This is a genomic window from Photorhabdus heterorhabditis, from assembly GCF_001280945.1.
In the GTDB taxonomy this organism is placed as follows: domain Bacteria; phylum Pseudomonadota; class Gammaproteobacteria; order Enterobacterales; family Enterobacteriaceae; genus Photorhabdus; species Photorhabdus heterorhabditis.
Map to the genome: position 1 here is coordinate 1 of NZ_LJCS01000001.1, position 57,671 is coordinate 57,671.

At 41.0% G+C, this 57,671-nt stretch carries 52 protein-coding genes, 1 pseudogene and 1 other annotated feature (1 of these 54 running past the window's edge); of the genes and pseudogenes, 34 read left to right on the plus strand and 19 right to left on the minus strand.

The genetic code is table 11. The features are described from left to right. The 7 genes and pseudogenes from AM629_RS00005 to AM629_RS00035 form a co-directional block, all read left to right on the plus strand. The coding region (locus AM629_RS00005; protein WP_420806650.1) for a bacteriophage T4 gp5 trimerization domain-containing protein at positions 1–675 on the plus strand (675 nt) is incomplete at its 5' end. Continuing rightward, positions 672–1,169, plus strand: coding sequence for a DUF4123 domain-containing protein (locus tag AM629_RS00010; RefSeq protein WP_054474960.1), 498 nt, complete (start codon positions 672–674; stop codon positions 1,167–1,169). The genes AM629_RS00005 and AM629_RS00010, both read left to right, overlap by 4 nt. Further along, positions 1,166–1,507: a hypothetical protein gene (locus AM629_RS00015; protein ID WP_054474962.1), complete on the plus strand. Its 342-nt coding sequence runs from the start codon at positions 1,166–1,168 to the stop codon at positions 1,505–1,507. Before AM629_RS00010 ends, AM629_RS00015 begins: the two co-directional genes overlap by 4 nt. Position 1,508: 1 nt before the next feature. Further along, positions 1,509–2,273, plus strand: a complete 765-nt coding sequence (locus AM629_RS00020; protein ID WP_054474963.1) for a Tox-REase-5 domain-containing protein — start codon at positions 1,509–1,511, stop codon at positions 2,271–2,273. A gap of 12 nt (positions 2,274–2,285) precedes the next feature. Beyond that, on the plus strand, positions 2,286–3,008 hold the full coding sequence (locus AM629_RS00025; RefSeq protein WP_054474965.1) for an Imm52 family immunity protein: 723 nt from the start codon (positions 2,286–2,288) through the stop codon (positions 3,006–3,008). Positions 3,009–3,053: 45 nt separating this feature from the next. Then, a complete protein-coding gene (locus tag AM629_RS00030) occupies positions 3,054–3,320 on the plus strand; it encodes a PAAR domain-containing protein (RefSeq protein WP_072161769.1) in 267 nt (88 codons plus the stop codon). 166 nt (positions 3,321–3,486) lie between these two features. Continuing rightward, positions 3,487–3,681, plus strand: a pseudogene (locus AM629_RS00035) (Tox-REase-5 domain-containing protein); the annotation flags it as partial. Positions 3,682–3,767: 86 nt separating this feature from the next. Here the strand turns inward: AM629_RS00035 and AM629_RS00040 are convergent. The 4 genes from AM629_RS00040 to AM629_RS00055 form a co-directional block, all read right to left on the minus strand. Next, positions 3,768–5,033, minus strand: a complete 1,266-nt coding sequence (locus tag AM629_RS00040) for a NupC/NupG family nucleoside CNT transporter (RefSeq protein WP_188093347.1) — start codon at positions 5,031–5,033, stop codon at positions 3,768–3,770. Positions 5,034–6,002: 969 nt separating this feature from the next. Continuing rightward, the gene (locus tag AM629_RS00045) at positions 6,003–6,776 is read right to left on the minus strand and encodes a TatD family hydrolase (protein ID WP_054474973.1); all 774 of its coding nucleotides are present in this window, start codon (positions 6,774–6,776) and stop codon (positions 6,003–6,005) included. Positions 6,777–6,780: 4 nt separating this feature from the next. Next, a complete protein-coding gene (locus AM629_RS00050; protein ID WP_054474975.1) occupies positions 6,781–7,845 on the minus strand; it encodes a patatin-like phospholipase family protein in 1,065 nt (354 codons plus the stop codon). 732 nt (positions 7,846–8,577) lie between these two features. Further along, the gene (locus AM629_RS00055; RefSeq protein ID WP_054474978.1) at positions 8,578–9,780 is read right to left on the minus strand and encodes a serine hydrolase; all 1,203 of its coding nucleotides are present in this window, start codon (positions 9,778–9,780) and stop codon (positions 8,578–8,580) included. A gap of 190 nt (positions 9,781–9,970) precedes the next feature. On the opposite strand from AM629_RS00055, the gene AM629_RS00060 reads away from it, so the two are divergent. Further along, on the plus strand, positions 9,971–10,591 hold the full coding sequence (locus AM629_RS00060; protein WP_054474980.1) for a glutathione S-transferase family protein: 621 nt from the start codon (positions 9,971–9,973) through the stop codon (positions 10,589–10,591). Between the two features lie 6 nt (positions 10,592–10,597). On the opposite strand, the gene AM629_RS00065 is transcribed toward AM629_RS00060, so the two are convergent. Beyond that, the gene (locus tag AM629_RS00065; protein WP_054474982.1) at positions 10,598–11,425 is read right to left on the minus strand and encodes an SDR family oxidoreductase; all 828 of its coding nucleotides are present in this window, start codon (positions 11,423–11,425) and stop codon (positions 10,598–10,600) included. 426 nt (positions 11,426–11,851) lie between these two features. Continuing rightward, positions 11,852–11,976 (plus strand) — a sequence feature (His leader region). A gap of 26 nt (positions 11,977–12,002) precedes the next feature. Here AM629_RS00065 and hisG point away from each other — a divergent pair. From hisG to hisIE, 8 genes are read left to right on the plus strand one after another with little or no spacing between them, the layout of a single operon-like run. Then, positions 12,003–12,902: an ATP phosphoribosyltransferase gene (gene hisG / locus AM629_RS00070; RefSeq protein WP_054474984.1), complete on the plus strand. Its 900-nt coding sequence runs from the start codon at positions 12,003–12,005 to the stop codon at positions 12,900–12,902. 6 nt (positions 12,903–12,908) lie between these two features. After that, complete coding sequence (gene hisD / locus AM629_RS00075; RefSeq protein WP_054474986.1) at positions 12,909–14,225, plus strand: histidinol dehydrogenase; 1,317 nt, start codon at positions 12,909–12,911, stop codon at positions 14,223–14,225. A 2-nt stretch (positions 14,226–14,227) separates the two neighbouring features. Then, the gene (gene hisC, locus AM629_RS00080; protein ID WP_054474988.1) at positions 14,228–15,331 is read left to right on the plus strand and encodes a histidinol-phosphate transaminase; all 1,104 of its coding nucleotides are present in this window, start codon (positions 14,228–14,230) and stop codon (positions 15,329–15,331) included. Continuing rightward, complete coding sequence (gene hisB, locus AM629_RS00085; RefSeq protein ID WP_054474990.1) at positions 15,331–16,398, plus strand: bifunctional histidinol-phosphatase/imidazoleglycerol-phosphate dehydratase HisB; 1,068 nt, start codon at positions 15,331–15,333, stop codon at positions 16,396–16,398. The genes hisC and hisB overlap by 1 nt, the downstream gene beginning before the upstream one ends. Then, positions 16,398–16,988: an imidazole glycerol phosphate synthase subunit HisH gene (hisH, locus tag AM629_RS00090; protein WP_054474992.1), complete on the plus strand. Its 591-nt coding sequence runs from the start codon at positions 16,398–16,400 to the stop codon at positions 16,986–16,988. The genes hisB and hisH overlap by 1 nt, the downstream gene beginning before the upstream one ends. Positions 16,989–16,993: 5 nt before the next feature. After that, entirely contained in the window at positions 16,994–17,731 is a 738-nt protein-coding gene (gene hisA, locus AM629_RS00095; RefSeq protein ID WP_054474994.1) for a 1-(5-phosphoribosyl)-5-[(5-phosphoribosylamino)methylideneamino]imidazole-4-carboxamide isomerase, read from the plus strand. Then, entirely contained in the window at positions 17,713–18,489 is a 777-nt protein-coding gene (hisF, locus tag AM629_RS00100) for an imidazole glycerol phosphate synthase subunit HisF (RefSeq protein WP_054474995.1), read from the plus strand. Before hisA ends, hisF begins: the two co-directional genes overlap by 19 nt. Further along, on the plus strand, positions 18,483–19,088 hold the full coding sequence (gene hisIE / locus AM629_RS00105; RefSeq protein WP_054474997.1) for a bifunctional phosphoribosyl-AMP cyclohydrolase/phosphoribosyl-ATP diphosphatase HisIE: 606 nt from the start codon (positions 18,483–18,485) through the stop codon (positions 19,086–19,088). Before hisF ends, hisIE begins: the two co-directional genes overlap by 7 nt. A gap of 324 nt (positions 19,089–19,412) precedes the next feature. Here the strand turns inward: hisIE and yiaY are convergent, their stop codons facing one another. After that, positions 19,413–20,564 carry an L-threonine dehydrogenase gene (gene yiaY / locus AM629_RS00110; protein ID WP_054474999.1) on the minus strand — a complete coding sequence of 384 codons (1,152 nt, stop codon included), beginning with the start codon at positions 20,562–20,564 and terminating at the stop codon, positions 19,413–19,415. Between the two features lie 292 nt (positions 20,565–20,856). Between yiaY and AM629_RS00115 the strand changes: the two genes are divergently transcribed. From AM629_RS00115 to AM629_RS00125, 3 genes are all read left to right on the plus strand, one after another. Beyond that, complete coding sequence (locus tag AM629_RS00115) at positions 20,857–21,348, plus strand: YbaK/prolyl-tRNA synthetase associated domain-containing protein (protein WP_054475001.1); 492 nt, start codon at positions 20,857–20,859, stop codon at positions 21,346–21,348. Positions 21,349–21,934: 586 nt separating this feature from the next. Next, positions 21,935–22,555: a beta/gamma crystallin domain-containing protein gene (locus AM629_RS00120; RefSeq protein WP_054475003.1), complete on the plus strand. Its 621-nt coding sequence runs from the start codon at positions 21,935–21,937 to the stop codon at positions 22,553–22,555. A 1,074-nt stretch (positions 22,556–23,629) separates the two neighbouring features. After that, on the plus strand, positions 23,630–24,259 hold the full coding sequence (locus tag AM629_RS00125) for a beta/gamma crystallin domain-containing protein (protein WP_054475005.1): 630 nt from the start codon (positions 23,630–23,632) through the stop codon (positions 24,257–24,259). Positions 24,260–24,452: 193 nt separating this feature from the next. Here the strand turns inward: AM629_RS00125 and gndA are convergent, their stop codons facing one another. Continuing rightward, the gene (gene gndA / locus AM629_RS00130; RefSeq protein ID WP_054475007.1) at positions 24,453–25,859 is read right to left on the minus strand and encodes an NADP-dependent phosphogluconate dehydrogenase; all 1,407 of its coding nucleotides are present in this window, start codon (positions 25,857–25,859) and stop codon (positions 24,453–24,455) included. Positions 25,860–26,108: 249 nt separating this feature from the next. On the opposite strand from gndA, the gene AM629_RS00135 reads away from it, so the two are divergent. Together AM629_RS00135 and AM629_RS00140 are read left to right on the plus strand one after the other, a co-directional pair. Then, the gene (locus AM629_RS00135) at positions 26,109–27,680 is read left to right on the plus strand and encodes a TerC family protein (protein ID WP_054475010.1); all 1,572 of its coding nucleotides are present in this window, start codon (positions 26,109–26,111) and stop codon (positions 27,678–27,680) included. 327 nt (positions 27,681–28,007) lie between these two features. Next, complete coding sequence (locus AM629_RS00140; protein ID WP_054475013.1) at positions 28,008–28,445, plus strand: GNAT family N-acetyltransferase; 438 nt, start codon at positions 28,008–28,010, stop codon at positions 28,443–28,445. A 273-nt stretch (positions 28,446–28,718) separates the two neighbouring features. Here the strand turns inward: AM629_RS00140 and asmA are convergent, their stop codons facing one another. The 4 genes from asmA to apbC all read right to left on the minus strand — a co-directional run bounded on the left by asmA (position 28,719) and on the right by apbC (position 33,247). After that, on the minus strand, positions 28,719–30,551 hold the full coding sequence (gene asmA / locus AM629_RS00145; protein WP_054475015.1) for an outer membrane assembly protein AsmA: 1,833 nt from the start codon (positions 30,549–30,551) through the stop codon (positions 28,719–28,721). A 54-nt stretch (positions 30,552–30,605) separates the two neighbouring features. After that, positions 30,606–31,187, minus strand: coding sequence for a dCTP deaminase (gene dcd, locus AM629_RS00150; protein WP_054475017.1), 582 nt, complete (start codon positions 31,185–31,187; stop codon positions 30,606–30,608). A 62-nt stretch (positions 31,188–31,249) separates the two neighbouring features. Further along, positions 31,250–31,891 carry a uridine kinase gene (gene udk / locus AM629_RS00155; protein WP_054475018.1) on the minus strand — a complete coding sequence of 214 codons (642 nt, stop codon included), beginning with the start codon at positions 31,889–31,891 and terminating at the stop codon, positions 31,250–31,252. A gap of 243 nt (positions 31,892–32,134) precedes the next feature. Further along, a complete protein-coding gene (gene apbC, locus AM629_RS00160) occupies positions 32,135–33,247 on the minus strand; it encodes an iron-sulfur cluster carrier protein ApbC (RefSeq protein WP_054475019.1) in 1,113 nt (370 codons plus the stop codon). 220 nt (positions 33,248–33,467) lie between these two features. On the opposite strand from apbC, the gene metG reads away from it, so the two are divergent. The 6 genes from metG (at position 33,468) to sanA (ending at position 40,707) form a co-directional block, all read left to right on the plus strand. Then, positions 33,468–35,495, plus strand: coding sequence for a methionine--tRNA ligase (gene metG, locus AM629_RS00165; protein ID WP_054475021.1), 2,028 nt, complete (start codon positions 33,468–33,470; stop codon positions 35,493–35,495). Positions 35,496–35,625: 130 nt separating this feature from the next. After that, entirely contained in the window at positions 35,626–36,054 is a 429-nt protein-coding gene (locus AM629_RS00170) for a CidA/LrgA family protein (protein WP_054475022.1), read from the plus strand. A 2-nt stretch (positions 36,055–36,056) separates the two neighbouring features. Continuing rightward, positions 36,057–36,752 (plus strand): CidB/LrgB family autolysis modulator, encoded by a 696-nt coding sequence (locus AM629_RS00175; RefSeq protein ID WP_054475024.1) that lies wholly within the window; start codon positions 36,057–36,059, stop codon positions 36,750–36,752. A 279-nt stretch (positions 36,753–37,031) separates the two neighbouring features. Then, on the plus strand, positions 37,032–37,916 hold the full coding sequence (gene cdd / locus AM629_RS00180) for a cytidine deaminase (protein WP_054475026.1): 885 nt from the start codon (positions 37,032–37,034) through the stop codon (positions 37,914–37,916). Between the two features lie 214 nt (positions 37,917–38,130). Beyond that, positions 38,131–39,828, plus strand: a complete 1,698-nt coding sequence (locus tag AM629_RS00185) for an NAD-dependent malic enzyme (protein WP_054475028.1) — start codon at positions 38,131–38,133, stop codon at positions 39,826–39,828. A gap of 138 nt (positions 39,829–39,966) precedes the next feature. Further along, positions 39,967–40,707, plus strand: coding sequence for an outer membrane permeability protein SanA (gene sanA / locus AM629_RS00190; RefSeq protein WP_054475029.1), 741 nt, complete (start codon positions 39,967–39,969; stop codon positions 40,705–40,707). Here the strand turns inward: sanA and yeiB are convergent. The 3 genes from yeiB to AM629_RS00205 form a co-directional block, all read right to left on the minus strand. Further along, positions 40,679–41,824 carry a DUF418 domain-containing protein YeiB gene (yeiB, locus tag AM629_RS00195; RefSeq protein WP_054475283.1) on the minus strand — a complete coding sequence of 382 codons (1,146 nt, stop codon included), beginning with the start codon at positions 41,822–41,824 and terminating at the stop codon, positions 40,679–40,681. The two genes, sanA and yeiB, sit on opposite strands and share 29 nt — an antisense overlap. 27 nt (positions 41,825–41,851) lie before the next feature. Beyond that, positions 41,852–42,508: a GTP cyclohydrolase I FolE gene (gene folE, locus AM629_RS00200; RefSeq protein WP_054475031.1), complete on the minus strand. Its 657-nt coding sequence runs from the start codon at positions 42,506–42,508 to the stop codon at positions 41,852–41,854. A 169-nt stretch (positions 42,509–42,677) separates the two neighbouring features. Further along, positions 42,678–43,865 (minus strand): YbfB/YjiJ family MFS transporter, encoded by a 1,188-nt coding sequence (locus AM629_RS00205; RefSeq protein ID WP_054475033.1) that lies wholly within the window; start codon positions 43,863–43,865, stop codon positions 42,678–42,680. Between the two features lie 478 nt (positions 43,866–44,343). On the opposite strand from AM629_RS00205, the gene AM629_RS00210 reads away from it, so the two are divergent. The 3 genes from AM629_RS00210 (at position 44,344) to moeB (ending at position 47,315) form a co-directional block, all read left to right on the plus strand. Then, positions 44,344–45,090 carry an SDR family NAD(P)-dependent oxidoreductase gene (locus AM629_RS00210; protein ID WP_054475035.1) on the plus strand — a complete coding sequence of 249 codons (747 nt, stop codon included), beginning with the start codon at positions 44,344–44,346 and terminating at the stop codon, positions 45,088–45,090. A 231-nt stretch (positions 45,091–45,321) separates the two neighbouring features. Further along, the gene (gene moeA / locus AM629_RS00215) at positions 45,322–46,563 is read left to right on the plus strand and encodes a molybdopterin molybdotransferase MoeA (protein ID WP_054475037.1); all 1,242 of its coding nucleotides are present in this window, start codon (positions 45,322–45,324) and stop codon (positions 46,561–46,563) included. Beyond that, positions 46,563–47,315: a molybdopterin-synthase adenylyltransferase MoeB gene (moeB, locus tag AM629_RS00220; protein WP_054475039.1), complete on the plus strand. Its 753-nt coding sequence runs from the start codon at positions 46,563–46,565 to the stop codon at positions 47,313–47,315. The genes moeA and moeB overlap by 1 nt, the downstream gene beginning before the upstream one ends. Positions 47,316–47,381: 66 nt before the next feature. On the opposite strand, the gene AM629_RS00225 is transcribed toward moeB, so the two are convergent. The 3 genes from AM629_RS00225 to AM629_RS00235 all read right to left on the minus strand — a co-directional run bounded on the left by AM629_RS00225 (position 47,382) and on the right by AM629_RS00235 (position 51,139). Continuing rightward, positions 47,382–48,977, minus strand: coding sequence for an ABC-F family ATPase (locus AM629_RS00225; RefSeq protein WP_054475041.1), 1,596 nt, complete (start codon positions 48,975–48,977; stop codon positions 47,382–47,384). A 223-nt stretch (positions 48,978–49,200) separates the two neighbouring features. Then, positions 49,201–49,695 (minus strand): aminoglycoside 6'-N-acetyltransferase, encoded by a 495-nt coding sequence (gene aac(6') / locus AM629_RS00230; RefSeq protein ID WP_054475284.1) that lies wholly within the window; start codon positions 49,693–49,695, stop codon positions 49,201–49,203. A 406-nt stretch (positions 49,696–50,101) separates the two neighbouring features. Beyond that, entirely contained in the window at positions 50,102–51,139 is a 1,038-nt protein-coding gene (locus tag AM629_RS00235) for an NADPH-dependent curcumin/dihydrocurcumin reductase (protein WP_054475044.1), read from the minus strand. Positions 51,140–53,023: 1,884 nt separating this feature from the next. Here AM629_RS00235 and AM629_RS00245 point away from each other — a divergent pair. Then, positions 53,024–53,434: a hypothetical protein gene (locus AM629_RS00245; protein ID WP_054475048.1), complete on the plus strand. Its 411-nt coding sequence runs from the start codon at positions 53,024–53,026 to the stop codon at positions 53,432–53,434. 296 nt (positions 53,435–53,730) lie between these two features. Here the strand turns inward: AM629_RS00245 and AM629_RS00250 are convergent, their stop codons facing one another. Beyond that, positions 53,731–54,294 (minus strand): LOG family protein, encoded by a 564-nt coding sequence (locus AM629_RS00250; protein ID WP_054475049.1) that lies wholly within the window; start codon positions 54,292–54,294, stop codon positions 53,731–53,733. Positions 54,295–54,662: 368 nt separating this feature from the next. On the opposite strand from AM629_RS00250, the gene rhtA reads away from it, so the two are divergent. The 3 genes from rhtA (at position 54,663) to AM629_RS00265 (ending at position 57,073) form a co-directional block, all read left to right on the plus strand. Continuing rightward, complete coding sequence (gene rhtA, locus AM629_RS00255) at positions 54,663–55,553, plus strand: threonine/homoserine exporter RhtA (protein ID WP_054475051.1); 891 nt, start codon at positions 54,663–54,665, stop codon at positions 55,551–55,553. Positions 55,554–56,137: 584 nt separating this feature from the next. Further along, on the plus strand, positions 56,138–56,644 hold the full coding sequence (dps, locus tag AM629_RS00260; protein ID WP_054475053.1) for a DNA starvation/stationary phase protection protein Dps: 507 nt from the start codon (positions 56,138–56,140) through the stop codon (positions 56,642–56,644). 207 nt (positions 56,645–56,851) lie between these two features. Then, the gene (locus tag AM629_RS00265; RefSeq protein ID WP_054475056.1) at positions 56,852–57,073 is read left to right on the plus strand and encodes an alkylphosphonate utilization protein; all 222 of its coding nucleotides are present in this window, start codon (positions 56,852–56,854) and stop codon (positions 57,071–57,073) included. 60 nt (positions 57,074–57,133) lie between these two features. Here AM629_RS00265 and dinG read toward each other — a convergent pair whose 3' ends face one another. Further along, positions 57,134–57,671 carry the 3' end of an ATP-dependent DNA helicase DinG gene (gene dinG / locus AM629_RS00270; protein ID WP_054475060.1) on the minus strand. The gene runs 1,583 nt beyond the window's last position, so 538 of the gene's 2,121 nt are visible here — the last part of the coding sequence; the start codon falls outside the window, past its right edge; it ends in the stop codon at positions 57,134–57,136.

A 57,671-nucleotide genomic window follows, 5' to 3' on the forward strand; every position in this document is an offset into this window, starting at 1 on the left:
GTGACCGGCTGCACCTATAACGGTCTGAATCGCCCGCCGCTGGATTTACCTGCCGAAAAAACCCGCACCACCTTTAAGACCCGGACCCACAAAGGAAAAGGCTTTAATGAATTGCGGTTTGAGGATGAAAAAGATCGGGAAGAAATATTTATTCATGCTCAGAAAAACATGAAGACTCAAATCTTAAATGACGAAACAATCAATATTGAACATGACCGAATCCACCATATTAAGCACGATGCTCATTTACGTGTTGATAATGAATATCGCGTTCTGGCTAATAATGACATATCCGTTTCGTCCAGAAAAAAATTGCATGTCAAGGCCGATGATGCACTCTTCATGCTGGGGGAAAATGAAATTCACCTGAGTTCAGGAACTACCTTAGTTATTGATGCTGGTAGTGAATTAACTCTCCAAGCGGCGGGACATTTTATCAAAATTGATGCTGGTGGCATCACCAGTAGCTCAGGAATTAATTTCGGTAGTGGAACACCGGGTATAGGTTCTGGTTGGGGAGGGAAATTGCCCGATATGTTACAAAAAGAGATGAAGCAGGCGAATGTAGATATTCCGGCACAAATACCGAAAATACCCAATAAGGGGCTGTGCATCAGTTGTTTGCTGAAAGCAGAAATGGAAGGAGCAACAATGGTTATCAGAGGACAATCATGATATTAGAATTAAATGAAAAATTAATGAACTATCAGAAAGAGCACCCTGAAACTCGGCTGTATGCTCTGGTAAATGGCTTGCAATATGAGTACTACTTTCAGGCAGAAATTAAATATATTGCCGGGGTAAATAATCCTTTATTCAGGTACTACCCTGATTCAAAAATTGCGTTTGCTGGCCCTTGGTTATTTGATATGGAATATGGACATCATTGGCATAATAAATTGTCAGAGTTAGAAGATATCTATCCTTCTGTATCGTGGATATTGACACCTTTATCATTAGATCAATTGACCCGACATCTATTGCCTTATTTAAATATCCAGTTGCCGACAAAACAGACGGCGCTTTTCCGTTTTTATGATCCTCGTGTTTTACATCGAATTCAGGAAATTTTCAATGATGAGCAGTTGGTAGAATTTACTCGCGGAATGACCAAATGGCTTTATCAGCATAATTCGATCTATTATTCGGTGTCGGGAGCAATGTTATGATTAAACTGACTCAGGGACAATTCGATAAAATTATTGAGTTAGAAAAACAAGAATTTGTTGAAAAAGTGGAAAAAGAGATCTTGGCTGAATACGCAAATTTAATCCCTTGTAATTCTCATCTCAGTAAACGATTAAAAGGGGCTTACGATTATTTATTAGCATTAAACTTTCAGGAAAAAAATACTATCCAATCTTATTTATATCTGGTGGCCTTTAATCCCGACTTTCAGAATGCTTCACCAATCAAGGATGTATTTGAATCTTCCGGTCAGAATCCAGAACAACAGTTTAAAGATTTCCTTCGTATTGCAAAAAATAGGATGAACAGGAGACATTGATATGCCAATACCCTTACTGGCCCCGGTTGCTGTAGGTGCTGCTGAATACGTTATTACTGCCTGCACCGGAGTATTAATTGCGGTTGGTGTGATGGAAGCAGGAAAAAAGAGTTCAGTAGAAGAAGATGACAACATTATTCGGCATCAGAAAGCGGATTTTGTAATAAACCCTGAAATCACGGATCAAGATCGCAATATCGTCTGGAGCGCAGAAGCCCACGCCGATTTTTGGGAAGATGATGATTTGGATGATGGTCCGGTTGATACCTCTGCGGTTCAAACCCAAACAGCGGCCAAAACGGAAGAATGTGAAAGTACGGAAAAGCAGAAAGCGTGCGAAGAATGTCTGGCTATTCCGGTGACAAGTGAAAAATATCGCAAGGTCAATCGCTGGAGCGCCATTACTATTAACTACCAGCGATTTATTGCCAAAACCCGGTATGACCCGGTGGCACAAATAATTCAGGAGTTTCAGTGTCTGAAAGTGACGTTTGATGGCTGGCAGCCGATGTACTGTCGCTTTTTGGAGGCCAAAGCACGGTATGATCAATTTTTTAAAGATAAAGAACCTAAAAGTTGGTGGAAAGGTGTTTTCTCCGCAGAAAAGCAAGCAGAGAGGCATCAAAAAGTCTGCGATGCATTAGAGAGTACCCCTCATGTGGAATGGCATTTTTTACAACCTATAAGCGCTGAGTATTTTAAGGTAATGTTTAGTAAACATAAGAATATTAATGTTTATTATACCCCCTGTGACAGTTTAATTTAATCCGAGGTCAACATGACAATAATCCGTTTAAAAATAAATGCATATTATGAGCAGCAAGAAACAATTACCGTCAACACAGCGCTTATGGACCTGTTTCAGATCACACAACAAATCAATATCTTTTTCAATAGGAAGAAAACTTGGTATTTAACTGGTTACTCTCGAAAGCAGGCACTGCAACACGTCGTATTCGACGAACAAGGACCAACCGGCATCGCCATTAAAAACTTTGAAAAAGACTATAAGAAAGATTTCCCATCACTTATTACTGGAATATGGGATGGTGAAAAGGATGAATTATCCTGTAGCATTAGTTATAAAAAAATGTCAAGTGTCCGCTCTAACTGGGTTTGGTTGATCTTAAGTTTAAGAATTGATAGTACTCAACTCGATACTTCCCGATTAATTGACCTTGTGAAATATTTAGTGACCAGCCGTGACTTCCCTTATATTCAAGTTGAAACTAACGGTTATACATTATCTCAACATAATGTTTTCCCTGACCGTCTCAGTGTCGGCTGGATGCTTTATCAGCCTAAAATAATTGATCAATCCTGTCTTCCTATGGCAGAAGAAATACTTCCCGTTTATCAAAACGATCAGCAAATTGGCACATTAATCATCACCCAAAAAGGGATTTTTGATGGTGAAAATCAGGATGATATTGATAAATCCAATGATGTTGAAATTCAGTTGCTCAATCTGGGATTGCTGCCATTAATTACTGAGATTTAAAGGCAACGATATTATTTTCTAATGGTAAAACAATGGAGAACTTTAATGTCAAAGGCTGTTATCCTGCTGGGTGATACAACAGATCATAGCGGTAAAGTCATTACCGCCATTGACCAATATACTTACAACGGTATTTCCATTGCAGGTAAAGGGGATCAGGTCGAATGCCCCCAATGCAAAGGAGTTTTTCCTATTATTGAAGGTGCTGATTCCCTGCAATATCAGGGAAAATCCATTGCACTTGAAGGAATGCAAACAGCATGCGGGGCAAGATTAATTGCCCGTCAGCATAAATTCACACTTGTCAGTTAATGAGAGTTTTATTCGCAACATTTAAGCCTCTGGTTTAAATATTCATATTGCAAAAAATAAGATAAATAGGAGAAGTTAATATGCCTATACCCAATAGATTTCAAATTGCAGCGCGGCGGCAAGTGAGCGCATCCCCAGGAGCATAGATAACTCTGTGACTGGGGTAAGTGAAAAATATCGCAAGGTCAATCGCTGGAGCGCCATTACTATTAACTATCAACGATTTATTGCCAAAACCCGGTATGACCCGGTGGCACAAATAATTCAGGAGTTTCAGTGTCTGAAAGTGACGTTTGGTGGCTGGCAGCCTAAGCGTTATTTATTTCTGGAGGCTAAGGCGCGGTATGACCAGTTTTTTGATATTGCACTCTGCAATATTTAATGAAGATAAACCGGAAAGAAAATTGATTGCAGGCGGGATTATCCCACCTGCACACTGCAATAAAGTTACAGAGCCAGGAAGAATCCGGCAATGGTTGCACTCATCAGGTTAGATAATGTACCCGCTATAACAGCTTTGATCCCCAGACGAGCAACATCCCCACGACGACTTGGAGCCATACCGCCCAAACCACCCAACAGAATAGCGACGGAAGAAAGGTTAGCAAAACCACACAGCGCAAAGGAGATGATTGCTTTGGTGTGTTCTGACAGAACCTGCAAACCCGCTGCCGCAACCACATCATCTGGTTTCAAATAAGCGCCAAAGTTCATAAAGGCAACGAATTCATTCACAACCAGTTTTTGACCAATGAAAGAACCCGCCACTATGGCTTCATTCCACGGAACACCAATCAAATAAGCAATTGGCGCACAAATCCAGCCCAGCACCAATTCAAGGGAAAGTTGTGGGTAATTCCACCACCCACCAATGCCACCAAGAATACCGTTTACCAATGCAATCAAGGCAACAAACGCCAATAACATTGCACCTACGTTTAATGCTAATTGCATACCAACAACGGCACCAGAAGCAGCGGCATCAATAATGTTAGCAGGGCGGTCCTCTTCCGCAACCAGTGACATTGCATCAACAGTATCGTGGGTTTTTTCGGTTTCAGGCACCATAAGTTTAGCGAACAACAGACCACCTGGCGCCGCCATAAAGGACGCAGCAATCAAATAATCTAAAGATACACCCATTGATGCATAGCCAGCCAGTACCGAACCTGCAACGGATGCTAGGCCACCACTCATAATCGCAAATAGCTCAGACTGGGTCATCGTCGCAATATAAGGACGAACAACCATCGGTGCCTCAGTTTGGCCCACGAAAATATTAGCTGTCGCAGATAAAGATTCTGTACGCGAAGTTCCGAGAATTTTTTGCAGGCCACCGCCCAATATTTTAATAATGAGCTGCATGACACCAATGTAGTACAGAACAGCAATCAGTGAAGAGAAGAAAACAATAATAGGCAGTACGCGCAAGGCGAAAACAAAACCACCGCTGCCAAACAGCTCAAACATTTTGGGGGAAACTAATCCGCCAAAAATAAAATCCATCCCTTTCTGACCATACTGAATAACATTAGAAACCCCCTCAGACATACCCATTAATACTTTCTTACCCACGGGAACGTAAAGTACAAAAGCGCCGATAGTGACCTGAATCAAAAAGGCACCAAGGACAGTACGGAGTTTAATAGCACGATAGTTACTGGAAAAAAGTACTGCGATCAAGATCAGCACTACCATCCCGACCAGGCTCATAAAGAGTTGCATTGGAAGAATCCCTGTTCACTTAATAATAAATTAAATATGTCAGTTGAATGTAAATCGTTCACTGACGCTGAGTCGGCGCTGATTATACTCAGTCATAGGAATGAACAAGCTATCTACATCACAAATACCTACTGAAAAAAGCAATAAAAAAACCAAAAATGTGATGCAAATCACACAATATTGTATAAATAATCTACAGCAAGATAATCTGACCGGCGGGATAACAAATTAATAGATGAATATAATATAAGCGAAGCTAAAGTTTGGTGGTAATTATCCACCGACAACAGCTCTACCGTATCATGTTCACACCATACAGATAAGCAAATAAAGCAATATTTCAAAGACAAATTTAAGGAAACAAACCCAAACCTAAATCACTGAATCAACCCTTTATGGAAAATAATATTTTATTTTGACCGGGTGAGTATTTTCCAATTGGTATTAGCATTTTACTTTGGCGAGAAATATGACTACTATAACAACTGGCCACCATTTTGAAAAAATGCACTTATTAATCGAATCCACTCTGTACAAAAATAACCGTATTAATAATGCCTAATCCCTGATTAAGCCAAAATTCAATTATCTTTCCACTCCTTCTAGCTATATAAAAATCAGGATAAAAATAAACTATCACAAGCATTAAATACTATACCCAATAGATTTCAATTTGCAGCGCGGCGGTAAGTGAACGCAGCCAACAAAGAGGCAACTTGAAAGATAACAGGTATATTGACGCTATTTCAGGAGATACTCACTAATATTTTTCTAAGGTAATCCCACAGGCGCTAACCAAAATAATTCATCTCCAAGGTTTCCACGGGTAGCGCCACTTTTTCATACAAAATATTACCAATATTATAACCTTGAAGCCTTGAATCTTAATCCATCATCGATTTATCCAGTTTCAGTTAACGGCATCTTTGCCAATAGTAGTTAAAATCACGCTGTAAATCATATAACTAATCCAAATAACTCAATGCTGTTATGATAAAGCTGGGCGGCGATTTCATCAGGAGATTCACGGCGAAGCTCACATAACGAAGCAAAAACCCCGGTAATTCTTTCCGGTCGGTTAGGCTCTCCCTGAAACCCGAAAAGCGGCATATCCGGTGCGTCTGTTTCCAGCACAAGAAAAGTTAAAGGAAGTTCAGCCACTGCGCGACGGGTTTTCTGCGCTCTTTCATAAGTCATGGTTCCCCCTACCCCAATGTAATATCCCAAACGGATAAAAGCCTCCGCCTGAGATAAACTCCCGGCAAATCCGTGTACAACTCCAGTACGAGGAAGGTTGATTCTTCTCAAGATCGCCGCCAGTTGATCGTGGCTTTTTCTGGAATGGAGCATAACGGGTAATTCATACTGTTTTGCTAACCGCAATTGGGCACACAGTAATTCTTCCTGCTTTGCAAACTGGGGTTCAGCCATATAAAGATCGAGGCCAATCTCTCCGACAGCTACCAGCTTTTCATGTTTCTGTTTCAGTAATCGTTCCAGATCTGCCAGATGCGATTCCTGATGTTCATTGATATAAAGAGGATGCAAGCCTAGTCCTGCATAGACCTCTGGATAAGAACAAGCCAGTTTAAACACCCGTTGCAAATTGTGCCCACTGACAGCGGGCACAATAATTTTTTCCACACCAACCTGCGCCGCCCGTTGTAAACTCTGCTGCTCATCATCACGAAATGGAGGGAAATCAAAATGGCAGTGGGTATCAATAAACATGAAACTATCCGTTATTAATCTGTTCTGATGACTCTGTTAACGTAGCTGATGACCTAGCCGAATCTCTATTTTTTACATTCTGGCACAAGAAGTTACGGTTAAAATTGTAATTTTTACGCTCAGCAATACCGAATTCATTATCAACAAACAAGTGACCGACTGTTGCCAGGAAATAGCGACCACTACGGCGCCCAAGATGATAATCCTTATTTAACGCTGCCAAACGGCTGCCTAATGCACTAGCCATTAATGGAGCCGGTGGGTAGATTTCAAAAATCTGTACATCATCAGGTGGGTTCTCAATAAATTTTTGAGTACGGTAGTAGCTTTTCGCATGTTGTTGTAGCATTCGCACCATCTTTTGCAGGCTGCTATCTCCCAACCAATGCTCCATGCGTTTCATCCAATCAGGCGTGTAATAGAGCTGTGAAGGAACCGTACGGATCACCACTATGGTATCAGCTCCTCGGCGATAAGCTTCTTCCACTGGAATCGCATCACTGATACCTCCGTCATAATAAACAACACCGTCGATAGTGACACCATTGCGATAAAATCCTGGAATTGCACTTGATGCTTTAATCACTTCCAGCCAATTTTTCTCATCAGGATGGAAATAGGTAGGTTCAAAATTATCTGAACGACACGCGCACATATAAAATTCGCACCCAGCATCAAATTTGCGTAAAGCTGCCGAAATATCCAATGGAAGTTCGCTAGACACAGTGTCTACAAACCAGTCTAAATCAATTAAATGACCACCACGAACGAAACGCAGAGGATTAAAGAAAATAGGATTTGTTGTATAGCGACTGATAGCCCGCCGGGCATATCCACGTTGTCCACAAATATAAGCTGAAAGGTTCTGAGCACCTGCCGAAGTACCCAGTAATAGATCAAACGGGTTAAATTCAACACGCATAAATTCATCCAGCACACCGGCTGTAAAAATACCGCGTTGCCCTCCACCTTCACAAACAAGCGCAATTTTTCCAGATTTAATATGCGACTCATATTTATGGGATAATAGATCAATATTTCCCAAAGTTATCGGTATACGTTTCCCCACACAGCCCCCAAGAAAATACATGACGGATAGAGCATAACTTGGGGAGTTATTATCCGTCATTATATTATGGTGCTAAGTAGTCAATATTTTGATAAAAAGGCCCCTGGTGAGGGCGCATATCTGGTTAGTACAACTAAAATTTGTTGGATGGGAAACAACCACCCTAGACAAAGAAATATACCTGTTATCTTTCAAGTTGCCTCTTTGTTGGCGGCACTCACTCCGGTCACAGAGTTATCTATGCTCCCGAGGATTCGCTCTCTTGCCGTCGCGATCCATCTTGAAATCTATACCCGTCATCTTTCAAGTTGCTTCTTTGTTGGCTGCACTCACTCACCCCGGTCACAGAGTTATCTATGCTCCCGGGGATTCGCTCCCTTGCCGCCGCGATGCATCTTGAAATCCATAGGGTATATATTGTAATAATTAAATCAATTCCATTTGCAACTATAGAATTCTAATTTATCAAAAATAAATTCCTAATTAAACATTACCTATAAAATATTAAATTAAACTCATTTCTTTGACAGATATCAATAACGTTTGCTACTATTTTTAATGTTCAAAAAAATATCTACTTTCTCCCACTCATCACTCTTTATACCCTTCATCCTTCAAGTTGCTGCTTGTTGGCTGTGTTCACTTACCCCAGTCACAGAGTTATCTATGCTCCTGGGGATGCGTTCTCTTGCCACCGCGCTGCAAATTGAAATCTATTGGGTATACATTAAATCAACCAAAAATTGCATTAAACCAGCTGCCAACTTTCATGACGATAAAATCCCAGATACGACTGAAAAAACCGCCTTCTTCAACCGTTTCTTTAACAACCAATGGGCGCTGTTCAATAACTTTATCCCCTAATTGAAAATTAATCACACCCACAACCTGATTTTTAGCCAAAGGTGCTTCTAATAGCGTCTGATTCAACGTGTAACTGGCCTTCAGGTTTTTCAGTTGACCGCGGGGAATAGTGATTGCCGCATCTTTTTCCACCCCAAGAGCAACATCTGAACGATCACCATACCAGACCTTTTCTGAAACAAATGGCTCACTGACTTTAATTGGTGTCACTGTTTCATAAAAACGGAATCCCCATGAAAGTAACTTTTCGCTCTCTGCAAAACGAACCCGATCACTTGGTGCCCCCAGTACAACAGAAATCAGCCTCATTGGTCCCTCCGTCGCTGAAGCAACCAGATTATGACCCGCACCACGGGTATATCCTGTTTTCACACCATCCACATTCATATTTTTATTCCATAGCAATCGATTACGATTAGGCTGTTGGATGTTATTAAAAGTGAACGCTTTCTCTTTATGAAGGACATACTCGTCAGGAACATCACGGATCATTGCCTGGCTTAATACCGCCATATCACGAGCAGTACTGAATTGCCCTTCAGCATCCAATCCATGAACGGTTTGAAAATGGGTATTAGTCAATCCAAGTGCTTTTGCATAATTATTCATCAGACTGACAAACACATCCTGACTACCTGCCACATAATCAGCTAAAGCAATACTGGCGTCATTACCCGACTGAATAACAATGCCACGATTCAGGTCGATCACTTTTACCCGATCACCAGGCTTGAGAAACATCAGAGAAGAACCTTTCAATACCGGATTACCCGTTGCCCAAGCATCCTTTCCCACAATAACCACGTCTTCTAGCGTGATTTTTCCTGCTTTTATCGCCTGACCAACCACATAACTGGTCATAATTTTTGTCAGACTCGCTGGATCAAGCCGTTCATCAGGATGATGAGAAGCCAGGATTTTACCGCTGTCATAATCCATCAGCACATAAGCTTTAGCATCCACCGAAGGAACAACCGGTTCATCCGACGCATAAGCGTGAGTATTTGTTACTAATATTACTGTCAGCACAGCAGTAACACATTTCATCGTCATAGCCAGATTTCTCTTCATTAAATGTTCCCCCTCTTACTTGCAAGAAAAATATCAAATTTCTACTAATATATGATGTTGTACGATAAGAAACCAATGTAACGATGTAAAGATTGTGCTAATCATTAGTTTTAATTTAAGCTGATTGATAAGAAAGGAATGACAGATAGCAATAAATGATTTCCTAATATTCCAATTCAAGGAGAAACCAATGCTAACCGTTTGGGGCCGTAAAAACTCTTCTAATGTAAAAAAAGTACTTTGGTGCCTGAAAGAACTTAATGTGCCGTATAACCAGATAGATATTGGCGGTAAATTTGGCAAACTGGATGATCCGCAATATCTGAAAATGAACCCGAATAAACAGATTCCCTGTTTACAAGAAGGTGATTTTATCTTGTGGGAATCTAACGCGATTGTCCGTTATCTTGCAGCAAAATTCGGTGAAAATGTTCTCTATCCGCAAAACTTACAAGAGAGAGCAAATGCGGAAAAATGGATGGATTGGTGCGGTTCACATTTATTTCCTCACATCAGACAGCTAATGATAGGTATTATTCGCACACCTGAAGCAGAACGGGATCAAAAGCAAATAGAACAAACAATGACTGAAATTGAAAAACTGATGGAAATAGCAGATAACGCCTTAACAGAACAAGAATACTTTTCCGGCGATAAATTTGGTATGGCAGATATTGCATTAGGACCCATGATCTACCCTTGGCTTAATGTCCATATCAAACGTCCATCTTTGCCAAATATTGAACGCTGGTATCATCTGATGACAGAAAGACCAGCGTTCAGAGAAATTGTCATGATTGAATTAACTTAATAAAAATCAACTCATTGGCATCCATCCAGGGTCTGGATATTGATATTTAAATCCTAACTCCTTACAAATACGACTACCATCAACAATCTTACTCTCCACCTGAGTTTTTTCTCTGACAAATTCAGGTGGAATTAAATCAAGCTGACCACTGACTTTAGGATAAAATTCCGCTTTGGTTGGATGAACAGGCGCACATAAATTATAAATATGACCACCTTTGGACCTTTGAAGTAACAAATTAATGGCTGAAATAACATCATCCTGATGAACCAGATTTACCGGCTGAGCACCACCTTTTACTTCTTTCTTCCCCGCCAAAAAACGCCCGGCATGACGGCCACTGCCCACCAGCCCCGCCAAACGCAGAATATCAACGGAAATATTTGGTAATTTATGCAACCAGTTTTCCAATTCAACCAATGCCTGAGCTGATGGTGTTTCAGGGCGAAAAGGAGCATCTTCATTGAGTTTACCGGCCATAACCCCATAAACAGAAGTGGAACTGGTGAAAATAATCCTCGGCACCGAGTATGACAGGGCAGTATCAACCACTAACTGAACCGCCTTGACATAGTTATAACTGCCACCTGCGGTACGACTTGCCGGTAAAGTAATAATCAACACATCGGCTGTCATCAGTTGTCCCAAGTCATCAGAAGCACAGTTAATCTGAGGTTCCAGTTGTAACAGATAACATTCAATGCCGCACATACGTGCTGCTTCTACGCCATCTGGCGTTGTTTTACTACCAACAACCTGCATACCGCTATAGCTCAATGATTTGGCTAATGGCATCCCCAACCAACCCAGACCGATAATGGAAACTTTTTTCATCACCACGCCTTCTATGTCTGATATTGCGTTGATTATGCAAACAATCTGAACATTAAGCTACTGTTATTATTGACCCTGTATTTTTCCTATGGAAAACGATATCTCAAGTAAAAACAAGATATTATTAAAATATAAATTTCTTTTTAAAAATAGGTTGCTTTTAACCTGCCAAATCGTATAGGTTGAATAGCAAGCAAAAAATTGAACCACTGCTGGTCAACCACAAAACAATCGGCAGCAAGCAGTCACTAATAGAAATATACCCAATAGATTTCAATTTGCAGCGCGGCGGCAAGAGAACGCATCCCCAGGAGCATAGATAACGATGTGACTGGGGTAAGTGAACGCAGCCAACAAAGCAACAGCTTGAAAGATGAAGGGTATATATAGAAAAAGAGAAGCCATTATGATCCGTATTCAGTTCAACCATCATCACCATCATCCTGATTAGTCTTTCAGGCTGTTGTGTACTGGAAGACGTTTAGCGGGTCTTCCGGTGGCATGAATGCGATACAAAACCCTCGGAAGAATTCTTCCGAGGGTTTTTTTATGTTTCCAATTTTCAATGGGGATAAAAATGTTAGATAAATCACGTTTACGTATAGCAATGCAAAAATCTGGCCGGTTGAGTGAAGATTCCCGCGAGTTGTTATCTCGCTGTGGTATTAAAATCAATCTGCAACAACAACGCCTGATTGCATTCTCAGAAAATATGCCTATCGATATCCTACGGGTACGTGATGACGACATTCCGGGGCTGGTTATGGATGGCGTCGTTGATCTGGGCATTATTGGTGAAAACGTACTGGAAGAAGAGTTATTAAATCGTCGTGCCCAGGGAGAAGATCCACAATATTTCACTTTACGCCGTCTCGATTTCGGCACTTGTCGTCTTTCACTGGCGACTCCACTGGGTTACAACTATACCGATGTCGAATGCCTACAAGACACCCGTATCGCCACCTCTTATCCTCACCTGCTAAAACGTTACCTCGACCAGAAAAAAATCCGCTTTAAATCCTGTCTGCTAAATGGCTCAGTCGAAGTTGCACCTCGTGCCGGATTAGCAGATGCCATCTGTGATCTCGTTTCAACGGGTGCAACACTGGAAGCAAATGGTCTGAGGGAAGTGGAAGTTATCTACCGTTCAAAAGCCTGTCTTATTCAACGTGACGGTGAAATGCCAGCCGAGAAACAGCAATTGATCGATAAACTGATGACTCGCATTCAAGGGGTAATTCAGGCCCGTGAATCTAAATACATTATGTTGCACGCCCCCAGTGAGAAACTCGAAGAAATCATTTCTCTGCTACCCGGGGCAGAGCATCCAACTATTCTTCCTCTGGCTGGTGATCAAAACCGTATTGCCATGCACATGGTGAGCAGTGAAACGCTATTTTGGGAAACCATGGAGAAACTTAAATCTCTTGGCGCAAGTTCTATTTTGGTTTTGCCAATTGAAAAAATGATGGAGTAAACAAAGATGATGACATGCTTCAAGCCCCTAGTTCGTTGGCAAGAATATAATGGTAAACAGCAACAAGCTTTACTGACACGTCCTGCTGTTGGCGCTTGCGAAGAAATTTCCCACACAGTGGAACAGATTCTGGATGCGGTCAAAGAACGGGGCGATCACACCCTGCGCGAACTTAGTCTACGTTTCGACAAAACCGTCATTGAAAATATCCGTATTTCGCCGGAAGAAATAACTGCCGCAGATAACCGCCTCAATAAAAATATTAAACAGGCAATGCAGCAAGCAATGAATAATATCCGCATCTTCCACGAAGCTCAAAAACCTGTAAAGATTGAAGTAGAAACTCAACCAGGGGTCCGTTGCCAGCAAGTAACACGGCCTATCGATTCTGTCGGGTTGTATATCCCTGGCGGTTCAGCGCCATTACCCTCTACAGTTTTGATGCTTGGAACACCTGCCAAAATAGCAGGCTGCCGTAAAGTTGTGCTTTGTTCTCCACCTCCTATTGCAGATGAAATTCTCTATGCTGCCAAATTATGTGGGATTACAGAAATATTCCAGATTGGCGGTGCTCAAGCCATTGCAGCTATGGCGTTCGGAACAGAATCCGTCCCTAAAATAGACAAAATTTTTGGCCCAGGTAATGCTTATGTCACTGAAGCTAAGAGGCAAATTAGCCAACGAATAGATGGCGCCGCCATTGATATGCCCGCAGGCCCGTCGGAAGTGCTTATTATTGCTGATAAGGATGCAAACCCAGTATTTACTGCCGCCGATTTACTTTCACAAGCAGAACATGGCCCAGATTCACAAGTCATATTGGTAACTCCTGACGAAAAGCTAGCCAAAGAAGTTGTAAAGGAAATCGAGAAACAACTGTCCCAACTTTCCCGCAATCTGATAGCGGCTAAGGCGCTAGAACATAGCCGCATTATCGTGACAGAAAGCCTGCAACAGTGTGTAGAAATCAGCAACTGCTATGGCCCTGAGCACCTGATTATCCAAACTCGTCAGCCAGAACAATGGGTTGAAAAAATCACCAATGCGGGGTCTATTTTCCTCGGTGACTGGTCGCCGGAATCTGCGGGAGATTACGCTTCAGGAACCAACCACGTCCTGCCAACCTATGGCTACACCTCAACTTATTCCAGCCTTGGTCTGGCTGATTTCCTGAAACGTATGACTATTCAGCAACTGACTCCGCAAGGATTATTAAACCTATCTCAGACCATTGAAACACTGGCGCAGGCAGAACAACTAACCGCTCACAAAAACGCAGTAACTTTACGCGTAGCAGCACTAAATATTGCAGATAAGGAGTGAACATGGATAACATTTTTGATGTCAATCTGTTAGCACGGGAAAATGTGCGCAAATTAATACCTTATATGTCCGCCCGTCGCCTCGGAGGCAACGGGGATGTCTGGTTGAATGCCAATGAATACCCACTGGCACCTGATTTCCAGTTCACTGAGCAGACACTAAACCGCTATCCTGACTGTCAGCCGGTATCCGTCATTCGCCGTTATGCTGCCTATGCTGGTTTACAACCTGAGCAAGTACTTGCCTGTCGTGGTGCCGATGAATCCATTGAACTCCTGATCCGCGTATTTTGTGAACCTGGGCAAGATGCTGTTCTGTTCTGCCCTCCGACTTATGGCATGTACAGTGTCAGCGCTGAAGCTTTTGGTGTCGAACAAAAGAAAATTGCCACTCAGGAAAATTGGCAACTGGATATCAAAGAAATTGAAAATAACCTCGACCAAGTAAAACTGCTCTACATTTGTAGCCCTAATAACCCAACAGGGAATCCCATTAATTCCACTTCACTGCGCAAAATTCTGGAACTGACCACCAACCGCGCAATCGTCGCGATTGATGAAGCATATATTGAATTCTGCCCGGAAAATAGTATCGCAGGCTGGCTAAAAAACTATCCGAATTTAGTTATTTTGCGAACCCTCTCGAAAGCTTTTGCTTTAGCTGGTTTGCGCTGTGGATTTACTCTCGCCTCTGTGGATATTATCGCCCTGTTATTGAAAGTCATTGCGCCTTACCCGCTTTCTACTCCCGTTGCGAATATTGCAGCACAAGCACTGACAGCAGAAGGTATCGCCGTTATGCAAAAACGGGTTGTTGAAATAAAGGAGAACCGCGACTATTTGCAGTATGCCCTGAATAAATTAGCAATCGTTGAAAAGGTATTTTCCAGTGAAACCAACTACATACTAGTGAAATTCTATGATGCTGAAATAGTTTTCAGAACATTATGGCATCAGGGGATTATCCTGCGCGACCAGCGCAAACAGTCCGGTTTGGATGGTTGCCTGCGGATCACTATAGGCACTCGTGAAGAGTGTGAACAGGTGGTTGAAGCCATTAGCGCCCTTTCCACTAAAAACAAACAACCAAAGGAAATAGAAAGCTGATGAACCAGAAACTACTTTTTATTGACCGAGATGGCACGCTGATTACTGAACCACCAGCAGACTTTCAAGTTGATCGCTTGGACAAACTAGCACTGGAAACTAACGTTATTCCCGCATTGCTTGCCCTGCAAAAATCAGGTTTCAAACTGATTATGATCACCAATCAGGATGGGCTGGGTACAGAAAATTTTCCATTAGCGGAGTTTGAACCGCCACACAACCTGATGATGCAAATTTTTCACTCTCAGGGGATCAATTTCGATGAAGTTTTAATCTGTCCTCACAAACCCGCAGACAACTGCAATTGTCGTAAGCCAAAAACAAAACTGGTGGAAAAATATCTGGCAGAGGGTTTAATGGATACAGCTAACAGTTATGTTATTGGTGATCGGGAAACCGATCTGCAACTGGCTAAAAATATGGGTATTCAGGGATTGCGCTATCATCCTGAAAGTCTTAGCTGGTCAACCATAAGTGAACAATTGACTCGTCAAAATCGTTACGCTTACATTCAACGTGTCACTAAAGAAACATCCATCGACATTGAAGTTTGGCTCGATCGTGAAGGTGGCAGCAAAATCAATACTGGCGTCGGATTTTTTGATCATATGCTGGATCAAATTGCAACCCATGGTGGTTTCCGCATGAATATTCAGGTTAAAGGCGATCTCTGTATTGATGATCACCACACCGTTGAGGACACCGGACTAGCACTCGGAGAAGCATTAAAACTGGCTCTGGGCGATAAACGAGGCATCTCTCGTTTTGGTTTTGTATTACCCATGGATGAATGCCTTGCTCGCTGTGCTCTCGATATCTCCGGTCGCCCGCATCTTGGATATAACGCTGAATTCAAATATCAGCGAGTAGGTGATCTGAGCACCGAAATGATCGAGCACTTCTTCCGCTCACTCTCTTATACAATGGCCTGCACACTGCACCTGAAGACAAAAGGCAATAATGATCACCACAGAGCGGAAAGCCTATTTAAAGTCTTTGGCCGGACACTACGTCAGGCGATTCGGATAGAAGGCGATACACTGCCAAGTTCCAAAGGGGTTTTGTGATGAAAGTCGTCATTCTTGATACTGGCTGCGCCAACTTATCATCTGTGGCTTATGCCATCCGCAGATTAGGTTATGAACCAGAAATCAGCCGAGAAACAGCAACGATCCTGGCAGCAGATAAATTACTTTTACCCGGCGTTGGTACTGCCAGTGCAGCAATGGATCAATTGAAACAACGGGAACTTATACCGTTGATTAAAGTACTGAACCAGCCTGTATTAGGTATTTGCCTTGGAATGCAGTTATTCGCGACTACTAGCGAAGAAAGCAATAATGTAACGATGCTTGGACTTATTGATTCACCCGTCAAAAAAATGGCTACCAATCAGCTTCCGTTACCACATATGGGCTGGAATCAGGTACTGCCAAAAGCGGGACATCCGCTATTTCGGGGCATTGGAGACTATGCCTACTTTTACTTTGTCCATAGTTACGCAATGCCAATCAATGCACACACAATTGCTCAAACTAAATATGGCAATACTTTCAGCGGCGCAATCGCTAAAGACAACTTCTTTGGGGTGCAATTCCACCCTGAACGTTCCGGCGCTGCTGGAGCCAAGCTACTAAAAAACTTTTTGGAGATGTAAGTGCAATGATTATACCGGCATTAGATTTGATTGATGGTAAAGTAGTACGGTTACATCAGGGAAATTATTGTCAACAGCGAGACTATGGACATGATCCTCTGTCCTATTTTCAACAATATGAACAACAGGGAGCAAAATTGCTCCATCTGGTCGATCTGACAGGTGCTAAAGAACCGTCAGCTCGTCAAATCCCTTTACTCAGTAAGTTACTTTCAGCTGTTTCCATCCCTGTTCAGGTCGGTGGCGGCATCCGCACAGAAGAAGATATAAAAGTACTACTTGATGCCGGAGCTAAACGAGTTGTTATCGGTTCTACCGCCATAAAACAATCCACATTAGTTACTCAATGGTTTAAACATTATGGTCCAGAAGCTATTGTACTGGCGCTGGATGTTCGCATCGATGATGCAGGTGTAAAGCAAATCGCTATCAATGGCTGGCAAGAGAATTCAGCAGCCACTCTGGAACAAGTTATTGAACAATATCTACCGTTTGGATTGAAACATGTACTCTGTACCGATATTTCCCGTGATGGCACGCTGAACGGCTCAAACATTGAATTATATCGGGAAATTTGCCAATGCTATCCACAAATTGCACTTCAGGCTTCCGGGGGCATTGGAGCATTAAATGATATCGCATCCCTACCTGCCAGCGGTGTAGCTGGGGTTATTATTGGCCGTGCATTACTTGATGGGAAATTTACCCTGACGGAGGCAATTCAATGTTGGCAAAACGCATAATCCCTTGTCTTGACATCCATGATGGACAAGTAGTTAAAGGTGTTCAATTTCGTCATCACGAAATCATCGGCGATATTGTTCCACTCGCTCAGCGCTATGCGAAAGAAGGCGCAGATGAATTAGTTTTCTACGATATCACCGCTTCATCTGATGGACGAGTAGTAGATAAAAGTTGGGTATCCAGAGTCGCAGAAGTGATTGACATTCCTTTCTGCGTTGCTGGTGGTATTAAGACTGTCGAAGATGCAGGACAAATCCTCTCATTTGGTGCAGATAAAATCTCCATTAACTCCCCTGCACTTACTGACCCAACCTTGATTACCCGCCTGGCAGATCGCTACGGCGTTCAGTGCGTAGTCGTCGGGGTTGATACCTGGTTTGATGAAATTACTGGTGGCTATCGGGTTTATCAATTCACTGGTGATGAGAAACGTACAACAGCCACTCAATGGCAAACTCTTGATTGGGTAACAGAAGCACAACGCCGTGGCGCAGGTGAAATCGTGTTAAATATGATGAATCAAGATGGTGTACGCAATGGCTACGATCTGGTTCAGCTGAAACAGGTACGCGACATCTGTCATGTTCCTCTCATTGCCTCTGGCGGAGCAGGAGCACCAGAACACTTCCTTGACGCCTTTAAACAAGCAAATGTCGATGGTGCACTAGCCGCATCTGTATTCCATAAACACATTATTAATATTGGTGAATTAAAACAGTACCTTTCACAACAAGGCGTGGAGATAAGAACTTGCTGACCATACAACAAATCGAAAAATTGGATTGGGAAAAAGTCTCCTACATGATGCCAGTTATCGTGCAACATGCGGTATCCGGGGATGTCCTAATGATGGGATATATGAATAAAGAGGCGCTTAATATCACTATTAGCTCGGGCAAAATCACTTTCTTTTCCCGTCGCAAACAACGTTTGTGGACCAAAGGTGAAAGCTCTGGACATTTTCTTAACTTAGTTAAGATTTATCCAGATTGTGACAATGATACTCTACTGGCACTCGCTGATCCGATCGGCCCTACCTGCCATTCTGGTACAAACAGTTGCTTCGCTCCGGCACAAACTGAATCGGGCTTTCTCTTTCAACTTGAAAAATTGCTGGCTAGCCGTAAAACAGCCGACCCAAACAGCTCATACACAGCAAAGTTATATGCCAGCGGCACTAAACGAATCGCTCAAAAAGTCGGTGAAGAAGGCGTAGAAACTGCTCTGGCAGCTACAGTTAATAACAGAGAAGAACTTACAAATGAAGCGGCTGACCTGATGTATCACTTAATGGTTCTGCTGCAAGATCAAAATCTGGATCTCAGTTGTATTATTCGCCGGTTAAGGGAAAGATGAGCGAGAAATCAGGTAACTTGCTCCCACTACTAAATCACAAGTGATTAAATTCCCAGAAAGTTGCAGGGTACTAGTAATAATGCCCGCTTATCTCCATATGGTAATCAGCATGTACCTTGACTTTTTTTACCCATGTGTAGCTGCAATTATTGTTAAGAAAATATGCCACCAAGAATATGTTCTTACGGGAAGCAAGAGCAATTGTATAGCTCATTGATGAGCACAGTTGTAGGACAGCCGAGAAACTGACCCAATTAGCCACAAATATTTTGGGTCAGTTTAACAATGTGTAGATAATTATGCCCTATGAAATGAGGATTTACATCACATGGCAGCTTTGAAAATTGCAACGATTTCTTCGTGGGTAGCCTGAACTGGGGTAGTCAAACAACATATATCTTTCAAAGCATTAGTTGCCAACATTGGCAGATCTTCCAGTTTGACATTCAGTTCAGCCAAACCAGCTGGAATGCCAATATCTTTTGACAGTTTACGAATTTCATCAATACACGCTGCCGCCCCTTGCTGATCATCCATGGTTCTTACATCTACCCCCATTGCCGCAGCAATATCCTTCAAACGACCAGCAGATACTTTGGCATTAAATTCCTGAACATGCGGTAATAAAACCGCATTACATACACCATGTGGTAAATCATAGGAACCACCCAATTGGTGAGACATGGCATGAACATATCCCAGTAACGCACTATTAAATGCCATACCCGCCAGAAATTGTGCATAGGCCATGTTTTCACGGGCTTCTATGTTACTCCCATCTGCTACTGCTTGGCGTAAGGACTGACTAATCATAGTGATCGCTTTTAGTGCACAAGCATCCGTTATTGGATTGGATTCTTTAGAGAGATAAGCTTCAACCGCATGGGTCATTGCATCCATTCCCGTCGCCGCAGTTAAACTTTTCGGCATTCCTACCATCAATTCTGGATCATTCACCGACAAAATAGGGGTTATATTTTTATCAGCGATAACCATTTTAATATGGTGCTCAACATCAGTAATGACAGAGAAACGTGTCATTTCTGACGCAGTACCCGCAGTAGTATTAATGGCAATTAACGGCAAATGTGGTTTAGATGATCGATCAATACCTACATAATCCCGGATATCTCCGCCATTGGCTGCTAGTAACACAATAGCTTTTGCACAATCATGCGGTGAACCACCACCTAATGAAATAATGCAATCGCTATTATTCTGACGCAATATAGTCAGACCTTCAGAAACGTTAACCGTCGTCGGATTCGGGTTTGTACCATCGTAAATCGTACTTTCAATACCCACATCAGCCAGCAAAGATTGAACTTTTGCTACTATTCCAAGTTCATTTAAAATATGGTCAGTCACAATTAATGCTCGCTTGTAACCATAATCTTTCATCGAATTTACCGCTTCAACCAGACAGCCAACTCCAATCATATTGACTAATGGCATAAAAAATTTAGTCGTCATCATTGACAATACCTTAATATTAAATAGTTATAATATGGAAATATATAAAAAAACCCCAAGACTTAAAAATCACCTCATAGAACTATAAATAATAGCTCCATTTAAACCATACATCTCAAAAAACCATATACCCAATGAATTTCAGTAAGATCAGATGATATCCATTCGGATACATATCTTATAATGTTTTTATTTGGTAATATGTTTTGGTGAAAATATAATTAATAAAATAATTATGAAAACTCATAGATCAATTCATTACATTATTACTATTACTATTACTTAGGAGTTTATTTTGTCCTCTAACGAAATATTTAGCAATCTAACTACATTACTGGATGAAAATCATGCCTGTTATCGAGTCATTGAACATCCAACCGCAGGGCGCTCTGAAGAAGTTGCAAAAATCCGTGGCACACAGCTTGGACAAGGAGCAAAAGGACTGGTTTGTCATGTCAAAGGAGAAGGATTTCGTCAATATGTGCTTGCTGTTCTTCCTGCGGATCAACAAGCTGACCTCTCTTTACTAGCAAAACAGATTGGGGGTTCTCGCGCATCACTGGCAAGCCCTAAAGAAGTTTCTAAACTGACACAATGTGTATTCGGTGCTATTCCACCGTTTAGTTTCCATCCAGATCTGAAACTGGTTGCTGACCCTTTACTGTTTGAACGTTTTGATGAACTGGCATTCAATGCTGGAAGCCTTGAATGCTCAGTAATTCTCAACACCAAAGATTATCTCCGGATCGCACAACCTGAACTGGTTAATTTTCGTCGGGTAGAATAAACATCATTAAAGAAAATTAAAGTAGCCATAGACAGGGAGCAGAAACATCATAAGTTAATTCCACTTCTAACTTGAAGTAAATAGATGATCATCTAATTCAATTAATCAAAAACTAATTAAACAGCCTATAAAAATAGGCTATTTAAGATATTATCTTAAATATATTCATTCAAAATGTTAACTATCCTACTTTCCTGTAAATTTATATCATTAGGTAAAGACACCATTACAAACATGTTATATAAACGTAAAGTTCATAGATATAGTTATCAAATGCTACAAACATCTAATTATTCAATGTTTAGCCATATATTCAAAAGCATAAATTACATTTCGTAATAATTTTCCCATCCACAGAAAAGTGTTTTTTGATAATAATTCTCAATTACGTCAATCTCAGAGATTTTATTTTAAATATCGACCAGAAATGATTTATCAATTATATTAATGCTATATTGCCAATAATTTAATACATCTTCTCGTTATATTTTATTAATACAAAATTTCCATAATCATTGTATTCTAAAACCGCTTTAGAAAAGAAAGATTATACTCTTTTAAAATACATCTTAAGGAACAGACAAATATGACAAATAAGCTAATTACAGGTGCAACCTTTTTCGATAGAAAATACTTTCTGGGCGAATCACACCATTACCCAGAAAACGATAGTATTATTCCTCTTCCTTACGATCTTAATGATAGATTTCGTTCAGTAAGAATCGGAACGCTATCAAAAGTTTATGCGTGGCGTCACCTTAGTGATTGTGAGCCAGGTCAGCGCTACCGTGAATGGGAATTTGATCACCCAGATATTGATAGAGAAATTAGAGGATTATCTAAGTTTAAAGTGACATCAAAAGATACATGCTTGGTTGCATTAAGAGTCATTGATGATACTAATTCAGGCATAAAATTTTCCATGTACACGAATACCCATTGCGTAGGTCCGGTTGAAACGACAACTGATGATGATTATGCGCTTGTTGGCATACTCCCATTTAATACAGAATTAGTCACCGCTATTGCAATAAGAAATACCCATACTGGAGAATATATTAATAACGGATCATTCTATTTTTATCGTGATTCAAATGGTGTTGTTACTATTGATGAGAAGGCTAATTTCCCTAAAAATCTTAGCATAGTCAATGCAGGTAATAATCGCTTTGACATTCATATCATTAGTACCGAGTTTTCTCACTAATCCTGGCGTAATATAACGATAATTAATTATCGTTTTCAGACAAGCTACGTTCTGAAAATTTAAGCTACACCGTTGCGGCATAGCATCAAGAACCGCAACGGTGTATTCTATTATTCTTGAAATTTTTCGTTGCTAAAAATAATTTTTTATTTATCTCAACGTAATGAAATAAGGGATTATGAATAATTTATATACCTGTTATCTTTCAAGTTGCCTCTGTTCACTTACCCCAGTCACAGAGTTATCTATGCTCCTGGGGATGTGTTCTCTTGACGCCGCACTGCAACTTGAAATCTATTGGGTATAGGCTCCCAAGGATTCGCTCCCTTGCCGTCGCGATCCATCTTGAAATCTATTGGGTATAAAAGTGATGTTCTTTTACGGAAGACTAAGTTTTTAATAATAAGTCATTCTTTGCTATAAATGGCTTTCTTCATAAATTATCATATAAATTTTTAACACCTTAAAATAAGACATCAAATTAAGCCATACTAAAATAATTATCATGACCTGTATTTATTCAGATAGATATTTCTCTAATGATTAATTTCATAAATTATATATAAATCCAATTATTAAATTACTAAACATTTTTCAAATGGAATTTTCCCAACATTATCAACAAGTAATAATTTTATAATTCATTCTAAAAACACCAAACATGAAAAACATTCATAATAAAATGATAACACGAAAGATAAATTAAAAAAATCATCAAACATTCACATTCCAAACAGTGTATTACATTATATTAACATGATTAAAAAGACATTATTCATGTGTTTTTCTGACTGACTTTACTTTATACATTTTTGTGCTATTTTTAATATTACTTAGTCTAATATTATTATTTTTTAAATGGGAGTTTAACATCTAAAGATAAGGAATAAATGCATTACCAGTGACAAATATTACATCAAAAAGCACTCGCTAATTCGCATGAAAATTATAACCAAGTAAATACTATAACTCTAATATGATCAGGTATGCTTTCAAGAAAGTGTCACAAAGTAACTTAATAATTATTATATTGTTTTTTTGATAAATTAAATCAACTTTAAGGAGTAGAGAATAATGGTAAAAAAATCAATTACAGGTGTAACCTTCTTCGAAGGAAGAAACTATCAAGGTAAATCACACGATTACCAAGAGCTAGATAAAATTATATCGCTTCCTTCTCATCTTAACGATAAATTCCTTTCAGTAAAAATTGGAAAATTATCAAAAGTTCAGGCATGGCGTCACTATAACGATCCAGAGAATAGATATTATGAATGGGTAGTCGACAATCCAGATATTGATAAAGAAATTAGAGGGTTATCTAAATTTAGAGTCACTCAGAAAGATACCAGACTGATTGCTCTAAGAGTCATTGATGATACTCATTCAGATATAAAATTCTCCCTAACCACTAAAATATATAATGGAGAAGGACAAGATAAAATTGAAGTTAATACTGCGACAGGTGAAGATTATGTTGTCGTAGATGAACTCCTTATACAGGAAAAGTTAGTAACTTCAATTTACGTAAGAAATGTCAACACCGGAGAATATATTGGGAACGGATCATTCTATTTTTCTTATGATGTACATGGTATCGCAACTATTGATGAAGGTCTCAATTTCCCAAGGAATCTGAAATTGCTCCACGTAGGAAAGAATCGCTTTGATTTTCATATCATCAATACCAATCCCATTGCTTAATGTGATAAGACAATGATCTACTGTCTCTTTTAGGTTGGTCATATTCAAATTTAGGCCACACCGTTGCGGTAAATATTGATTATAACCGCAACAGTGTGTTTCTGGATTATCACAGAGGGCAATGCTATATCATCCCTGACGAACGCTTCACTCTCCTTGCTCATTACCTCACTTTAAATTGTGATAACCGAATTCACTCCATCCATTCAGTATGAAAGACACCTTCTTTATCAGTACGCTTGTAAGTATGAGCACCAAAGTAGTCACGCTGTGCCTGAATCAAGTTTGCGGGTAATACCGCTGAACGGTAGCTATCGTAGTAAGAAATAGCTGCGGAAAAAGTAGGAGTCGGGATACCATTCTGCACACCATAAGACACAACATCACGCAGTGCCTGCTGATACTCATCAGCAATTTTCTTGAAATAGGGTGCCAACAACAGGTTAGCAATATCAGCATTTTCAGTATATGCATCAGTAATTTTTTGCAAGAACTGAGCACGAATAATACAACCTGCCCGGAAAATCCCAGCGATCTCGCCATAGTTCAATGCCCACTGATATTCATCGGATGCAGTTTTCAACTGCTGGAAGCCTTGAGCATAAGAAACTATTTTACCCAGATAAAGCGCACGGCGTACTTTCTCAATAAATTCAGCTTTATCCCCCTTGAATGGTTGTATTACCGGCCCACTCAGAACTTTAGCAGCCGCGATACGCTGATCTTTCAGAGAAGAAATATAACGTGCAAATACAGATTCCGTGATCAAAGTAACTGGAATGCCTAGGTCAAGGGAACTCTGGCTGGTCCATTTACCCGTACCTTTATTTGCCGCTTCATCCAAGATCACATCAACCAGATATTGACCGTTTTCATCCTTCTTACGGAAAATGTCAGCTGTGATTTCAATCAAATAGCTACTCAATTCACCGTTATTCCAATCGGTGAAAATCTCAGATAGCTCTTCATTGCTCAGGTTCAGAGAATATTTCAATAAAGAATAGGCTTCAGCAATAAGCTGCATATCACCATATTCAATCCCATTGTGGACCATTTTCACATAATGACCGGCGCCATCCTGACCAATATACGCGACACAAGGCTCCCCTTCAGCCTTAGCCGCAATCTCTTGCAAAATTGGAGCAACTAACTCATACGCTGCTTTCTGACCACCAGGCATGATAGAAGGGCCTTTCAATGCCCCCTCTTCTCCCCCGGAAACCCCAGTACCGATAAAATTAAAGCCTTGAGCAGAAAGTTCCCGATTACGGCGGATAGTATCCTGAAAATAAGTATTACCACCATCAATCAAAATGTCACCTTTATCCAGATGTGGTGTCAGTGAGGCAATAGTTTTATCAGTTGCTTCACCAGCCTTAACCATTAGCAGAATACGACGCGGTTTTTCCAGTGAATCGACAAATTCTTCGATAGTGTAATTTGGAACTAATTTTTTCCCTGGATTCTCGGCAATGACTTCGTCAGTTTTATCACTGGAACGGTTAAATATAGATACGGAATAACCACGGCTCTCAATATTCAGTGCCAGGTTACGCCCCATCACTGCCATACCAACAACACCAATCTGCTGCTTGGACATGAATAACTCCTGTCTGATGATAATACTGCCCACCAATAATGATTATTGCTGGACAATTTGTTAATGTGATCACATGTTAACTCAGGATTAGGCTTAGTGGATAGTTCATTGGTGCAATCGATACTGCCATCCCTCATTTTTTTAAAAAAACTTCCTCATATGAAAAATCAACTATTGAAATTTTATGAGTCAATGCCCATTATTCATAGCTCGGCATAAGCCGTCATATTAAAAGGTAAAACAAACTGTATGGAATGGATCGCAGATCCAACGATATGGGCCGGACTGGCTACTCTTATCGTTCTAGAAATTGTCCTCGGAATCGACAACTTGGTTTTTATTGCCATTCTGGCAGATAAACTTCCTGAAAAACAAAGAGATAAAGCACGTATTACAGGGCTAACCTGTGCACTACTGATGCGTGTCGTACTACTTTTTAGTCTCTCTTGGCTGATAACGCTAACTAATCCATTAATTACGCTTTGGGAACATCCATTCAGTGCCCGTGACCTGATTATGTTAGTGGGCGGCCTCTTCCTGCTATTCAAAGCAACTATGGAGTTGAATGAACGGCTGGAAGGGAAAGATGCGCACTCAGGACAACAACACAAAACTTCTAAATTTTGGACGGTTGTCGTTCAAATAATTGTCCTTGATGCCGTATTTTCATTAGATTCAGTGATTACCGCTGTCGGTATGGTGGATAATATCGGTGTCATGATCGCGGCAGTAACCATTGCGATGTTCCTGATGATACTGGCAAGTAAGCCGCTAACAACCTTCGTCAATGCCCACCCGACAATCGTGATTCTCTGTCTAAGTTTCTTACTGATGATTGGCTTCAGTCTGGTAGCAGAAGGCTTTGGTTATCACATACCAAAAGGTTACTTGTATGCCGCTATCGGCTTCTCAATTATGATTGAATCCCTAAACCAATTCGCTCAGTTTAACCGCCGCAGATTTCTTACTGCTTCCCGCTCACTACGTGAAAGAACCGCAGAAGCCGTTTTACGTATCCTTAGCGGTAAACATGAAAATGCAGAATTGGATAATCACACATCCAATCTGATTTCTGACAATCAAGAAGTGTTTGATCCACAAGAGCGCCAGATGATTGCCCGAGTGCTGGGTATGGCTCAACGTAACGTCAACAGTATCATGACCTCCCGCCACGATGTGGAGTATCTTGATATTAATGCCCCAGCAGAAAACCTGACGCAAATACTGAGTAAAAGTCCTCATACACGCATTGTTGTAACAGATGAAAATACCAGTGATGAACCATTAGGTGTTGTCCATGTTATTGATCTGCTCAACCAACAACTTAATCAACAGCCTTTTGATTTACAGTCGCTGATAAAACAACCTCTGATTTTCCCAGAGCATCTTTCACTCCTTCAAGCGTTAGAACAGTTCCGTCGGGCACAAACTCATTTTGCGTTTGTGGTTGACGAATTTGGTTCCGTGGAAGGTGTGGTTACTCTGACAGATGTCATGGAAACTATCGCAGGTAATTTGCCAGTAGATGGTGAAGAAACTGATGCCCGACATGACATACAAGCAACTGAAAATGGTTGCTGGATTGCCAATGGTTATATGCCACTGGATGATTTGATCCTTTATGTTCCTTTGCAACTGGATGAAAAGCGTGAATATCAAACCTTGGCAGGTTTATTAATGGAACATTCACAACATATTCCACAACAAGGTGAACAATTTCAGATTGGTAATTACTTGTTTGAACCACTGGAAGTTACCAGTCACCGGATCAATAAGGTAAAAATTACACCGCTCGTTTCAGAGGAAGAAAATAAAGAATAATTCAGTGCTATTGTTCACTAAGAGTATTTCCCATCACTGAGTTTTTCCTCTGGGACAAAATAAAACCCGGTCAGTTTAAACTGTACCGGGTTATTTTTAGCTTTTGTTATCAATACCATATACAGATACGGTTAATAGTTCATCTCATAAAAACTTGCTCAAATACTCAATGTTAAGTGACCTAAAATTATAGGAATGGAAAACACAGTCCCATAGCTTTGCAATTCAATAAACTTCATATAAACTGCCAATCGGTAATACTATTAATCTATACCCAATAGATTTCAAGAGGCAACTTGAAAGATAACAGCTATAAAAGGATATTACGTGAATATAGCCCTTACAGATGTGAATAAAGACAATTATGAAGATGTCTGTGACTTAACGGTAACCAAAGACCAATATGAATATGTTGCAGATAATACATGGTCACTGGTTGAATCAAAATTCAACCCATCATATCAAACACGCGCAATTTGCTTAGACGGCAAACCTATTGGATTTTTTATGTGGGTACCAGAAACAAACAGAAGAATATCGATTTGGCGTTTTATGGTAGATAAACACCATCAAAACAAAGGTATTGGACGCAAAGCAATGCAGCTAGCCCTTCACGAAATTAAACAGACAGGTGGATTGGAAGAAATCGAAATCTGTTACAAGCCAAATAATCTTGTAGCGAAAGACTTTTATGCCAGTTTTGGTTTCGTTGAAGTCGGCATGGATGAAAACAATGAAGAAATGCTAGCAATTATTAAAATGTAAACTGGCAACTCCTCTTGATGTTCAAATTGGCTCTTCAGGTAACCATAAGAATATTATTTATGCATCCAACTAAGCTGAGTAGTTAATTGTCATATATGAATACCACTCAATGCTCAGCTTCTTAACGATACACTATACCCTTCATCTTTCAAGCTGCTGCTTTGTTGGCTGCGTTCACTTACCCCAGTCACATAGTTATCTATGCTCCTGGGGATGCGCTCCCTTGCCGCCGCGCTGCAATTTGAAATCTATTGGGTATAGATCAAACACGGGCTAACTGTTATTACGTTCAACCCAATCGGAAATTGCCTGTTTTGCTTTATTTTCCAACTCATTACGTAGTAATTGTTCTATATCAAGATGGTATTGCAGATTATCCCAATTACCGTAAATCCGTAATGGTACTTTCAGCTTTCTCAAACGGCGAACCAGCTCATTATCCGCACCCCACTCTTGAGTTATCTGTACTTTTAAGGCGACATCAACATTTTGTTTAAGTAAATTAGCTTTACCCTGACCGTTAATATTCAACAAATCAGATACAGCATAAAGCTGATTGATTTTTATATCACCCTGGTTAAGCACAGCTTTAACATTAAGCTTTTTAGCGCCAGTAAAGTTACCCACATTATCTGGAATATTCACTTTATTCGTTATACGGGCAACAGATTGCTGGATTAATTGTGGAATATTCAACCCATGCATTTTGGCATCAACTAAACTGAAATTAAGATCACCCTGCCAAGCATGCGAAATAGCATAATCGTCGTATCCTTTACCAGAAAGATCCCCGTTCAGATTGAATTTACCACTAAATACCAGTGGTAAAGAAAATGCTTTTAGTACGGGTTCCAATTCTATATTTTGCAGTAAAGGCTTTGTATGTAATCTAAGCTGATCACCTGTTGCATCCAGAGTAGCTGGAATAGAGAAGTGACCACCAAACAATTTTCCACTCAGGGAAGAAATTTCAGCAAGCCCCCTATGACTGACCGCCTTAAATATCAGGTTATCGATCTCCATTCCCCGATAAATAAATTTGTCCGCATTAATGGTAACATTAGCATTAAAATCATTCAGAAATTTAGCACTATAATCAGGCTGCGCAGAGCTTGAAACTGCGATCACAGGTTTGGCTAAGCTATTTTCTACTCGATAATAGCGTTTAATTTCCGAATCATCTTTAGGAGGCAGATCCCATCCCACCAAATTATCTAAGTTCAGCTTTTTGGAAGATAAATTTATCTGATAATCAGGATATGCTGCTAATATTGCCTTTATACTGCCAGACAACTCACTCTCATTGGCAGTGAAATTAAGCGCCTGTAAAGAGATTGTTTGTGGCTCCCCAGTGGTTTCTTCCTGGTAAACTGCATTAACTTTCCCTGAACCACTGATGCCCCCCGTGGGGATACCAACCCCTTGAAGCTGATAATCAAAAGAATCAATATTACCGGCAACACGATAAGGATAATCAGCAATATCTACGTCTGCATTAAGATTAAAAGCAAGTTCTTGCTGATTTTTACTGACCTTACTGCTCAACTCCACGCTGATATGGTTTTGGTCGTCCCGCTCCATCAGCAGATTAATATCACGGATATTTAATTGAGAATGATCACTATCCTGCCAGATAAGCAAACTATCCGCGATCTTAATTTTGTCAATATCAAGCTTCCAGCGTTCACCTTTACCTACAGGATTTACTATATTTCCTTTCGGTGCAACGGGTTCATTCTCTTTTTGCTGAGACTTGCTCTCAGGAGTGAATTGCAACACCGCCCCTTTCAGCATGACCTCTTTAACCGCAAGCCGATGCGAAAAAAGTGGCCACAACTCAACATCCAAACGCATATTTTCTGCCGTAACCGTTGGCTGTATCGCATTTGGTGCAGTCAATGACATACGTCCGGTAATGATGCTAAGTTTTGGCCAGACATGCCAGCGCATACTATCTTGCATGACGAGATGATAGCCACTCTTCTTTTGCACCTGTTTAATCATATAAGCACGAAAGTCATTCGGATTTACTAACATGACTAATGCTACCAAACCGGCAATAATCACGACCAGCAAAATAACCAGTGTCGTTAGTAATCTCTTCATGACTTCCTCAGCTAATGTCAAAGCGGTAAATGTAACTCAGTAACCATTGCCGTATTAATCTTCATCAATACGGCTACCTACCGCGCCTTGCTGGTTTTTATATTTCGCATCCTGACGACGGTTATATGGACGATCAGCCGAACCAGACAACGGTTCAAAACTCAAAGCCCCAATCACCATACCCGGACGTAATGCCAGAGGCAACTTACCAGAATTATAGAATTCGAGAACAATCTGACCATGCCAGCCCGGATCAATCCGATGTGCTGTCACATGTACCATTAATCCAAGACGGGCAAGAGAAGAACGCCCATCAAGCCACCCCACCAAATCATCAGGCAGCGTAACGGATTCCAAAGTGACAGCCAGTGCCAACTCTCCAGGATGAAGGAAAAACACTTCATTATCAGACAGAATAATTTCATCACTCATCACGCGATCAAGAGCAGCACTGACTTCATCTTTTGGGCCACTCAAATCAATATATGCGGCAGTATGACCACGGAAAACACGAAACTGATTTCCAAGGCGAACATCAGCAGTTGCCCCATTAATTCGTTCAATCGGCGGACGTGGAGAAATGACCAGTTTACCTTCATCAAGCCATTTAATAATGTCGCGATCACAGAGTCGCATTATTTTCCCTCTCAAATACGATGATGCTCATCAACGCCTGATAAGCAAAGCTTTATTATTCATTATTCGCAGAACTGACCAATTTTGGCTTTCAATACATCAATCGCTACCCGGTTTTTACCTCCGCGCGGCACAATAATATCTGCATATTGTTTTGATGGTTCAATAAATTGCAGAAACATTGGACGCACGGTTTTATGATATTGCTCAATAACAGAATCTAAAGAACGTCCCCGTTCATGAACATCCCGTTTAATCCGGCGCATAAGACAAATATCCAATGGCGTATCAATGAAAATAGAGAAGTCCATCTCCTGACGCAAGCGTTTATCTGTCAGTAACAAAATACCTTCCAGAATGATAACTCTTTTTGGTGCAAAATGAATCGCTTCTGGTTTGCGGGTATGAGCAACATAGTCGTACTGTGGTAATTCAATTGATTTACCGGCTTTCAAAGCTTGCAGGTGAGCAAAGAGCAGATTGTGATCCATTGAACTTGGATGGTCATAATTGGTCTTATAACGCTCCTCCATTGATAGATCGCTTTGGTCTTTATAGTAGCAATCTTCTGGTATAATACCGATATTGTGATCACCAACCTGAGCGCGTAATTCACGGTAAAGTGTATTAGCAATGAGACTTTTACCTGAGGCAGATGCACCGGAAATTCCTACAATTGTGCACTGGTGTGCTTCGTCAGCCATAATAGAGATAACCTGATTCTAGAAAAAATGGGGAACAAAGCACCGATGAGTGCTGAGTCGGGCGAGATTATAGGGAGTTAATTGTATCTGTTCCAGTGTAAACAAGATTAAGTCTCATTTTTTCGAAGCGTTTCGCATAAAAAGCATGCAACAAGTAAAATCTGAAAAGAATTTTTTCTTCATATACACAAAAAACGGGCAATGAAAAGCTCAATTACCCGTTCCATCAGTCAAATTAGATTCTTAAACCGCGCGGAATGAAATCTCCGTCGGAATCTTCTCACCCTGCCAGTACATTTGTGCAGAAATATTCGCTGCAATTTCACGGTAAATATCCGTGAATTCACTATCAGGATTACTGATAACGGTTGGTTCACCACGGTCTAGATCTTCACGTAAGGAAATATGCAGGGGGATTTGTCCCAGTAATTTGCAGTTATATTTAGCTGCCAATTTTTCCGCCCCTCCAGTACCGAAGATAGGCTCCAGATGACCGCAGTTGCTGCAAATATGCGCACTCATGTTTTCAATAATACCCAGTACAGGAACCTTAACTTTTTGGAACATCACGATGCCTTTCATCGCATCAATCAATGCAATATCCTGTGGCGTTGTTACCACCAGAGCGCCAGTTACCGGAATATTTTGTGACAAAGTAAGCTGAATATCACCGGTTCCTGGTGGCATATCAATAACCAGATAATCAAGATCCGGCCACAATGTATCTTGTAGCATCTGCATCAATGCTTTACTGGCCATCGGGCCGCGCCATACCATTGCATTGTCATCGGTCACCAGATAACCAATTGAGTTAGTGGCAAGGCCGTGAGTCATGATAGGCGCCATATGCTGCCCATCTGGAGAAGTTGGGCGCTCTTTAGTTGTTCCCAGCATATTCGGGACAGAAGGACCGTAGATATCTGCATCCAAAATACCCACTTTTGCACCTTCCTGAGCCAGCGCCAGTGCCAGATTTACGGCTGTACTGGATTTACCTACACCGCCTTTGCCTGAACTGACCGCTAAAATATTACGGACACCATTAATTCCTGGCAGATCGTTAGCACGACGTAATGTGCTGATATCATGGTTCAGTTTCCACGCAACAGATTTTGCACCCGTTATCGCCTGCAATTTTTGGGTTGTTGCCTGTTTCAACGCTTCAAAGCCACGTTGCCACACGAACGGCATTATCAATTCAATATGTAGAACACCATCAAGCATCGTGCAGTGATGCAGTGCTTTTAGAGTTGTCAGATCGTGTTCCAATGTCAGATGTGTAAAGGTAGCAAGTATTTTTGTTACCTGAGATTTCAGCAGGTCAGGATTGGTCTGCTCGGGGGATTGTGAGTTCATCCCGGCTCCTTTGATTATCGCTATTACCTAAAAACCATCTTTTCATCATAACAGAACCAAACGAGTTCGGATAAGATCAGGTATAAAAACTCATTTCCAGCTCACTGATTCGATTTTTATTCAATAAAACTCGCTAAGATTAAGTGTTACCCTAGCGACAATTTTTCTGATCAGGTAACATCGAATTCCCTTTTTCACTTATGGAAGTCAGATCCTTATTATGTCTCAAGTCGCAAAAAAATTATTGGTGACGTGTGCGTTACCATATGCTAACGGTCCAATCCATCTCGGTCACATGCTGGAACATATCCAGGCAGATATTTGGGTCCGTTTTCAGCGAATGCGCGGCAAAGAGGTTCACTTTATCTGCGCCGACGATGCTCATGGAACACCAGTCATGCTGAAAGCTCAGCAAATGGGTATTGCTCCTGAAGAGATGATCGCAGCCGTGAACCAAGAACATCATCAGGATTTTACTGGCTTTTCAGTTAGCTATGATAACTATCACTCCACGCACAGCAAAGAGAACCAAGAGTTATCAACTAAAATTTATCTGGAGCTGAAAAAGAACGGTCATATTAAGAATCGTACTATTTCTCAGTTATATGATCCTGAGAAAGGTATGTTCCTGCCGGATCGCTTTGTAAAAGGCAATTGCCCGAAATGCAAAGCAGAAGATCAATACGGCGATAACTGTGAAGTTTGCGGTTCTACTTACAGTCCTACTGAGCTGATCAACCCACGTTCGGCTGTCTCTGGTGCGACACCAGAAATGCGTGAAACAGAACACTTTTTCTTCGATTTACCTGCATTCAGTAACATGCTACAAGCATGGACCCGCTCCGGTGCATTACAGGAGCAAGTTGCTAACAAAATGCAAGAATGGTTTGAGTCCGGTTTACAACAGTGGGATATCACCCGTGATGCCCCTTATTTTGGTTTTGAAGTTCCTGATGCGCCCGGCAAATATTTCTATGTTTGGCTGGATGCTCCTATTGGCTATATGGGTTCCTTCCAAAATTTATGTGACAAACGCGGAAATCTGAGCTTTGATGATTTCTGGGCAAAAGATTCCACCGCTGATCTTTATCACTTTATCGGTAAAGATATTGTCTATTTCCACAGTCTGTTCTGGCCTGCCATGCTGGAAGGCAGCGGTTATCGTAAGCCAACAAATATATTTGTTCACGGCTACGTGACCGTAAACGGTGCAAAAATGTCCAAATCCCGTGGTACTTTTATTAAGGCCAGCACTTACTTGGATCATCTGGATGCAGACTGCCTGCGCTATTACTATGCAGCTAAACTCTCTTCCCGTATTGACGATATCGATTTGAATCTGGAAGATTTTGTTCAGCGTGTTAACAGCGATATCGTTAACAAAGTTGTTAACTTGGCATCCCGTAATGCAGGTTTCATTAATAAACGGTTTAGTGGCAAGCTGGCGGATAAACTGGCTGATCCAGCGCTTTACCAGAAGTTTATTGATGGGGCGAAAGTGATCGAAGAAGAGTTCAATAACCGCGAATTCAGTAAAGCAATCCGTGAAATCATGACTCTGGCTGATTTAGCAAACCGTTATGTGGATGAACAAGCGCCATGGGTTGTGGCAAAAGAAGAAGGCCGTGATGCAGATCTTCAAGCTATCTGTTCAATGGGAATCAACCTGTTCCGTGTTCTAATGACTTTCCTTAAACCGGTTTTGCCAAGTCTGGCAGAACGTGCCGAAGCGTTCCTGAACACAGAATTAACTTGGAATGACATTGAACAACCTCTACTGGATCATCAGGTTTCCGCCTTTAAGGCTCTGTTCAGCCGTATGGATATGGACAAAGTGAATGTTATGGTTGCTGCATCTAAGGAAAACATTAACACACCACAGAAAGTCAGTGGCCCATTGGCAGATGATCCCATTCAAGACACGATCACCTTTGATGATTTCGCTAAAGTTGATATGCGAATCGCCCTTATTAAACAAGCTGATTTCGTAGAAGGTTCAGATAAGTTACTGAAACTGAATCTGGATCTGGGTGGCGAAACTCGTCAGGTGTTTTCCGGTATCCGCTCCAGTTATCCTGATCCAAAAGCGCTGGAAGGCCGTTTGACCGTGATGGTGGCTAACCTGGCGCCGCGTAAAATGCGCTTTGGTGTTTCTGAAGGTATGGTAATGGCTGCTGGCCCTGGCGGAAAAGATATTTTCCTACTCAGCCCTGACAGCGGTGCACAACCCGGTATGCAAGTGAAATAGCAATAAATTCATCTTATGAATATATCTTAGCGGGGATCAGCCATGATCCCCGCTTTTTTAAATGTGATTTATGGCACATTTTCAGCGTTAATTGTATGATGAATGCCTCACTGGAATTAGGAATTTTGTTATGTCGTTTCGTGAAGTACTGATTATAGGTTGGCAGTACCTGCGAGCATTTGTACTGATTTATCTGTGTCTACTGGCAGGTAATGCCGTCTCTGCCCTGCTACCCATCACTATCCCTGGCAGTATTATCGGTATGTTGATATTGTTCGTTTTACTCGCTTTCCAGCTTATCCCTGCTCACTGGGCAAAACCCGGTTGTAGCCTGTTACTGAAAAATATGACCCTGCTGTTTCTGCCTATCGGTGTAGGCATTATGAATTATTACGATCAGATCAGCCAACAGATGCTACCGATTGTCCTTTCATGCTTGATCAGCACCGCCGTTGTTATGATTATCGTTGCTTACAGTTCCCATTATATTCACCGTGAACGTCCGGTTATTGGCTCCGTATCAGAAGTGAAGATTGAACAACAGAAACAAGAGAAATAAAAATGTTAAGTCATATTTGGTGGTCACTACCACTGACATTGATTGTATTCTACATTGCAAGAAAACTTTCACTACAGCTCAAAGTTCCCATTCTTAATCCTTTATTGGTTTCTATCGCAGTGCTTATTCCGATATTGATAATAACCAATACCCCCTATGATCACTATTTCGCAGGCAGCCGGATTTTAAATGATCTGCTCCAGCCCGCCGTGGTTGCGTTGGCATTTCCTTTATATGAACAGCTGCACCAGATCCGGGCCCAATGGAAATCCATCATCAGTATCTGTTTTATCGGCAGTATCGTTGCTATGGTGACAGGTACTGCTATTGCACTGTGGACAGGCGCCACACCTGAAATGGCAGCCTCTATACTTCCTAAATCAGTCACTACGCCTATCGCAATGGCAGTCGCCGATGCTATCGGCGGTATTCCTGCAATTAGCGCCGCTTGTGTCATTTTTGTCGGTATTCTTGGCGCCGTATTTGGTCATAACCTATTCGATATTTTGCAGGTAAAAACTAAAGCATCCCGCGGCTTAGCAATGGGAACCGCATCACATGCTTTAGGTACCGCCCGTTGCGCGGAAGTTAATTTTATTGAAGGCGCATATAGCTCATTAGCACTGATGACCTGCGGTATCATTACTTCACTGACGGCCCCTTTTGTGTTCCCAGTGCTACTATACTTATTTGGCTAGTTATAGTTAAAAAATTTGATGCAGATCTCTAAATTACTGGCTTTAATTACAAAAATTTCACCATCTATACCCAATAGATTTCAAGATGGATCGCGACGGCAAAGGAGCGAATCCCCGGGAGCATAGATAACTATGTCATAGATAACACTGTGACCGGGGTGAGTGAGTGCAGCCAACAAAGAGACAACTTGAAAGATAACAGGTATATATGATGTTAATCACATTAAAAACCTGACCAAACAGCCTAAAATTATCTTAACTTAATTTGGAGATCGTTCTATGCAAGCTCGTTTTCACTCTATCTGGGCACAGTTGCCATCTAAACTACAGGATGCACTTTTGCCCTATGCAGGAAACGACAACTTTCCTGCTATGCTTACCGCTGAACAAGCGAAATCCATCAAGAAAGCCTGTGGCTTTGACGATAACACATTGGCGATTGCTCTGCTGCCATTAGCAGCAGCATGTTCCCTCACGCCGATATCGCATTTTAATGTCGGTGCAATTGCCCGTGGAGAAAGCGGAAACCTCTACTTTGGTGCCAATATGGAATTTACCGGCGTGCCGTTACAGCAAACAATTCATGCTGAACAATGTGCTATCACCCACGCTTGGTTGCGGGGCGAGAAAAAATTGACATCCATTACCGTGAATTACTCTCCATGCGGTCACTGCCGTCAGTTTATGAACGAACTTAATAGTGGCACACAACTAGAGGTCCATCTACCAAAGCAAACACCTTCAACATTAGGTGACTATTTACCCGATTCATTTGGTCCAAACGATCTGGGGATTACCACTCTGTTAATGGACCCGATTAATCATGGCTATAAATTAGAAACCACCGATAAACTGGTACTAACTGCACTAGATGCAGCAAACCAGAGCCATGCCCCATACAGCAATTCATACAGTGGTATCGCACTTTTGGGAAAAAACGGAAAAATCTATTCTGGCCGTTACGCAGAAAATGCTGCATTTAACCCAAGCTTACCCCCACTACAAGCAGCACTGATTTTGATGAATATGTCTGGTGGTGATTATTTGGCTATCGAAAGAGCGGTACTCATTGAGGGAAAACACAGCCACTTATCCCAACGAAGCGCAACTCAATCCATACTCGCTACTTTGGGTTGTAGTAAATTTGAGCACTACACCTTCTAAGTTCGATGAAAAATTCAATTTTCCCTCTATATCAGATAGAGGGTTTTCCTCAATGAAAACAGTGAACGTAACATTTTATTAGCCAAATCTGGATGTTATCTCTCATTTTCACCCATAATACCTCTAATTAAGTAACATTTACTGTACATATTTTTCCTATCTCTTAGGATCTATAATTGACCTTGTTATCCATTTAGTTCAAAGAGTAAGATTCATGGAACTGGAACACGAAAGTAAACGTCCATTATATATTCCCTATGCTGGCCCAATCCTGTTGGAATTCCCCCTGCTGAATAAAGGCAGTGCCTTTACTGAAGAAGAGCGTAGCAACTTTAACCTGCATGGTTTATTACCTGAAGCCGTCGAAACCATCGAAGAGCAAGCTGAACGAGCCTATCGACAGTACCTTGATTTCGAAAATGATGCAGACAAACACATTTATCTGCGAAATATTCAGGACACTAACGAAACCCTGTTCTACCGCCTGCTGGATGCACATTTGAACGAAATGATGCCAATCATCTACACCCCAACTGTAGGTGAGGCTTGTGAACACTTTTCCGATATTTATCGCCGCGCCCGAGGCTTGTTCATCTCATACCCAAACAAAGCCCATATTGATGACATGCTGCAAAACGCGACCAAACAAAATGTAAAAGTTATCGTTGTTACCGATGGCGAACGCATTCTTGGCCTGGGTGACCAAGGTATTGGCGGGATGGGTATTCCTATCGGTAAGCTTTCCCTGTATACCGCCTGTGGTGGCATTAGCCCAGCCTATACGCTGCCAGTGGTACTGGATGTGGGAACTAATAACCCACAGCGCCTGAATGACCCACTATATATGGGCTGGCGTCATCCACGTATTACTGGTCAAGAATATGATGAATTCGTTGATGAATTTATTCAGGCCGTTAAACGCCGCTGGCCAAACGTATTGTTGCAATTTGAGGATTTTGCGCAAAAAAATGCCATGCCGCTACTCAACCGCTATCGCCATGAGATTTGCTGCTTTAATGATGATATTCAGGGAACGGCTGCTGTTACTCTGGGTAGCTTGATTGCAGCCAGCCGCGCTGCGGGTCGTCAATTGAAAGATCAAACTGTTACTTTCTTGGGAGCAGGTTCCGCCGGTTGTGGTATCGCAGAACAGATCGTTGCTCAGATGAAATCTGAAGGTTTAAGTGAAGAACAAGCTCGCGCTCGTATTTTCATGGTTGACCGTTTTGGTTTACTGACAGATAAGCTGCCAAATCTGTTGGATTTTCAGAACAAACTGGTACAAAAAAGCGACTCACTGATTGCATGGGATGTGAATAGCGATACAATCTCTCTACTCGATGTTGTTCGTAACGCCAAACCGACTGTCTTGATTGGTGTTTCAGGTCAAGCTGGCCTGTTTACAGAAGAGATCATCCGTGAGATGCACAAACACTGCGAACGTCCAATCGTAATGCCATTATCCAACCCGACCTCCCGTGTTGAAGCCCGCCCCGAAGATATTGTCAACTGGACCGATGGTGCCGCCTTGGTTGCAACAGGAAGCCCATTCCATCCGGTAAAATACAAAGGTCAGGAGTATCCAATCGCTCAGTGTAACAACTCCTACATCTTCCCTGGAATTGGCCTAGGTGCCATTGCATCAGGAGCCAAACTCGTCACTGATGGTATGTTGATGGCGGCAAGTCGGACACTGGCTGATTGTTCACCGTTGGCTCAAGAGGGTAAAGGCCCATTACTACCACTCATTGATGATATTCAGGCAGTTTCACGCAAAATTGCTAAACAAGTTGCAAAAGAAGCACAAATACAAGGTGTTGCAACTGTCACGTCAGATGGTGCACTGGATGAAGCTATTGAGCGAAACTTCTGGAAACCTGAATATCGCGTGTATAAACGCACTTCATTCTGATTTTTAGCCTTAAAAAGACCTAAAAAAGCCTGTCAGTCTTGCTGTCAGGTTTTTTTCTTACAGAGAAAACTTGCTTAGGCATTTCAGGTAAAGTAGCCTTTATTGAATTCAGTCATTGATGTATATAAAGGCAAAAGCATGTGGAAGCGCCTGATAATTGGTCTGTTATTCTTCTCAGGGGTGCTGATACTGACAGCCATTGCACTTGACCGCTGGATTAGTTGGAAAACGGCTCCCTATATCTTTGATGACCTCAAACAACTTCCTCAACGTGAAGTAGGTATGGTGCTTGGTACTTCTAAATATTACCTCTCTGGCGCACCCAATCAGTATTATATGTACCGTATTCAGGGAGCAGTGAATGCTTATAACAGTGACAAAATCAAATATCTGTTGCTAAGTGGTGACAATGCTCAGCAAAGCTATAACGAACCAGTAACCATGCGTAGGGATTTGGTAAGAGCGGGTATTCCTGCTGCAAATATCGTTTTGGATTTTGCTGGTTTCAGAACACTTGATTCAATCGTCAGAACCCGTAAAGTTTTTGATACCAATGATTTTACTATTATAACTCAACGATTCCATTGCGAACGGGCTATGTTTATCGCTATACATATGGGAATTGCCGCTCAGTGTTATGCGGTTTCTACACCCAAAAATATGATCACCGTTCGGTTACGCGAAATAATTGCTCGTCTTGGTGCCTTGACTGATCTTTATATTCTGAAACGTGAGCCTCGCTTCCTTGGCCCTTTGATCCCAATCCCTGCTCCGCACAAAGTACCGGAAGGCATAACGGGTTACCCGGCAGTAGCACCAGAAGAGTTACGCGAAATGGATCAAGCCCAGCCTAAGAGCGCCGGGCCAATGCAGCCGTAACATCACGCCAGCACCGTTCTAACGGTCCTTGTTGGTGACGGCGTAGCCACCAGCATGAAAAAAGAATATTCACCGCCCAGATGAGAGGAATAAATGCAAGTAACTCCAAGCGGCTAAATTGGCCAAACAACCCAAAGTGATAAAACAGCGTTGTGCAGACTAAGGTTTGCAGTAAATAATTACTCATAGCCATTCGTCCAACCTGGCTGAGCCAATAATTAATTCGCCAACCTGAAATCACCGGCCAAAAGCCATATATTAGCGCCATATAACCCAATGCCTGGAAAGGTATTACCAACTCGGAAAGAATATAGCCGACAATACCTGACCAAAAGTAATCCCAGCCATAAGCACATTGGATGACTACAGAAAGTATCTGAATGGCAGCACTAAGTGGTATCAGCAATAACGCTACATTTCGATAATGGCTCACTGAAAACTCACCTTTTAGCCAGCCATTACGCACTAATCCAGCCCCACATAACATAATGCCAATAAGCTGCCAGCCATACTGAGCAAACATCATGACCATCATCGATATGACTTGATTGAAACGCTCTTCTATTGCCAGCCAGCCACCACTTGTTTTCCAGAATGTTTCGTATAGCACATGGAATTCCGTCGGTTGCCAGCCATTATTATTAGATTCACCTCTTGATAAAAGCCCAAGAATAAATAACAGCGCTAATCCAACCAAATAAAAAATAGCGCCTTTCATAAACAACCTGTTGCTGGCGTTATTTTGACTAATCAGATAAAAACTAAAAAAACCCGCTAAACTGTAAGAGAGCAAGATATCACCATCCCACAGCAAAATGCCATGTATCCCCCCTATCAGGGCGAGTATGAGCAATCGCGGATAATTCCAGATTTTGCCCCTTGGCAGTAGTAACTCCAGTGTTGCACCAAATAAAAAGGCAAAAATACACAGGAATTTTCCCTGAGCAAAAATGCTGAGTACAGACCAAATAAGCAAATCAGATGAGGAAGCCGAGCCATTATATTCCGGGTTCAGATAAGCAGCAGATGGCAAAGCAAAACCAGAGATATTGAGTAGCAATATTCCCAGAATCGCCAGACCACGAATACTATCCAGTGTATCAATTCTCTGGCGAATCATGTTTATATCCCGATGTAAAAATTATCAATGGCGAGTCGTGCGTAAAAACTCCTGACGGGTATTCTGACTGGATTTAAACAGACCACCCAGAGACGTTGTTGTCGTGGTACTGGTTGCATCACGGATGCCTCGTGCCTTCACACAGTAATGGACCGCATCAATAGATACTGCGACATTATTGGTGCCAAGCAGTGTTTGTAATGCAATCAAAATCTGTTGTGTCAGGCGTTCTTGTACCTGCGGGCGCTGTGAGAAAAACTGCACAATGCGGTTAATTTTAGACAATCCAATCACTTTATCCTTTGGAATATAAGCAACGGTAGCTTTACCATCAATAGTCACAAAATGGTGTTCGCAAGTACTGGTCAACGTGATATCACGCACGGTCACCATTTCATCCACTTTCATTTTGTTTTCTATCAGTGTAATTTTCGGGAAATTACTGTAATCCAGCCCTGAAAAAATTTCGTCAACATACATTTTTGCAATACGGCTAGGAGTTTCCGCCAAACTGTCATCACTTAGATCAAGATTCAACAGTTTCATAATTTCCGTCATATGCTCCTCAATCCGCACCTTACGTACTTCCGGTGCCAACGCCTGACCACGCAAAGGAGTTTCAAGACCACGAGCTTCCAGCGCCGAATGCACAAGCTCAGCTTCTTTACTTAGGGATGACATTATTTTCTCCAAAGATATTACTTTCCATCATCTGGCGGGTAGTAAAATTGATGTTTGAATCATGGGTACCACAACAAGGTAATCACAACGCATTGGTAACTATTTCATACACTGTAAATGAGCACGTGGTGATTATCCAGTGATTGCTTTTCATTATCGTATGAATTTTTTACACACAAACTTCGCTGTTTGGTTTCTTCCTATTGCAAACTAACAACCCAGCAATCACCAGTGTAATAAATGCAACATACAGAGCGGGTTCCAATTTCCCAGTTACCGCAGTAGAAACCGCAGATAACATTGGCCCAACCAACTGCCCGATAGCATATACTGTAGTTAACAACCCAGCCATGTAGCGACTATGTTCTGGGGCTAATTCACGTCCATACTGAAACGCCATTTGCACCACGCACATAAAACCACCACCAACCAGCAAAGATCCTAACGCCAGACCACTTATTCCCGGCATAATCTCAGGCATAAGCACACCTACCGCCTGAATCCATAAAGTGATCGCCAGCCGGATTTGGGTTGTCAGTATACCACGGGTTAGAATAGCGAAACCAATGCCGATTACCGCAGCGGCACCAAATATAGGCCAGACAAACTGAGCAAACAAACTGCCAGGAAAACGCTCACTTGCCATTTGTGAAAGAAAAGTGGCAGGTAAAATATAACCAAACCCCGCCAAACTATAGCTCCATACCAATCGCTTAATTGCAGGTGTCAAAATCAGTTTTTTCACCTCTGTCTGCGAACGGTGTAGCTCACCACTACGAGGCAAATGCCGACTAACATAAACACTAAGTATCAGAGCCAAAATGCCATACAGTATCCATGCTTCGGCAGCATTCAGTTGCCATGCTTGAATACCTACCGCAAGGATGCCACTGATAAATATCCCCACGCCAGGTCCCGCAAACACAGCAGCACCCAACGCAGGACGGTTTAATCTGGCTAACTGTTCATTGACCCATGCCGCCGCCAACACTAATGTCCAGCCACTTGCCCAACCGATAAAAAAACGAGCGATACCGTGTAATACCGGTCCATTTAATAGCGCAGAAAGCAACGTAATGGTCACCGCTCCCCATAATCCTGTCCAGAGTCGATATTCAATAAATCTGCGCGCCCGCATCGCGTCATAGGAGCCAGCCAGGTAACCCAAATAGTTTAAAGCTGCGACGATACCCGCCCCGGTCAGGTTCAATTGGGATTCTGCAATCATTAAAGGAACTTGAGGCGTGAAGGTAAAACGCCCGATCCCCATAGCAACAACCAGAGCTAAAAACCCACTCATTGCGATATGGAAAGACTGATAGCTATGGCTCAGTTGGGAAGATTTTATATTGCTCATAGTGATGAAGACATTATTTTTAATTTATCATCATAAGCTATAACAAAAAATAAATATAATAGACACTTTTGACCAACAAAATTCTCCTCAAAGAACGTAAACTATTTCTGCCTATAATTAAAGAACAAGTAAGCTATGAATTACAGTACTGGAAATAGCAAAGTATATTATTTCTCATGTTCTGCATCATGAATTCACCTTGTTAAATTAAGTCCACACAAAATCACATCGAGCATTTACAACGTAATATTAACCAGACCTCTATCTAATAGTTCTATGCCCTTCATCTTTCAAGCAGCTGCTTTGTTGGCTGCGTTCACTCACCCCAGTCACAGAGTTATCTATGCTCACGGGGATTCACTCCCTTGCCGTCGCGATACATCTTGAAATCCATTGGGGATATAATGATACTGGCAAGCCTGTCTATAGGAGAGGTATGATTCGTCAAGCTACGTACTAAATTATTGAGGAGGTTTTTATGCATAAAGAATTCCAAGGTAAGACAGCCATTATTACTGGCGGTGCGACCGGTATCGGGCGAGCCATCAGTGTTATGTTGGCGAAACAAGGTGCAGCTGTAGCAGTGATCTATTCACAAAGTGAACTTGAGGCATTGGAAACAACCGAATCTATTATTAGGGATGGGGGACAAGCCATAGCAATAAAAGCGGATGTTGCCGACGAATCAGCAGTAAAAACCATGATAAACACCGTCGTGGAAAAATTTAACGGAATCGACTATCTAGTTAATAATGCAGGGACAACAAAGCAACTTCAATTTGAAGATCTTGAGGCTATATCTGATGATATTTGGGATACCATTATCGACGTTAATGTGAAAGGCACATTTCATTGCTGCCGATATGCTGCCCCCTATCTCAAAGCAAGAGCAGGAAGTGCTATTGTGAATGTTGGAAGTATCGCTGGCGAAACTGGCCTTGGTTCTTCTATTCCCTATGCAGTTTCCAAATCAGCGGTTCACGGACTAACAAGATCCCTAGCTCGGGCACTGGCTCCATCGATAAGGGTTAACTGCGTGGCACCTGGAGCGGTCGAAACAAGATGGTGGAAAGGAAGAGAGGAAAAAATGCAGATGCTCTGTACGCATTTGCCTTTAGGACGAATCGCAACACCAGAAGATATTGCAGAAGTCACCTTGATGTTATTAAAAGCAGAAGCAATGACAGGACAGATCATTAAGGTTGAATGTGGTCAAACTTTATAGACCCCACCGGCTTTTTAACCTGGCTATTACAACAGCAAACTTCAAGATACTAGGTTAATCGCAATATTCTATCTGTTTGTTACCTATTGTTTGCGGCGTTTTGGGCAACCAACACCCATATCGCCGCATTTATGCAATACATGAAACCTCGCCAAAGTTAAATATCGCTAACACATACGATGATCTCTGCCATAATAGCGCAATTACAAAATGCTATCTGGGAGTATCATTATGGATCACTGTCATACCTCTGAATTGATCTCTTTGGAACAAGCGCTGGAAAAAATTCTGACGCAAACGACACCACTGACTGACACAGAAACCGTCAGCCTTACCCAATCATCGGGGCGCATTACTGCTACAGATATTATTTCTCCTATTGATGTTCCACCTTTTGCTAACTCAGCAATGGATGGTTATGCAGTACGCTATGTCGATTTAAACAGCAATAAGCCACTACCTCTGGCAGGAAAAGCCCTAGCAGGTGTTCCTTTTCAAGGAGAATGGTCAGCGACAACCTGTATCCGAATTATGACTGGAGCGCCTATTCCTACTGGTGCTGATACTGTCATTATGCAAGAACACGCAGCAATTGCTGTTGATGGTATGGTTTTCACTCAACCAGCCAAACAAGGCCAGAATATCCGTTTGGCAGGCGAAGATATGACTAAAGGTGCAGTGGTACTACCGGCAGGCAGTAAATTATCCACTGCTCAATTGCCACTGATTGCATCTTTGGGAATCGCCAAAGTTGAAGTGGTCCGCAAATTGAAAGTTGCTATTTTTTCCACCGGTGATGAATTGCAAGCTATCGGTCAACCGCTTAAAGAAGGCCAAATTTATGATACCAATCGTTTTGCCATTCGCTTAATGCTGGAAAAACTGGGTTGCGACATAATTGATTTAGGTGTTATTGCAGATACCCCCGAAGCACTGCGCAATACTTTTGAAATAGCGGATCAAGGAGCTGATTTAGTTATCAGCAGTGGTGGCGTTTCTGTAGGTGAAGCAGACTACACCAAACAAATTCTGGATGAACTGGGAGAAATCAGCTTCTGGAAACTGGCAATAAAACCCGGCAAACCTTTTGCTTTTGGCAAACTAAAAAATTCCTGGTTCTGTGGTTTGCCCGGCAATCCGGTTTCAGCCGCCCTCACCTTCTACCAATTGGTTCAACCTTTAATCGCCCGCCTGTCTGGTTTTACTGCATGGCAACCACCAATGCGTATCCGTGCTAAGGTTACGACCCCCTTAAAAAAGACACCGGGAAGAACGGATTTCCAACGCGGGGTTGCTTCTGTGAATGAACAAGGGGAATTGGAAGTTCTTACTACAGGGCATCAAGGCTCTCATATATTCAGCTCATTTAGCTTGGGTAACTGCTTTATCGTTCTGGAACGCGAACGTGGACGGGTAGAAGCTGGCGAAAATGTCGAAATCGAATTGTTCAATCACTTACTAAAAAACGAATAATGACCATTGAACTGACAGACGAAGAAACCCTACGCTATAACCGTCAAATTGTCCTACGCGGATTTGATTTTGATGGTCAGGAAAAGCTGAAATCATCGAAAATACTGATAGTCGGTGCGGGTGGGTTAGGTTGTGCAGCATCCCAGTATTTGACAGCAGCAGGCGTAGGAACAATAACACTACTGGATTTTGATACTGTTTCTCTCTCAAACTTACAACGGCAGATCCTGCATCGAGACGAACGCATTGGGATGGCTAAAGTACAATCGGCACAAATAACTCTTCAAGCAATAAACCCACACGTCACAATCAAAACTGTTAATGCATTACTGGAAGATCAAGCGCTGGAGGAACTTATCGGTCAGAATGATGTGATATTGGATTGCTCTGATAATGTGGCGATTCGTGAACAACTAAACTGCCTGTGTCTCGCAAAGAAAATGCCTCTGATTTCTGGGGCAGCAATTCGTATGGAAGGACAACTGACAACATTTACTTATCAGCCGGATTCCCCTTGCTACCATTGCCTGAGTAGGCTGTTTGGTGAAAACAATTTAACTTGTGTAGAAATGGGTGTTATGGCACCACTGGTAGGAACCATCGGTACATTGCAGGCCATGGAAGCCATCAAACTACTTACCGGATACGGTAAGATAAACAGCGGAAAAGTTTTACTGTTTGATGCCATGACGATGCAATTTCGCAATATTACATTACTTAAAGATCCAAACTGCGAAGTGTGTAGTTGTTAATCCACTCATAGATGGAAATAACATACCCCGATTATCTGAACCGGGGTACGTTATTCTGCCAGGATATTACCCAATAATTCCCTGACTTCTCAAATACTCATCATAAGTCCCTTTAAAATCAACAACTTTATCAGATTTGATTTCCAGAATACGGCTTGCTAATGAGCTGACAAACTCCCGATCATGAGAAACAAATATCAAAGTACCTTTATACAATTCAAGAGCAAGGTTCAGGGATTCAATGGATTCCATATCCAGGTGGTTTGTTGGTTCATCCATTATCAGAATATTTGGCTGTTGCATCATCAGCTTGCCAAATAGCATCCGGCCCTTTTCACCACCAGATAATACTTTAACTTTCTTCTTAATATCATCCTGACCGAACAATAAACGCCCCAGTACACTGCGAACGGATTGTTCATCATCACCTTCTTTCTTCCACTGGCCCATCCAGTCAAAAACCGTCAGGTCGCAATCAAAATCGCCGGCATGATCCTGAGCATAGTAACCAATACTGCTATTTTCAGACCATTTAACCGTGCCACTGTTTAGTTCTGTTTCACCAACCAAGCTTTTCAGGAAAGTCGTTTTACCTATGCCGTTAGCACCGATAACTGCCATTTTCTCGCCAACTTCTGACAAAAGGCTGAGATTTTTAAACAAAGGACCATTGTCATAACCTTTAGTCAAACCTTCCAGTTCCAGAGCATTACGGAATAATTTTTTATCCTGTTCAAAACGGATATACGGATTTTGACGGCTGGATGCTTTAACTTCTTCCAATTGGATCTTATCAATCTGACGGGCACGGGAAGTCGCTTGTTTTGATTTAGAAGCATTAGCACTGAAGCGGCTGACGAAAGACTGCAACTCCGCAATTTGTGCTTTCTTCTTCGCATTATCAGCCACCAAACGTTCACGAGCCTGAGTTGCGGCAACCATATATTCATCATAATTACCGGGGAATAGACGTAATTCACCATAATCAAGATCTGCCATGTGAGTACAGACCGTATTCAGGAAGTGACGATCATGGGAAATAATGATCATGGTGCTGTCTCGATCATTCAGCACCTGTTCCAACCAACGAATAGTATCAATATCCAGGTTGTTAGTTGGCTCATCTAATAACAGAACATCAGGATTAGAAAACAGTGCCTGAGCCAGCAATACACGCAATTTCCAGCCTGGAGCCACTTCGCTCATCAAGCCATAATGCTGCTCTACCGGGATACCAACACCCAGCAGCAGCTCCCCGGCACGCGCTTCGGCACTATAACCATCCATCTCACCATAGGCTACTTCCAAATCCGCAACACGATAGCCATCTTCTTCACTCATTTCTGCCAGCGCATAGATACGGTCACGTTCCTGTTTCACCTGCCACAATTCCGTGTGCCCCATAATCACGGTATCCAGTACAGTGAACTCTTCAAAGGCAAATTGATCCTGACGTAGTTTACCAATACGCTCATTGGGGTCCATGCTGACATTGCCAGCAGTTGGTGCCAGATCGCCACCAAGAATTTTCATAAAAGTGGATTTACCAGAACCATTAGCGCCAATCAGACCATAACGGTTACCGTTACCAAATTTGACAGAAATGTTTTCAAACAGGGGCTTACTGCCAAATTGCATGGTGATGTTGTTTGTACTTAACACAGCATTCGCTCTTAAATTAGAAACAAAAGGGAAATCGGAAAAATCGATAGCGGCGCATTATGCCACAACAAGAGTAAGAGGTCGCGGGAAGTTTTGAGCATTCTTTGAGCTAACAAAGGCGCAATATAGAGTTATGTTGTAACTGTAAGAAAACAATGCACATGTTCCCGGGGATTCACTCCCTTGCCGTCGCGATCCATCTTGAAATCCATTAGGTATAGATCTATTTAATTGATTTTCTGAAAAAAACCACCCGCTCTGTTTCCATAAATCCAAGTGATAAATGAAGATTCTGTGATTGTTGATTATTTATATCGGTATCAGATGCCATTTCAGTACATCCATGAGCATTAGCCCAACGATTAATATGTGTAACAAGTTGAGTCGCCAAACCTTTCCTTCTGAATTCCGGGGTAATATAGATCCCTTCAAGATAAGCTACAGGTGAAGAATTACACCCATTTACATATTCAAAGCGCAGTGAAGCCTCTGCAAAACCACAAAAATCACCGGTACCAGATTGGATCATAAAAGCGACTTGATTATCAGAATCTAAAATCGAGTTCATCTCTTCGCTATGCTCTTCTTCTGATGCCGCAGGCCATAATGCACTACGCAGATATAACCAATCATTAAAATTATAACTATTACTTATCACAATCTGGTAGAGATCATTTTTAGACTGAATATATGGTGGTTGCTGATGTTTTCTATTCATTCTTGGCTCAGACATTCTTTCTTAGTCAATAAAGTTGTTAATTCGTTGGTGAAAATAATTTCTATATCTTATATACCTGTTATCTTTCAAGTTGCTTCTTTGTTGGCTGCACTCACTCACCCCGGTCACAGAGTTATCTATGCTCCCGGGGATTCGCTCCCTTGCCGTCGCGATCCATCTTGAAATCTATTGGGTATAGACACTTTATCAAGATTATCTTCGATATCTATTCATTTATAAATCTTTAGGGACAACACAACAAGTTATTACTCGGAGAATTCAATTTCTTATTTTATTGTAGAGAAGCCCCGGGCAACCCGAGGCATTCTTCCAGCTCAAAGACTTGCTTGCAAGATACGATAGCTAATATCTAGCGTGATATCCCCTTTAATTCTCCTCGCAGGATTTAATTATCAGGGCCAACACGGACAACTAATTTGCCGAAATTATGACCTTGTAACAGACCAATAAACGCCTCTGGAGCATTTTCCAAACCTGTCACTATCTCTTCACGGTATTTGATCTGCCCTTCAGCGAGCCAAGTGGACATATCACGCCAGAATTCATCAAAACGCCGAGCATAATGATCAGAAATAATGAACCCCTCCATTCGAATTCGCTTCTGTAACAATTGCCCCATTAACAAAGGCGAACGATCTGGCCCTTTCGGAACACGGGTCGCGTTGTAGAGAGACACCATCCCACAAATCGGAATGCGAGCAAAAGTATTGAGCAATGGCAAAACTGCGTTAAACACTTTGCCCCCCACGTTTTCAAAATAAATATCGATACCTTTAGGACAAGCACTATTCAATTGGTCAGCAAAGTCTGGATCATGGTGGTCAAGGCAAGCATCAAATCCTAACACATCAACAGCATAGCGGCATTTTTCTGTACCACCTGCGACACCAACGACGTAACAGCCTTTAAGCTTACCAATTTGACCAACTGTTGCCCCTACCGGACCCGTTGCAGCCGCAACAACTAATGTTTCACCCGCTTTAGGTTGACCAATATCTAATAGCCCCGTATAAGCAGTAAAGCCAGGCATACCCAGCACGCCTAATGTATAAGACGGATGAGAAGGCGATTGCCCTAAATTGGTAAGATTACTACCATCGGAAATGGCATAATCCTGCCAACCGCCATCCGCCAATACCCAATCACCAATCTGATATCCCGGATGATTTGAAGACACTACCCGGCTTATCGTTGAACCAACCATGACATCATCAAGTTCTACCGATGGAGTATAAGAGGCTTCATCATTCATACGCCCGCGCATGTAAGGGTCCAGCGAAAGAAAAACACTACGTAACAAAAGTTCCCCCTCCTTAATCTCAGGAATAGGTTGCTGTTCCTGACGAAAATTAGAGGATGTAGGAGCACCATGCGGACGTGAAGCTAGTACGATACGGCGATTTATTTGTTGCGTTTGAAACATTCATATTCTCCTTCAACATAACGTCAATATCATCGAAATATCCTAAAAGTAGACTAGTCGTCTAACGCTTAGGTATAAAAAAACACAGGTGAATAGTGATATCTCCAACAGTGTTTTTGCCTTTTATGCCTCCAGCAATCGTTTCGTAGTCACCAAAGCATTCTATAACGGTGCGCTACTCTCCGTGATCTTAGCCATCTAAACTGGTGCTCAACCCAATCTGGAATAAGGTTTCAGTCAATGGAAAGATTTCTTCAGCAGTACAATTCAACCCACCTTCTTGACATCCTCTACTCCCACCTTCTCACTTCGTGACTCAGGCGGGTGGGGAGCGCTATCACCTGACCGCCTCGCCAGCGCTGCTTGTACTTTAGATTTTCCTTAGCAGTCCGCTATGATGTTATTCATCTTTTCTAGATAATGCGTCAAGCAATCTTCAAGCATAGTAGCGTCAAATACCTCTTTTAACGCCAAATAATAGCAAAACGCGCCTTTTAACAATCTTGACACTTTCAAAATTTTATTGAGTCTAACCGCTACAAAACCTTTACACCCAATAATTTGTTGAGCGATTTCTAGAATGTGCTGACATATATCTTGGGAGTTTCTGTTCGTTTGCATGGACATAGCGTACACATTATTAAAACAGTCGTCTATAATTAAACCGAAATTTCCCTGTCGACAAAAAAAGGTATGAAATTACATTTTAATACAACTTACTATCCTCTTCCCGCTGACCTATAACTTAATTCTGAAACATAATTACTGCTCCAAAATTTCATCAATAGAATAATCCAGTAATGATGGAAACCTTTAATTTTCACTTTTAACAGAATAGCGAGAAGTTCCTTGCTTATTGATATTGTAAATTATAAAACAATACCGTAATGTGATTTCAATTTAACGTAAAACGCAATCCTTAATTAAAACAATAAGTAAAATATACCCAATAGATTTCAAGATGCATCGCGACAGCAAGGGAGCGAATCCCCGGGAGCATAGATAACTATGTCATAGATAACACTGTGACCGGGGTGAGTAAGTGCAGCCAACAAAGAGGCAACTTGAAAGATAACAGGTATAAATAGCTAAATATCATTCACTCTCCCAATATTAAGCATTGATGATATCGCGTTTACAATAATTCCCTTTTTCTGATATTTTTATCAAACATGTAATAATACCCTCAGTGAATATAATCTTGGATCATTATATAATTTTCTCTTAATCAATAAGTAAATAAACCTATAATCAATAACCGGGAATTATCAAATTAGTGTATATGATTATCGTTGTGTCAAATAAATACAGCTTGTTACCAAATTATACTCATTCAATATCACAACGCATTAACATTTCATCAATAAAATTGCAAATTCATGCTCGATAAATAATAAAATAATCATTAATTAACCATAAACCTGGCAACCAAATTTTGTTTTTCATTACAATCACTTTGTATATAAATTATTAAAAACATAGATATATTTTATCATCTACATTTATGTTTTTAAGTATAAAAATATAATTAATCTCTTATTATTTTATAATAAAACTCAAAGGGTAAAAAAATTGCATTCATCTCAAATAAAAGGTATCTTTAAAAAACACCGAAATTAAGAAAAGTTTTTATTTGTATAGTTAATAGATAGTTTGTCTTTTTAGTATTTAAAATAGATAAGAATTATCACTAACTATAATGTAGATGGTTACAGTAGTGAATAAGAAGTTCTAAATACAAATAAATTAACTTTAAGGAAAAATTATGAAACGGAATTCTAATGAGTCGGTTCCACTCAAGATATTTATCTAATCAAATAGGTTAAATTTAAATCTTGGTATTTTTTAAACATATTTTTAGAATTAATCACAAGAGGTAATACCATGTCAGAGATCGAAGCAATTTCATTAAAAGCACCAATCAGTGTTATTGCAAAAGTAACGAATAAATCAGAATATAAACTCAAACTTATCCAAGATTCTATTCGCTTAGATCAAGGTGAGTGGACAACTCTTCCTCCCCAAGTAATTAATAGAAACAATGATAGCACTCCTGGAAAAGCGATTTGGAGAAGTGACTCAAATAGTATCATTAGTGGTGTTTCAGGACGCTGTACTTATGTATTTGTAGATAGCAAAGGCGAAATCTATAGCATTTATATTACATGGAATAATCCTCTGATTGGAAGCAGCAGCTATTCAATATCAACAGATTATGAAGGTGATGATTTACATCTGTCCTATACAGCAGACATTGGTAATAACCCAATAGTAGAATATACTATTGTAAGCTAATATTTAATAATCTATATTAACAACCATTCCTGTGAAAAATATTTCAATCAATATTTCCTCAACAGGAATGGTTTATTTAAATATGTAACATCTCCCATTTCAATCAAAGATTAATTTCCGTTATGCTGCCACCTTCTAAATAACGCCCTTTTTCATAAAAGTTTGTATTATTTTCCTATAATCCCATTGATACTTCTTTTTATTATATACCCTTCATCCTTCAAGTTGCTGCTTTGTTGGCTGCGTTCACTTGCCGCCTCGCTGCAAATTGAAATCTATTGGGTACAAAATGGTCATTAATAAGTTTTTACAGATGGTGCCTGGTAGGTGTTAAAACGATCAAGTAAGATGATAGGATCTTGTTCGATTATTGCCATATGACGATATTTTTCATGCAAAAATTGTTCATCGGCCATTCTATTAATCATAGAAACCAACGGATCATAAAAATTATTAATATTCAGAATACCACAGGGCTTAGTGTGCAACCCAATCTGGTTCCAAGTAAATACTTCGCTGAACTCTTCTAACGTACCAAAGCCACCAGGTAAAGCAACAAAAGCATCAGCTAATTCAATCATCTTACTTTTACGCTGATGCATAGTTTCGACAATGTATAATTCTGTTAAGTTCTTATGTGATATTTCACGCTTTTCCAACAATGTTGGTATAACACCAATAACTTTACCGCCCTCTTTCAGAACAGTATCAGCAACAGTTCCCATAATGCCTACACTGGCCCCACCATAAATTAAAGTAATCTCACGCTTAACTAATTCTTTCGCAAAAAGAATAGCATTTTCTTTATAGATTTCAGATATACCGAGGCTTGAACCACAATAAACGGCAATACTTTTCATTATCTAAGTCCCTGTTACTTTATATTCACTGTAATAAATATAATTATACATTGATATAACTATTACACAACTCATTTATGTATAGAGATAATATAAATTAGAAAATTAATTCCAGTAAAATCAGAATAATAAAGAAATTATCAATCATCGATGAATTAACCACATTTCATAATGCTATTTGATTTTTTAGAGAATAATCACCCAATACTGAAAAACAATTTTACTATTTTATATAATCTAATCTAATCTAATCTAATGAATGGATAATATTTACTTAAAATTATATTTCTCAAACCTATTGAGTTATCTGCCTTTCACTGAGAAAATTGCCAACCAGATCACTTAATTTTCATTGAGGTTTTGTCCGGATGTCTTCTTCCAAGCTCCAAAAGAGTGCTTTTCCGTTAATACCGATAATACTGTTATTACTTGCCATGACGTCAATTCAGAGCGGTGCTTCTCTTGCTAAAATGTTGTTTCCGGTCATCGGCGCACCTGGCGTTACTGCTTTACGACTGGGTCTTGGAACTATCATTCTATTTCTTATTTTTAAACCCTGGCGCCTGCGTTTTCGCCGAGATTCAATTATGCCACTACTTACCTATGGCATTGCGCTCGGGGCAATGAACTATTCGTTTTATATGGCATTAACCACGATTCCTTTAGGTATTGCCGTTGCTCTTGAGTTTACCGGCCCACTAGCCGTAGCTATGTTCTCATCACGCCGGCCAATAGATTTTCTCTGGGTTGCGCTGGTTATCGCAGGTCTGGCTTTCCTGTTACCGATTGGCAATAATATTAATGGCTTAGACCCTGTGGGGATTATTTATGCACTCAGTGCTGGTGTTTGCTGGGCACTATATATTATTTTCGGCCAACGCGCGGGAGCAGGTTACGGAGCAGCAACAGTCTCTATCGGTTCACTTATCGCTGCCTTAATATTTTTCCCTGTTGGGCTGATACAAACGGGTCCAGAACTGTTATTTGATATGTCAATTATGCCTCTGGCTCTGGCAATCGCTATTCTGTCTACTGCATTCCCATATACATTAGAAATGATTGCTCTAACCCGTTTACCCGCACAAACATTTGGTACCTTGATGAGTCTTGAACCCGCCCTCGGCGCTTTATCTGGTATTGCGTTCCTCAATGAACATCTAACGACAACTCAATGGCTGGCCCTATTTTGCATTATTTTCTCCTCTATCGGTTCTACATCAACCATTAAAAGGAAGTCTAAAATAGTAGAAGTCGATTAATAATTTTATTTAATTGAAATAAAATGGCGACCGGAGTAATTAATAGGATAATTCTCCGGTTATTTATCAAAAAAATCGCTATTATTCACCACTTAATGAGTCCTGCATATTTTTCTAAATAATCATCCTGTTTTTTGAATTATTATATTGATATATACCCAATAGATTTCAATTTGCAGCGCGGCGGCAAGTGAACGCATCCCTAGGAGCATAGATAACTATGTGACTAGGGTAAGTGAACGCAGCCAACAAAGCAGCAACTTGAAGGATGAAGGGTATATAATTACATGACTTCATTGTTAATGTATTAATTCTAATTTTACCTAAAATCTTTTATAAGAATAGACTATTGATTTAATAGGAATAAGCTATATGATTCAAGCTCAATGTCGAGTTATACTCGTTATCTTTCAAGTTACCTCTTTGTTGGCTGCACTCACCCGGTCACAGAGTTCTCTATGACATAGTTATCTATGCTCCCGGGGATTCGCTCCCTTGCCGTCGCGATGCATCTTGAAATCCATAGGGTATATATTAATTTCAATAAATGAGAAATTCATTATTAATACTAAGGGAAAACTATTATGGATACGGCCAAATTAATTAAAACACAACCATCCACACTACTTTATACTCGTAATGATGTTGACGATGATATTAAGCAGGAAACAATTGAAATTCTGAATCATATGGTGATCCATTTTATTGATCTTTCCCTGCTCACCAAACAAGCACATTGGAATATGCGTGGCAGAAACTTCATTTCTATCCACGAAATGCTAGATAACTTCCATGTAACTATTACTGAACACATGGATACTTTCGCAGAAAGAGTTGTGCAACTGGGTGGAATCACGCTTGGAACTGTACAAGCCGTGAATAAACATACTTTACTGAGAAGCTACCCGATAGATATCCATAACGTGCAAGATCATCTGAAAGCACTGGCTGACCGTTACGCCGTTGTTGCTAATGATATACGCACAACTATTGATGAAATTGAAGACGAAAATACGGCAGATATAATTACCGCAGCCTCCCGTGACCTCGACAAATTCTTATGGTTTATTGAAGCAAACATTGAGCAATAAAACATCATAACAGCTCTGCGTTACTTACAGGACTATGCTAACACCGTAGTCCTGTTTATATCAGCCTTGCACCACCGAAGGCTCCGGCATTGAAAAACATCATAAAATTCCCGTCATGCAGACAAATTTCGTCATATCCTTTAAAAATAAGCATAAATTGTCTATAATCTACGCTTTATTTCATAAATAACTTGAGGAAATAATAAAATGGATACCGAAGTAAAAGACAGTAATGGTACTGTGCTTAATGATGGTGATTCTGTTCAAGTCATCAAAGACCTGAAAGTCAAAGGCACATCTGCAACTTTAAAACGCGGTACTGTGATTAAAAATATCCGCTTAAACCATCGTGAAGATGAAATCGAATGTAACGCAGACAAAATCAAAGGTTTAGTGTTGAAAACCTGCTTTCTAAAAAAAGTAGGATAAACAACACGTTCTGCCGATTTTATTCATAAAGGATAAATAAATTACAAATTTTCGTGTAAGTTATTTATCCTTTTCATTTTCTGAAAGAATTTCCGGTTGCTCAATCGGGAAAACCGGCAGAGCATTTAATAACCTCAATCCATATTTTTTGCTTAGCAAACGCCGGTCATAAATAACCACATCACCATAACATTCATGGCTACGAATAAGCCTTCCTACCTGCTGAATAAGGCTGAAAGAAGCACTTGGCAAACTTTGAACCTCAAAGGGGTAACGTTTAAGCGATTTCAACCATTCACCTTCAGTAATAATTACCGGATTGTTAACTGGAGGAAATGCGATTTTATGAATGTGAACCTGAGACAGATAATCACCCTTTAAATCCAGACCTTCAGCAAAAGATTGCAACCCAACCAACACACTACATTGCCCTTCATTTATACGCTGACAATGCGTTTCAACTAACCGATAACGCGGCTGATCCCCCTGAACAAGTAACATCAAACGTAAATCCGTCACATAAGTGAGAAAAATATCCATAGCTCTCTGACTACTGAACAAAATCAGCATCCCTTTATGTTTCCGACTCAACAATTGG

What these genes read in the sequence shown, in the direction of transcription:
- apbC (WP_054475019.1), bottom strand. Translation starts at nt 33,247, where the DNA reads ATGAACTCACAATCCCCCGAGCAGACCAATCCTGACCTGCTGAAATCT.
- sanA (WP_054475029.1), top strand. Translation starts at nt 39,967, where the DNA reads ATGTGGAAGCGCCTGATAATTGGTCTGTTATTCTTCTCAGGGGTGCTG.
- AM629_RS00030 (WP_072161769.1), top strand. Translation starts at nt 3,054, where the DNA reads ATGTCAAAGGCTGTTATCCTGCTGGGTGATACAACAGATCATAGCGGT.
- AM629_RS00125 (WP_054475005.1), top strand. Translation starts at nt 23,630, where the DNA reads ATGGTAAAAAAATCAATTACAGGTGTAACCTTCTTCGAAGGAAGAAAC.
- gndA (WP_054475007.1), bottom strand. Translation starts at nt 25,859, where the DNA reads ATGTCCAAGCAGCAGATTGGTGTTGTTGGTATGGCAGTGATGGGGCGT.
- hisC (WP_054474988.1), top strand. Translation starts at nt 14,228, where the DNA reads ATGGATAACATTTTTGATGTCAATCTGTTAGCACGGGAAAATGTGCGC.
- yiaY (WP_054474999.1), bottom strand. Translation starts at nt 20,564, where the DNA reads ATGATGACGACTAAATTTTTTATGCCATTAGTCAATATGATTGGAGTT.
- dps (WP_054475053.1), top strand. Translation starts at nt 56,138, where the DNA reads ATGGATACGGCCAAATTAATTAAAACACAACCATCCACACTACTTTAT.
- hisA (WP_054474994.1), top strand. Translation starts at nt 16,994, where the DNA reads ATGATTATACCGGCATTAGATTTGATTGATGGTAAAGTAGTACGGTTA.
- AM629_RS00170 (WP_054475022.1), top strand. Translation starts at nt 35,626, where the DNA reads ATGTCGTTTCGTGAAGTACTGATTATAGGTTGGCAGTACCTGCGAGCA.
- AM629_RS00025 (WP_054474965.1), top strand. Translation starts at nt 2,286, where the DNA reads ATGACAATAATCCGTTTAAAAATAAATGCATATTATGAGCAGCAAGAA.
- AM629_RS00055 (WP_054474978.1), bottom strand. Translation starts at nt 9,780, where the DNA reads ATGAAGAGAAATCTGGCTATGACGATGAAATGTGTTACTGCTGTGCTG.
- hisB (WP_054474990.1), top strand. Translation starts at nt 15,331, where the DNA reads ATGAACCAGAAACTACTTTTTATTGACCGAGATGGCACGCTGATTACT.
- AM629_RS00205 (WP_054475033.1), bottom strand. Translation starts at nt 43,865, where the DNA reads ATGAGCAATATAAAATCTTCCCAACTGAGCCATAGCTATCAGTCTTTC.
- AM629_RS00040 (WP_188093347.1), bottom strand. Translation starts at nt 5,033, where the DNA reads ATGAGCCTGGTCGGGATGGTAGTGCTGATCTTGATCGCAGTACTTTTT.
- AM629_RS00210 (WP_054475035.1), top strand. Translation starts at nt 44,344, where the DNA reads ATGCATAAAGAATTCCAAGGTAAGACAGCCATTATTACTGGCGGTGCG.
- AM629_RS00175 (WP_054475024.1), top strand. Translation starts at nt 36,057, where the DNA reads ATGTTAAGTCATATTTGGTGGTCACTACCACTGACATTGATTGTATTC.
- AM629_RS00135 (WP_054475010.1), top strand. Translation starts at nt 26,109, where the DNA reads ATGGAATGGATCGCAGATCCAACGATATGGGCCGGACTGGCTACTCTT.
- folE (WP_054475031.1), bottom strand. Translation starts at nt 42,508, where the DNA reads ATGTCATCCCTAAGTAAAGAAGCTGAGCTTGTGCATTCGGCGCTGGAA.
- hisF (WP_054474995.1), top strand. Translation starts at nt 17,713, where the DNA reads ATGTTGGCAAAACGCATAATCCCTTGTCTTGACATCCATGATGGACAA.
- AM629_RS00060 (WP_054474980.1), top strand. Translation starts at nt 9,971, where the DNA reads ATGCTAACCGTTTGGGGCCGTAAAAACTCTTCTAATGTAAAAAAAGTA.
- hisG (WP_054474984.1), top strand. Translation starts at nt 12,003, where the DNA reads ATGTTAGATAAATCACGTTTACGTATAGCAATGCAAAAATCTGGCCGG.
- AM629_RS00010 (WP_054474960.1), top strand. Translation starts at nt 672, where the DNA reads ATGATATTAGAATTAAATGAAAAATTAATGAACTATCAGAAAGAGCAC.
- AM629_RS00235 (WP_054475044.1), bottom strand. Translation starts at nt 51,139, where the DNA reads ATGTTTCAAACGCAACAAATAAATCGCCGTATCGTACTAGCTTCACGT.
- AM629_RS00015 (WP_054474962.1), top strand. Translation starts at nt 1,166, where the DNA reads ATGATTAAACTGACTCAGGGACAATTCGATAAAATTATTGAGTTAGAA.
- asmA (WP_054475015.1), bottom strand. Translation starts at nt 30,551, where the DNA reads ATGAAGAGATTACTAACGACACTGGTTATTTTGCTGGTCGTGATTATT.
- AM629_RS00250 (WP_054475049.1), bottom strand. Translation starts at nt 54,294, where the DNA reads ATGAAAAGTATTGCCGTTTATTGTGGTTCAAGCCTCGGTATATCTGAA.
- hisD (WP_054474986.1), top strand. Translation starts at nt 12,909, where the DNA reads ATGATGACATGCTTCAAGCCCCTAGTTCGTTGGCAAGAATATAATGGT.
- AM629_RS00065 (WP_054474982.1), bottom strand. Translation starts at nt 11,425, where the DNA reads ATGAAAAAAGTTTCCATTATCGGTCTGGGTTGGTTGGGGATGCCATTA.
- dcd (WP_054475017.1), bottom strand. Translation starts at nt 31,187, where the DNA reads ATGCGACTCTGTGATCGCGACATTATTAAATGGCTTGATGAAGGTAAA.
- AM629_RS00245 (WP_054475048.1), top strand. Translation starts at nt 53,024, where the DNA reads ATGTCAGAGATCGAAGCAATTTCATTAAAAGCACCAATCAGTGTTATT.
- moeB (WP_054475039.1), top strand. Translation starts at nt 46,563, where the DNA reads ATGACCATTGAACTGACAGACGAAGAAACCCTACGCTATAACCGTCAA.
- cdd (WP_054475026.1), top strand. Translation starts at nt 37,032, where the DNA reads ATGCAAGCTCGTTTTCACTCTATCTGGGCACAGTTGCCATCTAAACTA.
- metG (WP_054475021.1), top strand. Translation starts at nt 33,468, where the DNA reads ATGTCTCAAGTCGCAAAAAAATTATTGGTGACGTGTGCGTTACCATAT.
- AM629_RS00120 (WP_054475003.1), top strand. Translation starts at nt 21,935, where the DNA reads ATGACAAATAAGCTAATTACAGGTGCAACCTTTTTCGATAGAAAATAC.
- AM629_RS00045 (WP_054474973.1), bottom strand. Translation starts at nt 6,776, where the DNA reads ATGTTTATTGATACCCACTGCCATTTTGATTTCCCTCCATTTCGTGAT.
- moeA (WP_054475037.1), top strand. Translation starts at nt 45,322, where the DNA reads ATGGATCACTGTCATACCTCTGAATTGATCTCTTTGGAACAAGCGCTG.
- AM629_RS00020 (WP_054474963.1), top strand. Translation starts at nt 1,509, where the DNA reads ATGCCAATACCCTTACTGGCCCCGGTTGCTGTAGGTGCTGCTGAATAC.
- udk (WP_054475018.1), bottom strand. Translation starts at nt 31,891, where the DNA reads ATGGCTGACGAAGCACACCAGTGCACAATTGTAGGAATTTCCGGTGCA.
- hisH (WP_054474992.1), top strand. Translation starts at nt 16,398, where the DNA reads ATGAAAGTCGTCATTCTTGATACTGGCTGCGCCAACTTATCATCTGTG.
- AM629_RS00265 (WP_054475056.1), top strand. Translation starts at nt 56,852, where the DNA reads ATGGATACCGAAGTAAAAGACAGTAATGGTACTGTGCTTAATGATGGT.
- rhtA (WP_054475051.1), top strand. Translation starts at nt 54,663, where the DNA reads ATGTCTTCTTCCAAGCTCCAAAAGAGTGCTTTTCCGTTAATACCGATA.
- AM629_RS00185 (WP_054475028.1), top strand. Translation starts at nt 38,131, where the DNA reads ATGGAACTGGAACACGAAAGTAAACGTCCATTATATATTCCCTATGCT.